The organism is Acinetobacter sp. IRS14 (genome assembly GCF_034650275.1).
Classification (GTDB): domain Bacteria; phylum Pseudomonadota; class Gammaproteobacteria; order Pseudomonadales; family Moraxellaceae; genus Acinetobacter; species Acinetobacter oleivorans.
Window position 1 is genome coordinate 1 of sequence record NZ_JAOVFN010000005.1, and the last position, 57,671, is coordinate 57,671.

General features: G+C 39.4%; 51 protein-coding genes, 3 tRNA genes and 3 rRNA genes (1 of these 57 running past the window's edge). 27 read left to right on the forward strand and 30 right to left on the reverse strand.

All coding sequences use genetic code 11. From position 1 onward, the window contains the following. Nucleotides 1-174 precede the first annotated feature (174 nt). From ODQ17_RS06365 to rrf, 5 genes are all read left to right on the forward strand, one after another. Nucleotides 175-1,712 (forward strand): 16S ribosomal RNA (locus ODQ17_RS06365). Between the two features lie 59 nt (nucleotides 1,713-1,771). Further along, nucleotides 1,772-1,848, forward strand: a tRNA-Ile gene (locus tag ODQ17_RS06370). Nucleotides 1,849-1,903: 55 nt separating this feature from the next. Next, a tRNA-Ala gene (locus ODQ17_RS06375) sits at nucleotides 1,904-1,979 on the forward strand. A gap of 352 nt (nucleotides 1,980-2,331) precedes the next feature. Next, a 23S ribosomal RNA gene (locus tag ODQ17_RS06380) occupies nucleotides 2,332-5,224 on the forward strand. A 179-nt stretch (nucleotides 5,225-5,403) separates the two neighbouring features. Continuing rightward, nucleotides 5,404-5,518, forward strand: a 5S ribosomal RNA gene (gene rrf / locus ODQ17_RS06385). Together the 16S, 23S and 5S rRNA genes with 2 tRNA genes alongside form the textbook arrangement of a ribosomal RNA operon. A gap of 123 nt (nucleotides 5,519-5,641) precedes the next feature. Here the strand turns inward: rrf and ODQ17_RS06390 are convergent. The 4 genes from ODQ17_RS06390 to ODQ17_RS06400 all read right to left on the reverse strand — a co-directional run bounded on the left by ODQ17_RS06390 (nucleotide 5,642) and on the right by ODQ17_RS06400 (nucleotide 8,995). Then, the gene (locus tag ODQ17_RS06390; protein WP_322902495.1) at nucleotides 5,642-7,015 is read right to left on the reverse strand and encodes a dihydrolipoyl dehydrogenase; all 1,374 of its coding nucleotides are present in this window, start codon (nucleotides 7,013-7,015) and stop codon (nucleotides 5,642-5,644) included. Nucleotides 7,016-7,097: 82 nt separating this feature from the next. Next, entirely contained in the window at nucleotides 7,098-8,294 is a 1,197-nt protein-coding gene (locus ODQ17_RS06395; RefSeq protein ID WP_322902497.1) for a hypothetical protein, read from the reverse strand. Between the two features lie 106 nt (nucleotides 8,295-8,400). Beyond that, nucleotides 8,401-8,505, reverse strand: a complete 105-nt coding sequence (locus tag ODQ17_RS19205; RefSeq protein ID WP_371864353.1) for a lipoprotein — start codon at nucleotides 8,503-8,505, stop codon at nucleotides 8,401-8,403. Nucleotides 8,506-8,659: 154 nt separating this feature from the next. Further along, complete coding sequence (locus ODQ17_RS06400) at nucleotides 8,660-8,995, reverse strand: TIGR01244 family sulfur transferase (RefSeq protein ID WP_002116083.1); 336 nt, start codon at nucleotides 8,993-8,995, stop codon at nucleotides 8,660-8,662. A gap of 189 nt (nucleotides 8,996-9,184) precedes the next feature. Between ODQ17_RS06400 and ODQ17_RS06405 the strand changes: the two genes are divergently transcribed. From ODQ17_RS06405 to ODQ17_RS06415, 3 genes are read left to right on the forward strand one after another with little or no spacing between them, the layout of a single operon-like run. After that, nucleotides 9,185-10,081 (forward strand): alpha/beta hydrolase, encoded by an 897-nt coding sequence (locus ODQ17_RS06405; RefSeq protein ID WP_174746548.1) that lies wholly within the window; start codon nucleotides 9,185-9,187, stop codon nucleotides 10,079-10,081. After that, complete coding sequence (gene trxC, locus ODQ17_RS06410) at nucleotides 10,082-10,519, forward strand: thioredoxin TrxC (RefSeq protein WP_003655112.1); 438 nt, start codon at nucleotides 10,082-10,084, stop codon at nucleotides 10,517-10,519. A 1-nt stretch (nucleotide 10,520) separates the two neighbouring features. After that, nucleotides 10,521-10,937 (forward strand): acyl-CoA thioesterase, encoded by a 417-nt coding sequence (locus ODQ17_RS06415; RefSeq protein WP_004789061.1) that lies wholly within the window; start codon nucleotides 10,521-10,523, stop codon nucleotides 10,935-10,937. Nucleotides 10,938-11,007: 70 nt separating this feature from the next. Here the strand turns inward: ODQ17_RS06415 and ODQ17_RS06420 are convergent, their stop codons facing one another. From ODQ17_RS06420 to ODQ17_RS06430, 3 genes are all read right to left on the reverse strand, one after another. Then, nucleotides 11,008-11,514, reverse strand: coding sequence for a nuclear transport factor 2 family protein (locus ODQ17_RS06420; RefSeq protein ID WP_204085503.1), 507 nt, complete (start codon nucleotides 11,512-11,514; stop codon nucleotides 11,008-11,010). 76 nt (nucleotides 11,515-11,590) lie between these two features. Next, nucleotides 11,591-12,085 carry a DUF4442 domain-containing protein gene (locus ODQ17_RS06425; protein WP_013196828.1) on the reverse strand — a complete coding sequence of 165 codons (495 nt, stop codon included), beginning with the start codon at nucleotides 12,083-12,085 and terminating at the stop codon, nucleotides 11,591-11,593. Between the two features lie 35 nt (nucleotides 12,086-12,120). Next, nucleotides 12,121-12,609 carry a YajQ family cyclic di-GMP-binding protein gene (locus ODQ17_RS06430; RefSeq protein ID WP_004789065.1) on the reverse strand — a complete coding sequence of 163 codons (489 nt, stop codon included), beginning with the start codon at nucleotides 12,607-12,609 and terminating at the stop codon, nucleotides 12,121-12,123. A gap of 91 nt (nucleotides 12,610-12,700) precedes the next feature. On the opposite strand from ODQ17_RS06430, the gene ODQ17_RS06435 reads away from it, so the two are divergent. Continuing rightward, nucleotides 12,701-13,015: a rhodanese-like domain-containing protein gene (locus tag ODQ17_RS06435; protein ID WP_002116171.1), complete on the forward strand. Its 315-nt coding sequence runs from the start codon at nucleotides 12,701-12,703 to the stop codon at nucleotides 13,013-13,015. A 37-nt stretch (nucleotides 13,016-13,052) separates the two neighbouring features. On the opposite strand, the gene mnmC is transcribed toward ODQ17_RS06435, so the two are convergent. Genes mnmC through ODQ17_RS06455 form a run of 4 tightly spaced genes read right to left on the reverse strand, consistent with a single transcriptional unit; the run spans nucleotide 13,053 to nucleotide 16,374 of the window. Next, nucleotides 13,053-14,927: an FAD-dependent 5-carboxymethylaminomethyl-2-thiouridine(34) oxidoreductase MnmC gene (gene mnmC, locus ODQ17_RS06440; protein ID WP_322902504.1), complete on the reverse strand. Its 1,875-nt coding sequence runs from the start codon at nucleotides 14,925-14,927 to the stop codon at nucleotides 13,053-13,055. Nucleotides 14,928-14,950: 23 nt separating this feature from the next. Continuing rightward, nucleotides 14,951-15,418 carry a hypothetical protein gene (locus ODQ17_RS06445; RefSeq protein WP_322902506.1) on the reverse strand — a complete coding sequence of 156 codons (468 nt, stop codon included), beginning with the start codon at nucleotides 15,416-15,418 and terminating at the stop codon, nucleotides 14,951-14,953. A gap of 4 nt (nucleotides 15,419-15,422) precedes the next feature. Beyond that, on the reverse strand, nucleotides 15,423-15,725 hold the full coding sequence (locus ODQ17_RS06450; RefSeq protein WP_005309522.1) for a YciI family protein: 303 nt from the start codon (nucleotides 15,723-15,725) through the stop codon (nucleotides 15,423-15,425). 34 nt (nucleotides 15,726-15,759) lie between these two features. After that, nucleotides 15,760-16,374 carry a septation protein IspZ gene (locus ODQ17_RS06455; protein WP_005309525.1) on the reverse strand — a complete coding sequence of 205 codons (615 nt, stop codon included), beginning with the start codon at nucleotides 16,372-16,374 and terminating at the stop codon, nucleotides 15,760-15,762. A 44-nt stretch (nucleotides 16,375-16,418) separates the two neighbouring features. On the opposite strand from ODQ17_RS06455, the gene ODQ17_RS06460 reads away from it, so the two are divergent. After that, complete coding sequence (locus ODQ17_RS06460) at nucleotides 16,419-17,270, forward strand: PHP domain-containing protein (protein WP_322902508.1); 852 nt, start codon at nucleotides 16,419-16,421, stop codon at nucleotides 17,268-17,270. Nucleotides 17,271-17,274: 4 nt separating this feature from the next. On the opposite strand, the gene ODQ17_RS06465 is transcribed toward ODQ17_RS06460, so the two are convergent. After that, nucleotides 17,275-18,186, reverse strand: a complete 912-nt coding sequence (locus ODQ17_RS06465; RefSeq protein WP_322902510.1) for a bestrophin family protein — start codon at nucleotides 18,184-18,186, stop codon at nucleotides 17,275-17,277. A 61-nt stretch (nucleotides 18,187-18,247) separates the two neighbouring features. Then, on the reverse strand, nucleotides 18,248-18,967 hold the full coding sequence (gene radC / locus ODQ17_RS06470) for a RadC family protein (protein WP_199987450.1): 720 nt from the start codon (nucleotides 18,965-18,967) through the stop codon (nucleotides 18,248-18,250). Between the two features lie 99 nt (nucleotides 18,968-19,066). Here radC and coaBC point away from each other — a divergent pair, with 99 nt between their 5' ends. Beyond that, complete coding sequence (gene coaBC, locus ODQ17_RS06475) at nucleotides 19,067-20,320, forward strand: bifunctional phosphopantothenoylcysteine decarboxylase/phosphopantothenate--cysteine ligase CoaBC (protein ID WP_009389455.1); 1,254 nt, start codon at nucleotides 19,067-19,069, stop codon at nucleotides 20,318-20,320. Between the two features lie 65 nt (nucleotides 20,321-20,385). Here coaBC and secF read toward each other — a convergent pair whose 3' ends face one another. The 7 genes from secF to queA all read right to left on the reverse strand — a co-directional run bounded on the left by secF (nucleotide 20,386) and on the right by queA (nucleotide 27,976). After that, on the reverse strand, nucleotides 20,386-21,351 hold the full coding sequence (gene secF, locus ODQ17_RS06480) for a protein translocase subunit SecF (protein ID WP_013196833.1): 966 nt from the start codon (nucleotides 21,349-21,351) through the stop codon (nucleotides 20,386-20,388). An 8-nt stretch (nucleotides 21,352-21,359) separates the two neighbouring features. Next, nucleotides 21,360-23,261, reverse strand: coding sequence for a protein translocase subunit SecD (gene secD, locus ODQ17_RS06485; RefSeq protein WP_013196834.1), 1,902 nt, complete (start codon nucleotides 23,259-23,261; stop codon nucleotides 21,360-21,362). Nucleotides 23,262-23,312: 51 nt separating this feature from the next. After that, nucleotides 23,313-23,642, reverse strand: a complete 330-nt coding sequence (gene yajC, locus ODQ17_RS06490) for a preprotein translocase subunit YajC (protein WP_003655131.1) — start codon at nucleotides 23,640-23,642, stop codon at nucleotides 23,313-23,315. Between the two features lie 97 nt (nucleotides 23,643-23,739). Next, entirely contained in the window at nucleotides 23,740-24,873 is a 1,134-nt protein-coding gene (gene tgt, locus ODQ17_RS06495; RefSeq protein ID WP_049838131.1) for a tRNA guanosine(34) transglycosylase Tgt, read from the reverse strand. Nucleotides 24,874-25,026: 153 nt separating this feature from the next. Continuing rightward, a complete protein-coding gene (locus ODQ17_RS06500; protein ID WP_322902517.1) occupies nucleotides 25,027-25,596 on the reverse strand; it encodes a LemA family protein in 570 nt (189 codons plus the stop codon). 83 nt (nucleotides 25,597-25,679) lie between these two features. Next, nucleotides 25,680-26,708: a hypothetical protein gene (locus ODQ17_RS06505; RefSeq protein WP_322902519.1), complete on the reverse strand. Its 1,029-nt coding sequence runs from the start codon at nucleotides 26,706-26,708 to the stop codon at nucleotides 25,680-25,682. A gap of 230 nt (nucleotides 26,709-26,938) precedes the next feature. Beyond that, entirely contained in the window at nucleotides 26,939-27,976 is a 1,038-nt protein-coding gene (queA, locus tag ODQ17_RS06510) for a tRNA preQ1(34) S-adenosylmethionine ribosyltransferase-isomerase QueA (protein ID WP_322902521.1), read from the reverse strand. 183 nt (nucleotides 27,977-28,159) lie between these two features. On the opposite strand from queA, the gene ODQ17_RS06515 reads away from it, so the two are divergent. The 10 genes from ODQ17_RS06515 to ODQ17_RS06560 all read left to right on the forward strand — a co-directional run bounded on the left by ODQ17_RS06515 (nucleotide 28,160) and on the right by ODQ17_RS06560 (nucleotide 39,525). Next, nucleotides 28,160-28,246, forward strand: a tRNA-Leu gene (locus ODQ17_RS06515). A gap of 364 nt (nucleotides 28,247-28,610) precedes the next feature. Then, nucleotides 28,611-29,318, forward strand: coding sequence for a DUF3761 domain-containing protein (locus ODQ17_RS06520; protein ID WP_322902523.1), 708 nt, complete (start codon nucleotides 28,611-28,613; stop codon nucleotides 29,316-29,318). Between the two features lie 598 nt (nucleotides 29,319-29,916). Next, nucleotides 29,917-31,188 carry a sensor histidine kinase gene (locus ODQ17_RS06525; RefSeq protein ID WP_322902525.1) on the forward strand — a complete coding sequence of 424 codons (1,272 nt, stop codon included), beginning with the start codon at nucleotides 29,917-29,919 and terminating at the stop codon, nucleotides 31,186-31,188. Between the two features lie 67 nt (nucleotides 31,189-31,255). Beyond that, nucleotides 31,256-34,006 carry a bifunctional [glutamate--ammonia ligase]-adenylyl-L-tyrosine phosphorylase/[glutamate--ammonia-ligase] adenylyltransferase gene (glnE, locus tag ODQ17_RS06530; protein WP_005309569.1) on the forward strand — a complete coding sequence of 917 codons (2,751 nt, stop codon included), beginning with the start codon at nucleotides 31,256-31,258 and terminating at the stop codon, nucleotides 34,004-34,006. A 24-nt stretch (nucleotides 34,007-34,030) separates the two neighbouring features. Further along, nucleotides 34,031-34,957 carry a branched-chain amino acid transaminase gene (locus tag ODQ17_RS06535; protein WP_045435575.1) on the forward strand — a complete coding sequence of 309 codons (927 nt, stop codon included), beginning with the start codon at nucleotides 34,031-34,033 and terminating at the stop codon, nucleotides 34,955-34,957. 67 nt (nucleotides 34,958-35,024) lie between these two features. Continuing rightward, entirely contained in the window at nucleotides 35,025-35,915 is an 891-nt protein-coding gene (locus ODQ17_RS06540; protein ID WP_322902527.1) for a mitochondrial fission ELM1 family protein, read from the forward strand. Nucleotides 35,916-35,937: 22 nt separating this feature from the next. Next, complete coding sequence (locus ODQ17_RS06545; protein ID WP_111856156.1) at nucleotides 35,938-36,966, forward strand: glycosyltransferase family protein; 1,029 nt, start codon at nucleotides 35,938-35,940, stop codon at nucleotides 36,964-36,966. Further along, on the forward strand, nucleotides 36,963-37,718 hold the full coding sequence (locus ODQ17_RS06550) for a polysaccharide deacetylase family protein (RefSeq protein ID WP_322902532.1): 756 nt from the start codon (nucleotides 36,963-36,965) through the stop codon (nucleotides 37,716-37,718). Before ODQ17_RS06545 ends, ODQ17_RS06550 begins: the two co-directional genes overlap by 4 nt. Then, complete coding sequence (locus tag ODQ17_RS06555; protein WP_322902534.1) at nucleotides 37,715-38,479, forward strand: glycosyltransferase family 2 protein; 765 nt, start codon at nucleotides 37,715-37,717, stop codon at nucleotides 38,477-38,479. Before ODQ17_RS06550 ends, ODQ17_RS06555 begins: the two co-directional genes overlap by 4 nt. A gap of 11 nt (nucleotides 38,480-38,490) precedes the next feature. After that, nucleotides 38,491-39,525 (forward strand): glycosyltransferase, encoded by a 1,035-nt coding sequence (locus ODQ17_RS06560; RefSeq protein ID WP_322902536.1) that lies wholly within the window; start codon nucleotides 38,491-38,493, stop codon nucleotides 39,523-39,525. Here the strand turns inward: ODQ17_RS06560 and ODQ17_RS06565 are convergent. Then, nucleotides 39,522-40,415 (reverse strand): glucosamine inositolphosphorylceramide transferase family protein, encoded by an 894-nt coding sequence (locus ODQ17_RS06565; protein ID WP_322902539.1) that lies wholly within the window; start codon nucleotides 40,413-40,415, stop codon nucleotides 39,522-39,524. The two genes, ODQ17_RS06560 and ODQ17_RS06565, sit on opposite strands and share 4 nt — an antisense overlap. Nucleotides 40,416-40,426: 11 nt before the next feature. Continuing rightward, nucleotides 40,427-41,251, reverse strand: coding sequence for a glycosyltransferase family 25 protein (locus tag ODQ17_RS06570; protein WP_322902541.1), 825 nt, complete (start codon nucleotides 41,249-41,251; stop codon nucleotides 40,427-40,429). A gap of 215 nt (nucleotides 41,252-41,466) precedes the next feature. Between ODQ17_RS06570 and ODQ17_RS06575 the strand changes: the two genes are divergently transcribed. Next, nucleotides 41,467-42,255 (forward strand): glycosyltransferase, encoded by a 789-nt coding sequence (locus ODQ17_RS06575; RefSeq protein ID WP_151964295.1) that lies wholly within the window; start codon nucleotides 41,467-41,469, stop codon nucleotides 42,253-42,255. 65 nt (nucleotides 42,256-42,320) lie between these two features. Further along, nucleotides 42,321-43,472 (forward strand): glycosyltransferase family 4 protein, encoded by a 1,152-nt coding sequence (locus ODQ17_RS06580; protein ID WP_322902543.1) that lies wholly within the window; start codon nucleotides 42,321-42,323, stop codon nucleotides 43,470-43,472. A gap of 36 nt (nucleotides 43,473-43,508) precedes the next feature. Here ODQ17_RS06580 and ODQ17_RS06585 read toward each other — a convergent pair whose 3' ends face one another. From ODQ17_RS06585 to ODQ17_RS06595, 3 genes are all read right to left on the reverse strand, one after another. Beyond that, nucleotides 43,509-43,727, reverse strand: a complete 219-nt coding sequence (locus ODQ17_RS06585; protein WP_191900624.1) for a hypothetical protein — start codon at nucleotides 43,725-43,727, stop codon at nucleotides 43,509-43,511. Between the two features lie 148 nt (nucleotides 43,728-43,875). Further along, entirely contained in the window at nucleotides 43,876-45,660 is a 1,785-nt protein-coding gene (gene aspS, locus ODQ17_RS06590; RefSeq protein ID WP_004789117.1) for an aspartate--tRNA ligase, read from the reverse strand. 170 nt (nucleotides 45,661-45,830) lie between these two features. Then, entirely contained in the window at nucleotides 45,831-46,595 is a 765-nt protein-coding gene (locus ODQ17_RS06595; protein WP_322902547.1) for a DUF4184 family protein, read from the reverse strand. A gap of 137 nt (nucleotides 46,596-46,732) precedes the next feature. Between ODQ17_RS06595 and znuD the strand changes: the two genes are divergently transcribed. Both znuD and ODQ17_RS06605 read left to right on the forward strand, forming a co-directional pair. After that, complete coding sequence (znuD, locus tag ODQ17_RS06600) at nucleotides 46,733-48,808, forward strand: zinc piracy TonB-dependent receptor ZnuD (RefSeq protein WP_322902549.1); 2,076 nt, start codon at nucleotides 46,733-46,735, stop codon at nucleotides 48,806-48,808. Nucleotides 48,809-48,883: 75 nt separating this feature from the next. After that, a complete protein-coding gene (locus tag ODQ17_RS06605; protein ID WP_322902551.1) occupies nucleotides 48,884-50,347 on the forward strand; it encodes a phospholipase D family protein in 1,464 nt (487 codons plus the stop codon). A gap of 266 nt (nucleotides 50,348-50,613) precedes the next feature. On the opposite strand, the gene ODQ17_RS06610 is transcribed toward ODQ17_RS06605, so the two are convergent. Then, nucleotides 50,614-51,060 (reverse strand): hypothetical protein, encoded by a 447-nt coding sequence (locus tag ODQ17_RS06610; protein ID WP_004789125.1) that lies wholly within the window; start codon nucleotides 51,058-51,060, stop codon nucleotides 50,614-50,616. 164 nt (nucleotides 51,061-51,224) lie between these two features. Between ODQ17_RS06610 and ODQ17_RS06615 the strand changes: the two genes are divergently transcribed. Next, the gene (locus ODQ17_RS06615) at nucleotides 51,225-51,608 is read left to right on the forward strand and encodes an RcnB family protein (protein WP_322902554.1); all 384 of its coding nucleotides are present in this window, start codon (nucleotides 51,225-51,227) and stop codon (nucleotides 51,606-51,608) included. Between the two features lie 47 nt (nucleotides 51,609-51,655). Here the strand turns inward: ODQ17_RS06615 and ODQ17_RS06620 are convergent, their stop codons facing one another. The 4 genes from ODQ17_RS06620 to ODQ17_RS06635 form a co-directional block, all read right to left on the reverse strand. After that, complete coding sequence (locus ODQ17_RS06620; RefSeq protein WP_151826655.1) at nucleotides 51,656-52,138, reverse strand: phosphate-starvation-inducible protein PsiE; 483 nt, start codon at nucleotides 52,136-52,138, stop codon at nucleotides 51,656-51,658. Nucleotides 52,139-52,260: 122 nt separating this feature from the next. Beyond that, a complete protein-coding gene (locus ODQ17_RS06625; protein WP_262771848.1) occupies nucleotides 52,261-54,042 on the reverse strand; it encodes an acyl-CoA dehydrogenase C-terminal domain-containing protein in 1,782 nt (593 codons plus the stop codon). A 167-nt stretch (nucleotides 54,043-54,209) separates the two neighbouring features. Further along, nucleotides 54,210-56,012, reverse strand: a complete 1,803-nt coding sequence (locus ODQ17_RS06630) for an acyl-CoA dehydrogenase C-terminal domain-containing protein (RefSeq protein ID WP_004789135.1) — start codon at nucleotides 56,010-56,012, stop codon at nucleotides 54,210-54,212. A 289-nt stretch (nucleotides 56,013-56,301) separates the two neighbouring features. Next, nucleotides 56,302-56,679 carry a hypothetical protein gene (locus ODQ17_RS06635; protein WP_322902558.1) on the reverse strand — a complete coding sequence of 126 codons (378 nt, stop codon included), beginning with the start codon at nucleotides 56,677-56,679 and terminating at the stop codon, nucleotides 56,302-56,304. A gap of 132 nt (nucleotides 56,680-56,811) precedes the next feature. On the opposite strand from ODQ17_RS06635, the gene baeS reads away from it, so the two are divergent. Continuing rightward, nucleotides 56,812-57,671 carry the 5' portion of a sensor histidine kinase efflux regulator BaeS gene (baeS, locus tag ODQ17_RS06640; protein WP_049838143.1) on the forward strand. It continues 799 nt past the right edge of the window, so only the first 860 of its 1,659 coding nucleotides appear in the window; it begins with the start codon at nucleotides 56,812-56,814; the stop codon falls past the right edge of the window.

The window sequence follows — 57,671 nt, forward strand, 5'->3', positions numbered from 1 at the left end:
ATCATTAAGAGAATTGAAGAACAACTTGTGTGGATTTTTACTGATTGATCGATCGAAATATTATCATTGATTGATTGGTTTAAATTACTCGAAGTTTATTTGAGCGAAATTTAAGTCAGAAAATTGATGAGCCAGAATTGGCACCTTGTCTATAATAAGGTGCAAAATGATTTTTAACTGAAGAGTTTGATCATGGCTCAGATTGAACGCTGGCGGCAGGCTTAACACATGCAAGTCGAGCGGAGTGATGGTGCTTGCACTATCACTTAGCGGCGGACGGGTGAGTAATGCTTAGGAATCTGCCTATTAGTGGGGGACAACATTTCGAAAGGAATGCTAATACCGCATACGTCCTACGGGAGAAAGCAGGGGATCTTCGGACCTTGCGCTAATAGATGAGCCTAAGTCGGATTAGCTAGTTGGTGGGGTAAAGGCCTACCAAGGCGACGATCTGTAGCGGGTCTGAGAGGATGATCCGCCACACTGGGACTGAGACACGGCCCAGACTCCTACGGGAGGCAGCAGTGGGGAATATTGGACAATGGGCGGAAGCCTGATCCAGCCATGCCGCGTGTGTGAAGAAGGCCTTATGGTTGTAAAGCACTTTAAGCGAGGAGGAGGCTACTTTAGTTAATACCTAGAGATAGTGGACGTTACTCGCAGAATAAGCACCGGCTAACTCTGTGCCAGCAGCCGCGGTAATACAGAGGGTGCAAGCGTTAATCGGATTTACTGGGCGTAAAGCGCGCGTAGGCGGCTAATTAAGTCAAATGTGAAATCCCCGAGCTTAACTTGGGAATTGCATTCGATACTGGTTAGCTAGAGTGTGGGAGAGGATGGTAGAATTCCAGGTGTAGCGGTGAAATGCGTAGAGATCTGGAGGAATACCGATGGCGAAGGCAGCCATCTGGCCTAACACTGACGCTGAGGTGCGAAAGCATGGGGAGCAAACAGGATTAGATACCCTGGTAGTCCATGCCGTAAACGATGTCTACTAGCCGTTGGGGCCTTTGAGGCTTTAGTGGCGCAGCTAACGCGATAAGTAGACCGCCTGGGGAGTACGGTCGCAAGACTAAAACTCAAATGAATTGACGGGGGCCCGCACAAGCGGTGGAGCATGTGGTTTAATTCGATGCAACGCGAAGAACCTTACCTGGCCTTGACATAGTAAGAACTTTCCAGAGATGGATTGGTGCCTTCGGGAACTTACATACAGGTGCTGCATGGCTGTCGTCAGCTCGTGTCGTGAGATGTTGGGTTAAGTCCCGCAACGAGCGCAACCCTTTTCCTTATTTGCCAGCGAGTAATGTCGGGAACTTTAAGGATACTGCCAGTGACAAACTGGAGGAAGGCGGGGACGACGTCAAGTCATCATGGCCCTTACGGCCAGGGCTACACACGTGCTACAATGGTCGGTACAAAGGGTTGCTACCTAGCGATAGGATGCTAATCTCAAAAAGCCGATCGTAGTCCGGATTGGAGTCTGCAACTCGACTCCATGAAGTCGGAATCGCTAGTAATCGCGGATCAGAATGCCGCGGTGAATACGTTCCCGGGCCTTGTACACACCGCCCGTCACACCATGGGAGTTTGTTGCACCAGAAGTAGCTAGCCTAACTGCAAAGAGGGCGGTTACCACGGTGTGGCCGATGACTGGGGTGAAGTCGTAACAAGGTAGCCGTAGGGGAACCTGCGGCTGGATCACCTCCTTAACGAAAGATTGACGATTGGTAAGAATCCACAACAAGTTGTTCTTCATAGATGTATCTGAGGGTCTGTAGCTCAGTTGGTTAGAGCACACGCTTGATAAGCGTGGGGTCACAAGTTCAAGTCTTGTCAGACCCACCATGACTTTGACTGGTTGAAGTTATAGATAAAAGATACATGACTGATGATGTAAGCTGGGGACTTAGCTTAGTTGGTAGAGCGCCTGCTTTGCACGCAGGAGGTCAGGAGTTCGACTCTCCTAGTCTCCACCAGAACTTAAGAGAAGTTCGGATTACAGAAATTAGTAAATAAAGATTAAGATCTTGATTTATTAACTTCTGTGATTTAAGTATCACGGTATTAAGCATGACCTGACGAAGGCATGTTTATTCATTAACAGATTGGCAAAATTGAGTCTGAAATAAATTGTTCACTCAAGAGTTTGGATTAAGCAATTAATCTAGATGAATTGAGAACTAGCAAATTAACTGAATCAAGCGTTTTGGTATATGAATTTAGATTGAAGCTGTACAGTGTTTAAGTACACAGACAACAGATAGTAGCGATGAAGAATCGCACGGACAACACTCACTTGTAAGTGTTGACGACTGTTTGGGGTTGTATAGTCAAGTAATTAAGTGCATGTGGTGGATGCCTTGGCAGTCAGAGGCGATGAAAGACGTAATAGCCTGCGATAAGCTCCGGGGAGGCGGCAAATATCCTTTGATCCGGAGATTTCTGAATGGGGGAACCCACCTACTTTAAGGTAGGTATTGCAACATGAATACATAGTGTTGCAAGGCGAACGAGGGGAAGTGAAACATCTCAGTACCCTTAGGAAAAGAAATCAATTGAGATTCCCTTAGTAGCGGCGAGCGAACGGGGATCAGCCCATTAAGTTATGTGTGTTTTAGTGGAACGCTCTGGGAAGTGCGAACGTAGAGGGTGATATTCCCGTACACGAAAGGGCACACATAATGATGACGAGTAGGGCGAGGCACGTGAAACCTTGTCTGAATATGGGGGGACCATCCTCCAAGGCTAAATACTCCTGACTGACCGATAGTGAACCAGTACCGTGAGGGAAAGGCGAAAAGAACCCCTGTGAGGGGAGTGAAATAGATCCTGAAACCGCATGCATACAAGCAGTGGGAGCCGACTTGTTCGGTGACTGCGTACCTTTTGTATAATGGGTCAGCGACTTATATTCAGTAGCGAGGTTAACCGTATAGGGGAGCCGTAGAGAAATCGAGTCTTAATAGGGCGTTTAGTTGCTGGGTATAGACCCGAAACCAGGCGATCTATCCATGAGCAGGTTGAAGGTTGGGTAACACTAACTGGAGGACCGAACCCACTGTCGTTGAAAAGCCAGGGGATGACTTGTGGATAGGGGTGAAAGGCTAATCAAGCCTGGTGATAGCTGGTTCTCCCCGAAAGCTATTTAGGTAGCGCCTCGGACGAATACCATAGGGGGTAGAGCACTGTTTCGGCTAGGGGGTCATCCCGACTTACCAAACCGATGCAAACTCCGAATACCTATGAGTACTATCCGGGAGACAGACTGCGGGTGCTAACGTCCGTAGTCAAGAGGAAAACAATCCAGACCGCCAGCTAAGGCCCCAAAATCATAGTTAAGTGGGAAACGATGTGGGAAGGCATAGACAGCTAGGAGGTTGGCTTAGAAGCAGCCACCCTTTAAAGAAAGCGTAATAGCTCACTAGTCGAGTCGGCCTGCGCGGAAGATGTAACGGGGCTAAAACTATGTGCCGAAGCTGCGGATTTGACTTTTAGTCAAGTGGTAGGGGAGCGTTCTGTAAGCCGATGAAGGTGTATTGAGAAGTATGCTGGAGGTATCAGAAGTGCGAATGCTGACGTGAGTAACGACAAAACGGGTGAAAAACCCGTTCGCCGAAAGACCAAGGGTTCCAGTCCAACGTTAATCGGGGCTGGGTGAGTCGACCCCTAAGGCGAGGCCGAAAGGCGTAGTCGATGGGAAATTGGTTAATATTCCAATACTTCTGTGTAATGCGATGAGAGGACGGAGAAGGTTAAGTCAGCCTGGCGTTGGTTGTCCAGGTGGAAGGAAGTAGGCATGCATCTTAGGCAAATCCGGGGTGCTCTATGCTGAGATCTGATAGCAAGCTGTACTTGTACAGCGAAGTGGCTGATACCATGCTTCCAGGAAAAGTCTCTAAGCTTCAGTTACACAGGAATCGTACCCGAAACCGACACAGGTGGTCAGGTCGAGTAGACCAAGGCGCTTGAGAGAACTCTGCTGAAGGAACTAGGCAAAATGGTACCGTAACTTCGGGAGAAGGTACGCTGCTGACGGTGATGACCCTTGCGGTCTGAGCTATTGGCAGCCACAGAAACCAGGCCGCTGCAACTGTTTATTAAAAACATAGCACTCTGCAAACACGAAAGTGGACGTATAGGGTGTGATGCCTGCCCGGTGCTGGAAGGTTAATTGATGGGGTTAGCGTAAGCGAAGCTCTTGATCGAAGCCCCAGTAAACGGCGGCCGTAACTATAACGGTCCTAAGGTAGCGAAATTCCTTGTCGGGTAAGTTCCGACCTGCACGAATGGCATAATGATGGCGGCGCTGTCTCCAGCAGAGGCTCAGTGAAATCGAAATCGCTGTGAAGATGCAGTGTACCCGCGGCTAGACGGAAAGACCCCGTGAACCTTTACTGCAGCTTGACATTGAACTTTGACCTTACTTGTGTAGGATAGGTGGGAGGCTTTGAAGTTGGAACGCTAGTTCCAATGGAGCCGTCCTTGAAATACCACCCTGGTAATGTTGAGGTTCTAACTCTGCCCCGTAATCCGGGGCGAGGACCATGTCTGGTGGGTAGTTTGACTGGGGCGGTCTCCTCCTAAAGAGTAACGGAGGAGTACGAAGGTGCGCTCAGCGTGGTCGGAAATCACGCGTAGAGTATAAAGGCAAAAGCGCGCTTAACTGCGAGACCCACAAGTCGAGCAGGTACGAAAGTAGGTCTTAGTGATCCGGTGGTTCTGTATGGAAGGGCCATCGCTCAACGGATAAAAGGTACTCTGGGGATAACAGGCTGATACCGCCCAAGAGTTCATATCGACGGCGGTGTTTGGCACCTCGATGTCGGCTCATCTCATCCTGGGGCTGAAGCAGGTCCCAAGGGTATGGCTGTTCGCCATTTAAAGAGGTACGCGAGCTGGGTTTAGAACGTCGTGAGACAGTTCGGTCCCTATCTACCGTGGGCGCTGGAAATTTGAGAGGATCTGCTCCTAGTACGAGAGGACCAGAGTGGACGAACCTCTGGTGTACCGGTTGTGACGCCAGTCGCATCGCCGGGTAGCTATGTTCGGAAGGGATAACCGCTGAAAGCATCTAAGCGGGAAGCCTACCTCAAGATAAGATTTCCCTAGGACTTTATGTCCTCTAAAGAGCCGTTCGAGACTAGGACGTTGATAGGTTGGATGTGGAAGCATAGTGATATGTGAAGCTGACCAATACTAATTGCTCGTGAGGCTTGACTATACAACACCCAAGCAGTTGTATATAAAGCATCAATCGATTCATTAATATGCAAAGCAACTTGATTTAGTTATACGCTTAGCTAAAATGAACAAATAAAGTAAGATTTAATCAGCCCATCTGTAAAGATTTGGAAAACGCATCGGCACATTAAGACCAATGCAAGTATCCATACCAGTTGTGCTGGCGACCATAGCAAGAGTGAACCACCTGATCCCTTCCCGAACTCAGAAGTGAAACCTCTTAGCGCTGATGGTAGTGTGGGGTTTCCCATGTGAGAGTAAGTCATCGCCAGCTCATTATTCTAACACCCCGGTCTCGAAAGAAACCGGGGTGTTTCTTTATGCATGAATTAAATTAATGAAAACAATTTAATGTATAGAAGAGCCAGATTTTATTAAGAGAGCTCTTCTAAATTGATTATTTCAACTGTCTGCGAGCATGTTTTAAAGCAGTACGAAGACCTTCTTCTAGAGTAGGGTGATAGAAAGGCTTCTCTAGAATGTCATTTAAAGTCAGTTCTTCACCTATTATCCAGCTTAATAGATGAGCCATGTGTTCAGTTGCTTCTGTAAATAACTCTGCACCCAAAAGTTTTTGGCTTCCTTTCTCTATATAAACTTCAATTGCACCTCTGTTTTTCCCAAGAACGATAGCTCTTCCTTGCCGTTCATAAGAGGCTTCACCTGTAATAAAGTCTATACCATTGTCTTTTAGTTGTTTATAACTTTGCCCGACGATCGCCATTTCAGGATGACTAAATACAATTCCTAATGGAGTAAGCGTCTTAACTGAATTAACCAGTGGATAATTCAAACAGTTATATACAACCTTTTTCCCTTCATGTGCTGCTTCATGTTGCAGTGGTGTTGAGGTATAAGCATCACCAACAATAAAAATTGGATATGTATCTAACTGCTTAGTTTTTGCATTTATAGGTAATAACTTAATATCTTTAAAAGAATTATCAATATTTTCTAGTTTTAAAGTATCAATTAAACTTGTACGGCCTGTTGCTGCTAAAACATATTCGACTTTGATAGTTTTCTCTGTTTCATTAAGTTGGTAAGTTAATAAAGCATTTTCCTCACTGCATTTAACTTCACTTGGTAGAGTCTCGAATAGAATTTTTAACTCTTTGCCTAGCTCTTTTTGTGCAAGTTGTTGAAGCCTAGAACTAGTAAGTACTCCAATTCGTTTACTACGGGCAAAGATTGTAGTTTCTACACCTAAACGATGCATTGCTTGAGCAATCTCAAGGGCAATCACACCACTTCCAATGACAGCGATAGATTTAGGTAGCGTTTTTAACTCAAATATTTGATCTGTTGTTATAAGCCGATTACCAAGTTCTTTCTTCCAGGTTTGATTATAATTAGGAGTTGAACCGACAGCGAGAATAAAACTTTTTGATTGGTACTGTTGCCCATTAACTTCTACAGTTTGTGAATCAATAAAATGTGCTTTACCAGAAATTTTATGTTCTGCAGGCCATTGTTCTACATCTTTTAATGTTGCTTGTGTAAAACGGTCACGTAAAGTTTGTACGTGCTGCATCACTTGATTTGTATTAATTTTTGCAGATACATCCAAAGCAACCTCTTGAGCATTTTGAATGTCAAACATACGGTTTGCTGTAGAGATGAGGACTTTACTTGGCATGCAACCTACACGAGCACAAGTGGTATCCCATGGTCCATCATTTATAATTAAAATATTATTGGTATGTTTAACGGTTTCTTTATATGCACTAATACCAGCAGTACCTGCACCAATGATAATAATATCGAACATTGTCATTAAGCTATTTTAATAGATATTTAGAATATACAGAAAAACCCTCTTGAACAGAGGGTTTGGTTCTAGTTATTTAACTTTAAAATGTAAATTTTTGCTCAAAAGGTGATTTAAAAGTAGTTGAAACGGTTCCATTTTGATTAATAGATTGACCTTCAATATTTATACTATTAATTACATGTTTAAAATTTAATGCAGTTCCATTCGGAGATTGTTTAAACGTGAAAATATTTTGTCCTTCAAGATAGATGCTACCATTAAATTTCTGTGTATTCGTTGTGGGGGATTGATTCTCAACGCGACTTCCTTCTATACCAGTAATACTAGGTAAACTTAATACTTTATTACCATTGAGTTTTACTTGATATGTCGCGTTATTCGTATTGCCTGGAGTCGAATTTACAACAAATGAAATTGGTTCTGCGTAAGGAACATTAGGGTTATCATTAATAAGTACGTTAAAACCAGATCCCCCTTGAATTACATATAAGTCACCATCAGTTGATGTATTATCTTTATATACACTCATTGCACCGGTAGTAACTTCTTTTTCGGTTGGTTGACCTGTTTGTGGATCTTGAACAGTGGCCGTTGTGGTAATTTTATAATCGCTTGTCGTTGAGTTAATTAATACAAATCTTTTTTGTTTGGTTTGTTGGAGTTCCCATGATTGTTGGAATGGATATGCAAAAGCTCCAGTAATTGTTACATCTTGGAAGTTTTTATCATTATTTTCATTTTGAAAAATATAAATTCTGGTATTCGATTGATATTCCTGTAGATTTGGAGAGATATTGTCAGAGGCGAGTTTAATATTCTTTAAATCATCTGCTGTAATATCAAAATCCCAATCATTATAACCTGTAAGTAATGATTTTATTTCTTCCCCTTTAAAAACGTAGCAGGCGCGATAGTCGGTAGTACTATCTTTAAAACATTGGTCACGATAGTGATCTGAATATTTAGTGAGATCTACTTTGCGAATATCTAAGGTTAACTTGAGTGGACCTTGAGCGAAGGTGTCTAGTGCGTGGTCAATGTAACCTTTTGATAGTTTTTCATCGTTAAGATCATAGGCGCCAAACAAATATTTTCCTTCTTGCTTTACACTATTTAAAACAGAAGTAGCCAACTCTTGATCTGTTGATGGTGTGGTTGGTGTTGTTGTAGAGCCAGAACTTGAATTTTGGTTATAGTAGCCATCACCGCCACCTCCACCACAAGCTGTCAAAAAAGCAGCCAAAGTAATCCCACATACCCCATGAGTAAGTTTCATCATTATCCCCAATTAAAATGATAAGTTATTTAAAATAATTTTTTAGATTTATAAAATAACATATATTTCATGAGGTTGCTCATTATATTTATAAGCAATTAGCTAATTAAATTCTTGTACCCATAGTTACTCCAACCGTAGGTTTTACTTGCATTGAGGAGCATGCTGTAAGAATTAAACAGCTTAAAAGAGCGAATATAAATTTATTCATAAAAATTAATAAATGATTCAAAAAAGATTTAAATACTTTAGATCAATATTATTTTTAGTTCTGTTGAATTCGTGCAGAGATATGCAAAATAAGTTATCAAAAAACCCTACTTTAAAGAAGAAATAGGGTTTTATGGAATATTAATTTCTTAAAATTAGTCGTCTAATAAATCCATCTGTTTTGCTAATTGATATAGATTATTTGAACGGTTTCCTGTACGGCAAAACATAAGTACAGGTTTTGGCAACTCATTGTAATGATTAGCAAAAGTACGTACATCGAGTTCTGTAATTTGTCCAGCTACAACAGGTTGATAAACATAGTCTAAACCTACTTGGCGTGCTGCTTCTTCAATTTGAGCACTTGTAGGCTGTTCTGGGCCGCCTTCCATATCTGGTCGATTATTGATAATCGATTTAAATCCTTTTTCTACAACTTGGCCAACATGCTCTGGGCCAATTTGACCTGCGAAACCAACATTATCTGACATTTCGTCACTCCAAAATTTAACAAAACCTCTTATGCTGTATCATAGCATTAAGCTTAACCTGAGATACAAGACACTCTTGTGTTGTTCTGACTGAGAAAGTTATGTCTTATAGCTAAGTTATAAATTTTAAAAACGATCATCGCGCTATTTTAAAATTGGTTATTCATATTCTATTTCAACGGAGCACATATGCACGCTTATACGGTTGAGCCTTTATATGTTCCATGTGGTCAGGAAACGATCGCAGCTGATTTTTATATTCCTAAAACAAATAAGAAATCTGCCGTAATTATTATGGCCCATGGTTTTGCTGCGTTGCGTCAATTTAAACTCATCCAATATGCTCAGCGGTTCGCTCAAGCAGGTTATGCTGTTATTTTGTTTGATTATCGATATTGGGGTGGGAGCACTGGCAAGCCTAGAGAAATGGTCTCAATCAATTCCCAATTAGAAGATTGGAAGACCGTTATTCAATATGCTTCGACCTGTAAGTTTGTAGATAACCGAAGGATTGTGCTGTGGGGAACTTCTTTAAGTGGCGGATATGCGCTAAGCCTAGCTTCTGAATTAAAGAATATTCAGGCAATTTTAGTGCAAATTCCTTATGTAGATGGTGCTGAAACAGCCAAGCTCTATCCTTTGCAACGTTATCCTCAAGCATTGAAGTTATCGAGTCAGGATTATATGGGATCAAAAATGGGACTTAATCCAAAGAGGTTGCCTGTGGTTGATCAACATAATTTATGCTTTATGCCTACAGCAGATAGTTATTATGGCTATCTATCGATTGTAAATCCTGACTATTATTGGAGTGGGGAAGTCCCAGCTCGTGTATTTTTTAATTTGATGCGATACCGTCCAATTCAGGTTGTACGTCAGATTAATATTCCAGTTTTATTTATTGCAGCCCAAAAAGATTCACTTATTCCTATTGAGTCCAGTCGCGAAGCCGCGACAAATATTGCACCTTTTGTGAGTTATCATGAGTGGGATATGAAACATTTTGATATCTATCACGGTTCATGGTTTGAAAAAGCAGTGATAACCCAATTAGAATTTTTACATCAGCATATAGGAGTGATGTAAATGATTATTGTATGTGCATCGTGTGGTGCTAAAAACCGAGTTCCGGAAGAAAAACTTCCTGAACAACCAAGCTGTGGGCAATGTCATCAGCCATTACTACCGCTTGCACCTATTGAACTAAATGAGCAAAATTTTAGTAACTACATCACGAATAGTGATTTACCTATTCTCATAGACTTATGGGCAGAATGGTGCGGACCCTGTAAAATGATGGCTCCACATTTTGCGCAGGTCGCAAAACAGAATCCAGGCGTTATTTTTGCCAAGATTGATACCGAAGAATCTCCTCGCTTGAGCCAAGCTTTTCATGTGAGAAGTATTCCGACACTTGTCTTAATGAATAAAACGACAGAGGTCGCGCGTATTAGCGGTGCATTACGTGCGCCTGAATTGCAGCAGTGGCTCGATCAACAACTTCAAACGAATTTCGGGAGCTAAGGTGTCAGAAGCTTATACCAAACCAGAAGGAATTTTATCCTTACAAACGATTGCCATGCCAGCAGATACAAACTGGAGTGGTGATGTGTTTGGTGGATGGATTGTGTCACAAATGGACTTGGCTGGAGCAATTCACGCAGAACGTTTCAGTCGTGGCCGTTGTGCTACGATTTCCATTAATCAAATGACCTTTTTGGTTCCGGTAAAGGTTGGCTTTGTCATTAGCTGCTATACCAAAATCTTAAAAGTTGGAAATACTTCTATTCAGATGCAAATTGAAGTTTGGGATAGTCATGATGACTCTCGTGAGCCAATACGTATTACTGAAGGAGTCTTTACCTTTGTAGCAGTAGATGTAAAAGGTAATAAGCGTCAAATACCAGAAGAAGCAAGACAAAAGTTTTTAGATACTCAATAAAACGTAGAAAGCCTGAATATCAGTATTCAGGCTTTGATTTTTAATTTAGATAAAGAACTCATTTTTAGAATTAAAACATCGTATTGGTATTTTTGCTTTGCTCAGGAATATTTTGTATCACATCCCAATGTTCTACGATTTTTCCATTTTCGACACGAAATATATCAATAATCGCTCTTCCTCGATCTTTTTCATTTTCAGTCGAATGGACATGTAAAACGACAAGATTACCTTCAGCAATCGCGCGTTTAATCTCATTTTTAGCTTGAGGATTCTTTTGGAATTTTTCAGTGAAGAAATTAACGAAAGGTGCTTTCCCATCTGGCACATTAGGATTGTGCTGAATGTATTGCTGACCAATATAACGGTCTGCATATTCTTTGACTTTATGTTTTAAAAAGACGCCTTCATAAAAGTCGATGACTATTCTTTTGTTTTGAGCGCTTACTTTATCTATCGCTTCGGATTTGGTCGAAGTTAATTTACTGGTTTTAACGTGAGATTCAGTCGCATGAGTCGTTATTGTTGTAAATATTAAACTGGTAAATAAAGAGGAAAGAATCAGTGTTTTTTTCATTTTTAACCTCAAGATACAAAAAATAATTTTTATATCTTGAGGCAAATAAAAATCTAAAAGTACTTTAGATTAGTTATTATTTCTTACGTTTCGGTAACCATGCCCACAGCATTTGGCACTGGATTGGTTCATTGCCTGCATCATCAATGACTGTAACCGGAATCACAAGTTCACCTTTCTCATTAGCTGCAATAAACTTTTGCTGTTCAGCAGACAATGTTGCTGTAGCAGTCAAACCGCCTTCAACCACTTTTAAATAATCTACATGCAATGATTTGATTAATAAAATGCGGTTATCAGGAATATGTAAACCCGTTAGGAAACCTGTTGCAGTTTCTGCTAAAAGAGCCATCGCCGCAGCATGGACTCCTTTAATATGATTTTGCATATTTTTCTGGTTTTCTAAACGGACAATAACGTGGTTTGAGTCTACTTCCAGATAGCGGATATTTGCTGTACCCACCATTGGCACGATACGACCAAACGCCTTGCTCCAAAGCGTGCTCCGAATACCTTTAGGGAATTTTGAAGTCGCTTTTACCAGTTTTGATAGACGATTGGATTGAGACATGGAATTACCTTAGCTTTGAATGTCACGAAAAGAGATTAATCTTTAAAGTTATTAAACTGTAATGGCACACCAAATTGCTGTTCACGTAAAAAATTCATGACTTGTTGTAAAGTGTCACGCTTTTTATCTGTTACACGAATTTTGTCGCCTTGGATAGAAGATTGCACTTTAACGCCACTTTCTTTAATGGCTTTATTAATTTTTTTTGCAGTATCTGAGTCAAGACCGTCTTTAAGTTTAATGACTTGTACAAAATTTTTGCCTGAAGCAGCGGCTTTTTGCGGATCAAGTGCTTGTACATCAATTTTACGTTTATAAAAGTGATTTTCTAACATGTTGTAAACTTGTTCACACTGAAAATCGCTTTCTGTACTGATTTTAATTTCTTTATTTTTTTCGTTTATTTCGACTGAAACATCATGACCACGGAAGTCAAAGCGTGTTGCAATCTCTTTTTGTGTGTTTTGTACAGCATGATTAACCTCAAATAACTCTAATTCAGAGACAATATCGAAAGAAGGCATAGTTTAGACCTTTACAAAGTGAAAGAATATTTGAGATGCTAAGAGGGTTTTCTTCATTTGCCAAGTGTTGTTTACATCAAAGGAGTGCACAATGATCCGTAAACAAGAAATTACAACATTTGAATTCCCAGAAAATGCTGTTATCTGGGATGTCCGTGATACTAATGCTTATGCAGAAGGGCATGTTAAAGGTGCGGTGAATCGCCCGATTAATGATTTGAATGCTGATATTTTGAACCAGGTCTCTGCGGGTCAGCCGATTTATATTTTATGTGGTGGTGGTAGCAAAGCTCCTCGTGCAGCTGAGAAACTAGAAGGATTGGATGCCTCGCGTGAATATGTCGTGCTGATGGGGGGGACACGTGCAGCTCGTGATGCTGGCTTGCCTCTAGAGCAGGGCGCATAAAAAAAAGCACCTTAGGGTGCTTTTTTATTGAAGAAGACTACTGCGGTTTGAAATATGGCTTTTTAGGTTTTACTTTCTTTTGGAATCGTTGCGGATTCAATTTTTGTAATAAGTTGTCCGGTACTGGGCAAGCCTCTCCTAATATCTGGGCAACTAAGATCTCGCTACATAGCGGAGCAAATAGAAAGCCTTTAGAACCAAGACCAGCAAAAGTAGCAATTCGACTATTCTCAAGCATTTTTCCAACCAGAGGAAAATAATCTAAGCTTTGTGCACGGATAGATGCACGGCCTTGCCACGTCGAAGTTGATGGTAACTTTTCTGCATATGCAGGGAATACGCTGTGAATTAATTCAAAGTTATGCACATGGTCTTCGGTAAGTACATCTTGATCTTCACGATTTGGGTAAAAAGATGCACCTAAAATCATCTGTGAAGCATCAAGTTGCATGCAATATCCACCATAGCTATAAGCTTCATTTAAAGGCAGGGGAGCAAAAGAATTATTAACCCAGCTCACTTGTCCGCGTATTGGTTTTAACTGTGGATAGCTTTCAAATAAAGCAGCACTTCCCCGAGCACAGCACACAACAACATGGTCTGCTTCAGCAATAATCTCATTACTAGCCTGCAATTGAACTTTATTTTCAAAAGGAACCAGTGCTGTGACATGGGCAATTTTTAGAGCAATTAAAGGGTTTTGTAAAATTTCATCACGTAGTTGATGTGGTGAAACAGAACCCGCTTCGTTCAGTGAAACACTTGAGTACGTAGTTTCAAGTGAGTTTGTTGAATGGGTAACAACTTCTGCTGGATATTGGTTTACAAGATCGAGAAGTTCCTCTGCATTTTTCAATGCGATTTGTTGTATTTGAAGTGGGCGGAATGCTTGAAAATTTTTATAAAAATTTAAGGCATGTTGCCAACTTAAAGTCATGAGATGTTCATGGCTTTGTTCAATCGGACATAGTTTAGGATTAAGCAATGCCAAAGGGTTTCCAGAAGCGCCAGATAATGCTTCTGTTTGCTCATATAAGGTGACTTGATGCCCGCGTGCTGCAAATGCCCACGCCGTAGTTAAACCTGCTACACCGGCCCCAATTATCGCAATATGCTGCTGTTCTTTACCCAATGACTGAACTTGGTCTAATTGTGAGGATTCATCATCAGATTGAGGCGGATTCCAGATTGCTTTGAGCATTTCCCGTTTATGCCGAAAACCACGTGGACGAGAAATACTAATACCGTGCGCCTTTAGCCCACGTTTTAAAACACCCGCGACACTAAAAGAGGAAAATGTGCTGCCATAGTCAGAAAGACGAACAATATGGTTTAGAACGTTTTGTTCCCACAGTTCTGGATTGCAAGAGGGTGCAAAGCCATCTAAAAACCAAGCATTTACTGCTTTGGTTTTAGCCATACTTGGGAAAATGTCTTGCGCATCTCCTAACCATAGGTCGATGCTAAAACGCTCGTTTGGAAAAGTTAAGCGATGACATCCAGCAATAGGGAGCGGATATTGTTCAATTAACTGCTCTGCAAGTGGTTTAAGCTCATCCCAGACATTTAAAGCACGAATAAGGTCAGCTTTACTTAAGGGAAATTTTTCAACACTAATTGCATGTAAATGACTTTGATTGTCTGGACGAACTTGTTGCCAAAGTTGCCAGAGTGCAAGAATGTTTAAACCTGTACCAAAACCGGTTTCTCCTACACTGAAATATTCAAAATCTTTTAGATGGGCTAAGCGTTCTGATAAGTCATTACCATTTAGAAAAACATGTCGTGTTTCAAGTAAGCCATTATCTTTAGAGAAATAGACATCACCAAATTGTTTGGAAATGGGAACCTCGATACCATCGATGAGTTCCCAGTCCAGTTCTGCTGTTTGGATACGGTTTGATACGTTCATTTGGTTTAATAGATTGTTTCGATTTACCACTGGCGTCGACGTTTTGTATGGATATAACTAGCGATAAAGAATCCTAGCAATACGCCTCCCGCTAAGGTAACAGCGCCATATAAAAACATTTGTGCACTACGTTCGCTTTGTAAGACTTGAACCTGAACAGAGAGACTGTCGTTTTTTAACTGTAGCTCTTGGTTCTGAGCAAGTGCTTCAAGATTGGCATGTTCTAACTGTTTTAAGCGAGATGCCTGATCTTGAACTAGAGCTTTGATTTTCGCATCTTGCTGTTGCTTATTCTTTACGAGTTGTTCAGCTGTAAGTGGTTGAGCTGTAGTCGCTGTTTTTATACCAGTTGGTGCTGTAGGAGCGGGTTTAGCTGCCTGAGTTGAAGGCGCGCTTGGAGGAGGTGTTGCTGGTGTTGCAGCAGGTTCAACTGCTCCAGCAATTGAACATATCAAACACAAGCCAAGAAAGCTTTTGATTGCAGGCTGCATGCGATTACCCTTTTGGAAATGCTTTATTGAACGGTTTTACATCAATATGGGCATAAATGCCTTCTTTGAGAAATGGTTCTTCTTTTAACCATTCATCTAATGCTTCGCGACTGTCGAATTCAACAATCATGGTGCTACCATAGAAGCCTGCTTGTGGATCATTAGGATCTTTTGGCATAGCACCCGCTGTAACAAGGCGGCCTTCATCATCGAGTTTTTGTAGACGTTCGATATGCTGAGGGCGTACTGCTAAGCGTTTCTCTAAAGTTCCTTCGTTATCGGTACAGCTTAGAACAAAAAAAGGCATGTAATCGTATCTCTATAATCAATCAGGAACCACTTTAAGCGTCTGGTGACTTAAAATGTTTACGTAAAATAATGAACTGAATAATGATAAATGAAAACATCACAATCATGTCACCAAATGCAGTAAATTCGCCCCAATATTTTCCGCCGTGAAATAAAAATGCGAAGAACACATGTAAACAAGACATCACTACAAACATGACTGCCCAGGCGAAGTTTAGATTTTTCCAACCTTTTTCACTTAACTCTAAAATAGGATCAAATAAACGTCGTATGAGTGGCTTACGGTCTTTACCAAACCAAGGTGAAACCAAGAATGCGCCTGCAAAAACCAAATTTAAAATTGCAGCTTTCAGACGAATATAGAAATCATCACTTAGCATGAGCGTGATGCCACCAAAAATCACAGTCATAAACAATACAAACCATTGTTGTTTATCTAGACGGAATTTTTGGAAAACAAATAAGGCACCATATACCACGAGCATTGAAATAATTAGACCAGTAGTTGCTACAAGAATATTATTATTATCTGCACCGCCAGCAGACCCGATCAGTTTAAGTAAAGGATGCTGTGCGTTAGCTGGATCAACTGTTTTATATAAATAGAAGAAAATAATTAATGGAACAAAGTCCAGAAGTGCTTTCATGTTAGAGTATCTGATCAGGTTTGGTGAATGGCATAGTATAAAAGATGCAAGGCATAGATTTACATACACATAGCAATATTTCTGATGGAACTTTGTCTCCGGAATTACTGGTGCAAGCTGCTATTGATGTGAATTTGCATACTTTGGCTTTAACTGATCACGATACAATGGACGGATTGCAGCGAGCTAGAATTGCTGCGCAAGGTCATGATTTAAAAATCATTTCTGGTACTGAGATTTCGAGTCAGTGGTCACGCCCAACAACCAAAAAGAGTTATGGCGTACATATTGTTGCTTTAAACATGCAAGATGAAGCACCAATTTTAGAAGCATTAGAACAACAAAAAAGAGTACGAGCACAAAGAGCTCAAGTCATTTGTGATTTATTAGAAAAATGTATTGGTTTTCAGATTTATGAAGATGTTCTTGCCAAAGTGGAAAATCAGGCCGATCGAGTGACAAGAACCCATATTGCTAAAACACTGGTCGAGAAGAATGTAGTAACCCGTCCTCAACAAGCATTTGATCGTTTCTTAAAAGAGGGAAGACGAGCCTTTGTTAAGTTTGAAGGGTTAGGATTAAAAGAAACAATTGATGTGATTCATGAAAGTAAAGGTCTGGCAGTTTTAGCTCACCCAACTCGTTATGATTTATCTGCAACGAACATTCGATATTTAATTGAATTGTTCGCAACTTCAGGTGGAGATGCAATTGAGTTACCTCCACCTATGGAAACGTTATCTACTCGCCAAATGGTTGATCGGATGATTGAGCAACATCAATTAGCCGTATCAATTGGCAGTGATTTTCATGGTGAAAATATGCCATGGATTAAATTGGGAAATACACCTAAACCAACGGCTAATCAGCAAGGTGTTTGGGAGCGTTTTCTCTAAGACTTTATAGTAAGTTATTATCTTGAGCTTGAATTGGAGGAGGTGTAGGTTTGCCTAGTGTTCCTAAAAGTTCAATTTCGATACTACGCACCATGGCGTCTAAAGGTAAATCATTGCTTTGAGTACCAAAAGGCTCTTCAATTTCCGAGCTTAGTGCATCAAGCCCTAAGAATGTATATGCCAAAATTCCAACCAGTAAAGGTGTTGCTAAACCAAGCAATGAACCAAGACTAAACGGCAACATAAAACAGAAAAAATAGACAGTGCGATTGAGCAAAACTGAATAGGCAAATGGAATAGGTGTATTGGCAATTCGGTCACAGCCAGTTTGTACTACACTTAAATCTGAAACATTTTTATTCATCTGTGCATAGATGATGTCAGAGATTTCACCTTCTTTAAGTGCTTGTAATAATTCCCAGTGAATGAGGCTCAGCGTGTACTGAGGGGCATTATTTTGCTGATAGAGTTGGGTGAGTGCTTGCTGGCTCATACCACTGGTTTGTATTAACTCATTTGGGTTCGCAGTCTGACGACGTAAACGATCACGTAACACATTAGCAAAAACAATCACATGTTGAATGACACGTTCACGGCGGGCCTGAGTCAAAATTCGGCAGTCACGGTCAAAATGGCGCGAAGTTGCAATTAAAACACCCCATAATTTTCGGGCTTCCCACCAACGGTCATAACACGCAGTATTTTTAAATCCTAAGAAAATAGAAAGCACGACGCCAATCAGAGTAAAGCCAACCAAGGGAATCTCTGGAAAGCGATAAAGGTTGATATATTCCACGCCACCAATGATTGCTGAGATCAACATAACAAACCCTAAGGAGGGGAGAATTTTGGGTAAAATCGTCCCTCGCCAAGAGAATAAAACTTTGAAAATACTAGGTTGATCACGAACAATCATTTTATTTTAAGCATCACTATTTTTGTTTTGATCTTCTAGGCTTAGTTAAGCTTTGTCAATATTATTGAACTGATATTGTTGCGGGGTTGAGCAGTTGTTGTTCAGCAAATGAAAAGCTTCCTTCTGGAGAAATAATAAAATGATCCAAGAGGTGTATTTCGACAAGCTTGCATGCATTTTCCAGTTGTTGAGTTAAGGCAATATCTTCAGCAGAAGGCTGTGCTGAACCAAATGGATGATTGTGTGCAATAACGAGCTGGCAAGCATGTTGTTGTAAGGCGTAGCGTAAGGTTTGATTGACCGAGACCGCACAATGCTGCATTGAACCAAAAAATAGCTTTTTAAAATGGAGCTTTCTTAATTCTGGGTCTAGACACAGCACAGCAAAGACTTCTTGTTTTTCACCTTTTAATTCATAGCGTAAATAATCCAAAACTAAATCAGAAGAGTGAAGACTAAGATCATTCTTCTGAAAGTGATGATCGAGATAACGCCGTCCGAGTTCTTTGACTGCCAGTAATTGAGAATATTTCGTTGCTCCAATTCCATTAAATTGAGTTAATTCACTTAACGATGAATCAAATACTGCATTTAGACTACCAAAATGTTGAATGAGTAAACGTGATAATTCGACTGCTGAATGTTGCCTTGAACCTGAGCGAAGAAAAATCGCCAATAGCTCTGCATCAGAGAGACTTTGAGGGCCTTGTTGCAATAACCGTTCTCTTGGCCGCTCTTGTTCGGGCCAATTTTTAATAGAAGTATTCATATTCCCCAGCATAATTCGCTTAAAATTTTATTTTGTTTGCCCAATCAATCTTGGGTCTGCGCGTATTTAATGCTATTGTGAGCGCCACTGCAACAGTAAGGTATCCTGTTCGTGAGCTTCGATCTAAGTGTTATTCCTCATAAAAACATCGTTTTAGCTGTTACTGGCGGAATTGCTGCCTATAAAAGTGCCATCTTAGTCCGCCGCCTCAAAGATTATGGCTTTGATGTGCGTGTGGTCATGACACATGGTGCTCAGGCATTTATTACCCCACTAACTTTTCAGGCTCTTTCTGGTAATCCTGTCCATACTGAACTTTTAGACCCTGCGGCTGAAGCTGGAATGGGACATATTGAATTAGCACGTTGGGCTGATTTATTACTGGTTGCGCCTGCAAGTTGCGATACTTTGGCAAAATTTGCGCATGGTTTAGCAGATGACTTGCTCAGTACAGTATTTTTGGCAACAAAATCTCCTGTATGGGTTGCACCTGCCATGAACCAGCAAATGTGGGCGGCCAAAGCTACACAACGAAATTTACAAACCTTGGTCGAAGATGGTGTGCATGTGATCATGCCAGATGCAGGTGAGCAGGCGTGTGGTGATGTTGGTTTAGGCCGTATGCCAGAGCCAGAAGAAATTGCTAAGCAAGTGGCTGGCTATTTCCATCAGGCTCAACGTGCAATTGCTGAAAAATTTGGGTTATTGGCAGGTAAGCGAGTTGTCATTACGGCTGGGCCAACACGTGAAGCAATTGACCCTGTTCGTTATATCTCGAACCACAGTACTGGTAAAATGGGCTTTGCTTTAGCGGCTGCTTGTTACGCTGCTGGTGCACAAGTGACTCTGATTGCTGGACCTGTAAGTTTAGATACACCGAATGGTGTAAAAAGAGTAAATGTTGCCTCTGCAAGACAGATGTTAGATATCAGTATGGATTCGTTAGAAACAGGCTGTGATATCTTCATTGCAACCGCCGCAGTCGCAGACTATCGCGTAGCAGAAGTTGCCGAGCATAAAATTAAGAAGGCAGGGGATGAGTTGAATGTTTCCCTTGTTAAAAATCCAGATATTGTGGCAACAATCGCTGGTCAGGAAAAACGTCCATTTATGGTGGGCTTTGCAGCTGAAACACAAAATGTTGAAGAATATGCGGCAGGAAAGCTGGTTGCTAAAAAACTTGATATGATTGCATGTAACGATGTATCGCGTGCAGATATTGGTTTTGCTTCTGATGAAAATGCGATGACGGTTTTCTTTGCTGAAAACTATCACATGAAAAAGCGTGAGTTAGAAAAAGCATCTAAACAAGAAATTTCTCAACAGTTGGTTGAAGCAATTTCGGATGCATTACGCCGTAAATAATATGTTCTAAATAAAAAAACCGCGAATTAATCGCGGTTTTTTTTATGTGTCTTACTTTATCCAACTTAAGGAATGTCATCTTCAAATTCAGGTTTAACCTGAACGATGAAGTCCTGACGGTTAAGACCACGCCATAAGGCAAAAGCTGTACCGATATAAATTGAAGAGTAAGTACCTACAAAGACACCAACAAACATTGCAACAGCGAACCAGTGTAAGCCATCGCCACCTAAGAACATCATTGCTAGAACGACTAGCAATAAGGTCATTGATGTATGAATGGTACGACGTAAAGTTTCGGTTAAAGCAATATCAACGATTTCACGAGGAGTCGCACCGCGAATTTTACGGAAATTTTCACGGATACGGTCTGACACTACAATATTATCGTTAAGCGAGAAGCCAATAACAGCAAGTACCGCAGCTAAAACTGTAAGGTCAAACGGCCATTGGAATAATGCAAAAGCACCAATAATAATGATGATGTCGTGGAATAAAGACATCACGGCACCCATCGCGAGTTTAAACTCGAAACGGATCGTCACGTAGATCAACATTAAAATAAGTGCAAGAGCAACCGCACCAGCAGAGCGAACATAAAGCTCGTTACCAACTTGACCACCTACAGAGTCAACTTTATGAACTTCTGCGGCATTGTTTGGCAGCTGTACAGCCTTAGTAATCGCGTTATTAAGATCTTCAACCTTAACTTCTTGTACTGGCATACGCACAAGTAAGTCTTTATTACTACCAAGTGTCTGTACTACAGCATCTTTAAAGCCAGCTTTGTCGAGCGCTTGAATAACGTCAGACTGGTTTGCTGGTTGAGCATAGTTAAGCTCAGCTGAAACACCACCTGTAAAGTCCAAACCTAAGTTAAGACCTTTAGTTACAATAAAGAAAATACTCGCCAATGTAATCAGGATCGAGAAGATTGCCGCAGGTTTGGCAATCTTCATGAACGGGATGATTTTTGCATCATCCGGACGTCCATATTGTTTTGAATCTTGTTGAGTCACTTTAGTCATCATCGATCTCCTTAAATGCTCAACTTTTTCAAGTTACGACGTTTGCCATAAATGATTTGTACAATTGCGCGAGTCACTGTAATTGCAGTAAACATCGAACACACAATACCAATCATTAATGTTACGGCGAAACCTTTGATCGGGCCTGTACCAATTGCAAACAAAATGAAAGCAACGAGGAACGTGGTTAAGTTCGAGTCAAAAATGGTGTTATAAGCTCGATCATAACCGGCCACAATGGCTTGTTTGGGCGAGGCTCCCCAGAGCATTTCTTCTCGGATACGCTCACATATCAATACGTTCGCATCGACGGCCATACCAATGGTAATAACGATACCGGCAATACCTGGTAAGGTGAGGGAAGCCCCAATCCATGACATGACTGTTAAAATCATTGCCAAGTTAACAACAAGTGCAAAGTTAGCGATTAAACCGAATAGACGGAAGAAAACCACCATCCAGATTGCAACAAGCAAGAAGCCGATTTGAGTTGATAATACGCCTTTATCAATGTTTTCTTGACCAAGACTTGGACCAACCACACGTTCTTCAACAAAATACATTGGCGCAGCCAAAGCACCTGCACGTAGCATTAATGCAAGTTCTGATGCTTCTTGAGGAGAACTTAAACCGGTAATACGGAAAGTTGAACCTAAAACAGCCTGAACAGTTGCAGCATTAATGACTACAGATTCAGTGTATGGAGTACGAACTTCTGTTTGTGCACCAGTTTTTGGATCTGTAACATAAGTAATTTTTTGCTTATTTTCGATGAACAATACCGCCATGCGTTTACCAACAGCATTACGAGTTGCATCGGACATAAGCTTACCGCCAGCACTGTCGAGGGTAATATTTACCTCGGCACCACCAGAGTCTTGGCTAAAGCCAGAGCTTGCATTTTGAACACGCTCACCAGTCAAGATACGGTTACGTTGCAACAAAAGTTGACGACCGCTATCTAAAGACTCATAAGCAAAAACTTCTGTGCCCGGAGGTAAAGGTTGACCATTATATTTACCTGTATATGGGTCAATATATTGATCATTTGAGTCAGAAACTAAACGGAATTCGAGGTTTGCAGTACGGCCTAAAACACGTTTAGCTTCAGCAGTATCTTGTACACCCGGTAATTCAACAACAATACGGTTGCTACCCTGACTTTGTACCAATGCTTCTGCAACACCAAGTTCGTTAATACGATTACGTAATGTTGTTAAGTTTTGGTTTACCGCATATGACTGGATTTCTTGGCGACGTACATCGGTATAAGTAAGCTTTAAAGTAGAACCTGTAGAGCTTGCTAATGCCTGCTGGGTATATTCATTCCCATTACGACGTAGAAAATCCATTGCTGCATCACGGTCAGCATTGTCAGCAAATTGAACAGTGATTACATTGTTTGTTAATGCAAGATTATTAAATTTGATCTTGTTTTCACGGAACTGACGACGCAAATCAGTGGCAGAGGTTTCCATACGTTGGGCAACGGCTTTGTCCATATCTACTTCAAGCAAGAAGTGGACACCACCACGTAAGTCCAAACCAAGTTTCATTGGTTTTGCCCCAATTTTTTGCAACCATTCCGGTGTGGTTGGTGCAAGGTTTAGGGCAACAACATATTGATCACCTAAGTCACGGCGTAATACTTCTTTTGCTTTCAACTGCGCTTCAGAAGAGCTGACACGCAAGAGGGCAGCATTATTTGTAAAAGTATTATCGTGACTTGCAATATTTGCTGTTTTTAAAATTTGCTCTGCTTTTTGCACCACACTTTGATCAATTTGGGTACCAGCTTTGGCACCGGAAATTTGAACGGCGGGCTCATCCGGATATAGACTAGGCAGTGCGTATAATGTACTGACTACCAGAACAACCAGAATCAGTAAATATTTCCATGCAGGGTAACGCATTCGCTTTCTTCTTAAATGAAAAAGTCGTGCTAAAGCACGACTGTTTTATGATTAAAGGTTATTTAGAGTGCCTTCAGGTAATACTGAAATTACGCTGGCACGCTGAATTTTTACTTCTACACCACGGCTAAGTTCAACAACTGCATAGTCACCTTCAATTTTGGTCACTTTGCCCATTAAACCACCAGCGAACACAACTTCACTACCTACACCTAAGCTTTCGATTAAAGAACGGTGCTCTTTAGCACGCTTTGCTTGAGGACGCCAAATTAAGAAATAAAAGATTGCAACGAATACAACAATCATCAAGATGTTTGGCAAAATACCTGTAGTTGGGCCAGCTGCCGGTGCTGCATGTGCAGCAGAAATTAAAAAGCTCATTTTGATTTCCTAAAGTTAAAAATATGAGTCAGATACCTGACATAATCCTAATTCGTTTTGCAATTTACCTTGTCTTGAGGTTGAGCGCAAATCGGGCTTATTCATCAACCGGACATGGTGGAACTTCTAAACCACGACGGGCATAAAAGTCCTGAACAAATTCATCAAATGTGCCATTCTCTAATGCATCACGCATACCTTCAGTTAAACGTTGGTAATAACGTAAGTTATGAATGGTACCGAGCATAGACGCTAACATCTCTCCACATTTTTCAAGATGGAATAGATAAGCACGGGTAAAGTTCTTACAAGTGTAGCAATCGCAATGTGGATCGAGCGGACTTTGGTCATGGCGATATTTACTATTACGAATACGTACCAGACCATCAGTGACAAAATAATGACCGTTTCGCGCATTACGGGTTGGCATTACACAGTCGAACATATCGACACCACGGCGCACCGCTTCAACGATATCTTCCGGCTTACCAACGCCCATCAAGTAACGCGGTTTATCTTGTGGCATTTTGCTTGGGAGATAATCTAAAACTTTGATCATCTCTTCTTTAGGTTCACCTACAGATAAGCCGCCAATCGCATAACCGTCAAAGCCAATTTCAAGAAGGCCATTTAAAGACTCATCACGTAAGTCTTCATACATACCGCCTTGAATAATGCCAAATAACGCATTCTTATTTTTGAGTTCATCATGATGATGGGTTTTACAACGTTTTGCCCAGCGTAAAGAAAGCTGCAATGATTTTTGTGCTTCTTCATGTGTTGCAGGATAAGGTGTACATTCATCAAAAATCATGACGATGTCAGAGTTCAATACCTGCTGAATTTCCATAGAAATTTCAGGCGATAGAAACACTTTTGAACCATCAATCGGCGAGCGGAAAGTAACACCTTCCTCTTTGATTTTGCGCATTGCGCCAAGACTAAAAACCTGGAAACCGCCAGAGTCAGTCAAAATTGGCTTATCCCATTTAATAAAGTTATGCAAACCGCCGTGTTCTTTAATCACTTCAAGACCCGGACGCAAATATAAATGGAAGGTATTTCCTAAAATAATTTGTGCCTGAATGTCTTCGATATCACGCGGTAGCATACCTTTGACTGTGCCGTAAGTCCCCACTGGCATAAAAACAGGTGTTTCAACAACACCATGCTCTAAAGTTAAACGACCACGACGGGCGCGCCCCGACTGACCTAATTTTTCAAACTTCATCTAAAAATCCTGAACACGAGCAGAGGCGAAGAAACAGTTCGCTGCTAAAAAGAGAGCTATTTTCCTTGATTCTGCGATGTAGTTCTACTACTAAATGTAGCTGGTTATAAAATAGATAAAATTTCCGACAGGTTAGGGGCCGTTTTTTTCCTATTAAAAATTAGGTTTATAGTCAAAATTTTCATTAACAAGATTATCCTTAAAAGGGCGAATCGCTTTCTTGGATAAAGTTAGTGTATTGATAAGATTGTTAGGGAATACTTCAATCTGGTTGTTGAACAGCTCGACATTACGGTTAAAGATACTAATCGCAGCACCTACATTTTCGTTTTGTTCCTGAATGTCGTCCATCATCTTGCTATAGAGTGAATCGGCTTTAAGCTCAGGGTAGTTTTCAACAACAATATTTAAGCTGCGAATTAGTTCTTTGCTCATTTTCTCAATTTGTTGGAGCTGAGAAATATCAGTGTTATTTACATTTAAATTAAGAATTTGCTGACGTAATTCAGTGACTTTTTCTAATGTCGATTTTTCAAAATGAGTATATTGATTAAGTGTTGTCTCAAGAGTCTCTAAAGTCTTTACCTTTTGACGTTCGAAATTGGCAACCTCAGACCAAGCGCGTTTGGTCGCATTAAAATAACGTACGATAGTGTTACGGATGTGAACGCCCCAGACGATCAGTACAATAAAAATCCCCAGGAAAATAAATAAACCAGTCATGGTCAGTTCCTTCTTGTTATTCCCTCAGTGTACTTTTAACGTCTCATTTTTTGATGAGACGACAATCAAGTCATACGAGAGATTTATTTAATTAAGTTCAACATTAATTGCTGAAATTTTTCATATTGCGGCATGGTCATGGTACGCAAGTGCCCACGCAATGCTGAAACATCATGAATTTCACTTTGCTTACTGGTGGTCTGAAAAAGATTCTGCTCCCCCAGATAACACAAAATTTGTTCTTCGTGATGATAAATTAAATCACCTTTAAAGTGCTGAAAAAAATCATTTAATTTTAAAGTTAAACTCGGACTGACTTCTTTGGCTAACTGATGTTGATCAACCCCAAAAATATTAAGTTCTTGGTTAATTAAAATATCGCTACTTTGCCATTTACTGCTGTAGGGAGTAAAAAAACGAGAACGTTGATTGCTAACAGCAATACCCAAAGCTGGTATTTGAAATATAAAAGCGCCCCATAAATCTTTATGAATTTCTTTTATAATTTTTTTATCGCTATTTTGATCTTGAATAATAGGGATTTCATTAACGTAATGATATTGAAACAGCAAGACTTGATGATCGGTTACTCCATCGTTCCATGTAGCCGAAGCAAACTGAGTAATTTCGTTAGATTTAGTCCCTCGGTTAAACAGTGGGAAATACTGTTTTAGTTTACTCAGAACTAAAACAGGCTGAGCATGAATGGGAAGATAAGCTGGTAACTGCTGAAATTGTAAACCGTAACGCAAAATTACCATGCGTTGTTCTAGATAATGAATAACTTGCGTTAAAGGTTCTTGAGATTGATAGAGTAAATAAGCCAGAAACCCTGTTAAAAAGGCACCTAAAAAGCTCCAAATATATTGAATATGTGGATGAAGAAAATAACCAAAACCTAATATTGTGATGCTGCAAATAGCGAGTAAATAGGGGAGCACATTAAAAAAACGAAGGTTGTGATCTTCTCGCCATGGATGTAAAGCATCTAAAAGATCTTGGGCTGAATGAGATTTTTGTCCAGCGTCCCAAAGTCGAGCGATATTGCGAAAAACCTGTGTATTTTTTTTACGCCTTATATGAAGAGCTTCTTGTACAGTATCGATTGGCATGGAAGTAATAAGTTCATTATCATAAAGAGCTATTTCTAGATTATCTTTTAAATTGAAACAGATAAATACTAAATTTTTCTAAATTGAGAATTTTTCTTTAAAAAATTAATGCCTGATTTCATCGCTAAATTTCTGCAACTCACACAGCTAAATTCATTATTTTTTATTGTAAGTACTTGGGTTGGGTTAAACCTCGAATCAACTTGTAAGGTTTAACCCCGCCTTAGTATTTAAACGTCTAATTTATCAACCAACATTGCATCGCCATAACTAAAGAAACGATAGTGGCTTTTAACTGCATGTTCATAGGCAGCCAAAATGTTGTCTCGATTTGATAGCGCTGATACCAACATGAGCAGAGTAGACTCTGGCAAATGGAAGTTAGTAATTAAACGATCTACGATGCAGAACTCATAGCCCGGATAGATAAAGATTTGCGTGTCACCAGTCCAAGCCGCGATTTTACCACCATGAGCTTGAGCTGCACTTTCTAAAGCACGTGTTGCTGTTGTACCAACGGCAATCACTTTATTGCCGCGTGCTTTAGTCGCTAAAATTAAATCAATGGTTTCTTGAGGCACATCACACCATTCACTGTGCATAATATGGTTGGTAATGTCATCAGTACGAACAGGCATAAACGTGCCAGCACCGACGTGTAAAGTCACAAAAGTTTTTTGAACATTTTTTTGTTCTAATTTTTCTAAAAGTGTTTCATCAAAATGCAAGCTTGCAGTAGGTGCTGCAACACTGGCAATTTTTTCTGGGTTATGGAAAACCGTTTGATAGCGTTCAGTGTCAATTTCTTCTGCTTCACGGTTAAAGTAAGGCGGAATAGGTAACTGACCATATTGTTCAAGTACAGGCAAAATTGGCTGTGAAAACTCAACCACAAATAAATTTTCGTGACGGCCACGTACAATCACAGGAATATTATCTGCACCGACATAAAGCTCAGCACCTGCTTTAGGCGAGTTGCTCGATTTAATATGACAATACGCTGTGGTGTGGTTCAGCATGCGCTCAACCAAAATCTCAATAGCACCGCCTGTAGAACGTTTTCCTTTAAGTCGTGCTTTCATGACTTTAGTGTCATTGAGCACTAACAGATCACCTTCTTCGAACAGATCGATAATGTCTGTGAACATGTGATCGTGATATTGACCCTTTGAGTCTAGGTGCAACAACCGTGAAGCACTACGTGATTCAAGAGGGTAACGGGCAATAAGTTCATCAGGTAATTCAAAGGAAAAGTCGGACAGTTGCATATTTAGAAAAAAAACACCGCAAAAATTGGGCCTAGTATAAACTTTTTCGCTTTTTTATGGCTGTGCTTATGGCCTAAATCATGAAAAATGTTTAAATGATCTAAAAGTGAACGATAATATTCACTTAGGGTTTGACAAGTTTTACAAACGCGCTAATATACGCAACACAAACATACTTCCTCTCCCGAGGTGGTGAAATTGGTAGACGCGGCGGACTCAAAATCCGCTGTCAGAGATGACGTGTCGGTTCGAGTCCGACCCTCGGGACCATATTCAGAATCGTAAGATTCTACGAAGACCCCTAAGTTAACGGCTTAGGGGTCTTTTGTTTTAGAAAACAAATACTTATGCTCTATTAACTAATTGATTTATAAAGTTGCTCAAAGTTTTTCCTGAGAAATTAGCCCTCTTGATAGAAATAATAAACATCCAGAACTTCTTTTAAATGTTAATGAAATTAGAATTGTTTTGGTTTTTTAAGTATCTTTATGTAGGTATTTCAGATAATTACACTATTTAAATAAGACCTAAATAAAATAGAGAGATAAATTTGATCTATTGTATGGGGAAGAGTATTTGACAAAAGAATTTATTGATCAATAATTTAACAAGTTTTATCTTTTGATCAAATTGTATGATGGATTTAAATAGAAGAATCTTTGGTATTTGTCTTTTTATCCTTTTTTTATCTTTAAGTGGCTGTGTTTTAGTAAAGACGAAGCCAGTTAATCTTCATACTGAAAAAGCTCAAGAGAAAAATGAAAAATCTTCAAAAATAGAAAATGATTCTGATTCTATTGGGGAACTCATTCATGAAATCCCAGATTCACCTGCTCCATTAGAGGTGAAAATAGTGGGTTATGTAAATGTGGACCTTTTAGAAGTATTTCCTTCTACAAAAAATCTAACTGCAATAAATCATGTGACACGAGGTACAAAGTTATTAATTTTTGATACTAAAGGTGACTGGGCTAATATTTCAGCAGATATCGAGTATCCGTATTGGGTTAATTTAGCAAGCATTTGTTTTACAGAAAGATGTTGGGTTAAAACAAAAAGTTATTCACCTCAACATAGCTTAATGAAAAATGCTAAAAATAGTCTTCAAACAATTGAAGAAAAAACACAAACTCATACATCATCGAATAACTACAGTAAGACAAAAAATATAGTTAATGGTAGAGGCTATAGAAATGTAGATGGAAACTATATATCAAGTCCAAAGAAATCTAAGACGCAACCGACAGGTGCAACTGCAAAATGTAGAGATGGTACTTGGTCTTTTAGCCAAAATAGGAGGGGAACTTGTTCTGGTCATGGTGGTGTAGCTGCTTGGCTTTAGCATATTTAATTATTCTTGTTATGATCATATAGTTTGATATCTAACTAGATAAATAGTTCACAAAATAAGAGCTTGTGTTCAATCATAAAACATGTTGGGTTAATAGTAATATAAACATATGTGTTTAGAGGTTTTTTGTTGGGTATAAAAAAGTGAATAGAGCTTAAGAAATTATGAATTAATTATTTGATTCCGAGGGTCGGGCTCGAATCTTTATCTATAAACTTAATTTTCTAACAAATTTTCAATTTTACGCTTTATAAGCCCTTATTCAAATTCAACAAAACTTCGTTAAAGTCAAATCAAGATAGATTCTCAGCCTTCTACAAATAATACTTTTTGACCATCTTTTTACTATTTATAAACTCGCATTTCTAACATCTTACAACTCTTTACCTTCAAACATTTGTTGTATTTTCCTCAAGCATACCCACTTTATGTATCTGAAAACCTTTAATTGAAACTTCACATTTCTATTTTGAAAAGAACGTTGCTCTTTTAATGTACTGTGTTAAAGTTTGTAGTAGATCATAATGATTATAAGTACATTTTTTAAGAGCGGTTCCGACCAAAAACGACAAAATCTGTGAGGCGGGCAATGACATTCCAGCGTTTAGAACTAAATCAGGTTGAGCAGTTAAGTGCTTGTAGGATATCTCTGTTACTTGGATTAAATGCCGAGCAGAACTACATTGAGCAATTTTTCCGGTTTAGTCTTCGTCTTTTGAATTGTAAAAAAGCCTTACTGACTTTTAATCAGGAACCTTACTTTTGGCATCGTTGCCCAGAGGGCATGACGGCTATCTCGTTTAAACCTTCGAAACATTTAAAAAAGTGCTTTGCTAAACAACAGATCATTAATCACTCACATCCCTCTTATCAAAACTTAACCAATTATTTAAAAGAATTAAACATCGAGTGCAGCAGGGCATTGGCCGTGCATCTTTTACACCCCGATAAAACTTCGATGGGCTTTGCTGTCTTTTTTGATGATGATGCTGCAACATTTGAAGATGACGATATTCAATTGCTGCTCGATTACTGTTCTACTTTTATGCAGCAAGTCGAATTGAAGTTTAACTATGAAGAGTTAAACGAACTCTATGAACAGCAAGTTGCGATTAACTCAAGTAAAACTAAATTTTTCTCGATTATTTCGCATGACTTACGAGCGCCGTTTCATGGGTTGCTCGGGTTTTCTGAAGTACTCGCCAAAGAGCGTGAGACTTTAGATGAATCTAGTATTCAAAACATTGCAGATTATTTATATGACACCTCGCAATCGACTTATAACTTACTTGAAAGCTTACTGACATGGGCGATGGCAGAGGGTGGGCGTTTTGTTTATCACCCAATTAACTTTAAGCTTAGACAAGTCAGCAATATTGTTTGCGATGTACTGCACACTTTAGCTTTGAAGAAAAACATTGAACTGGTTAATGATGTTCCAGATGATTTAAATATCTATGCCGATATCAATATGATGACCTCTGTAATTCAAAACTTGGTATCAAACGCGCTGAAATTTACAGATATTGATGGCTCTGGCAAAGTCTTTATTGAAGCTAAACAAGCTGACAAAAATATAGAAATCACCGTTCGAGACACTGGTTTAGGCATGACCGAAAAACAAATGACAAATTTATTCCATCCACGTATTACAGCCAGCTTTAAAGGAACCGCAGGTGAAAAAGGTGCGGGTTTAGGTTTAAGTCTTTGTAAGCGTTTTGTCGAAATTAATCAGGGTAAAATTGATGTCAGTTCAAAAGAAGGCGTAGGAACGACATTTAAAGTTTTATTACCTTCGGCTCAAGAAAGTCATGAGGCTCATGCAGAGCATTACTCTTCAGCGGAAGCAAAATTAGTCTAATCCCTTTTCCTACCACTACTCGAACTGCTATAACTAAAAACAGAGTACGAGGAAAAGAGCTTTTTATATGAATGCGGAGCAGTTACAAAAAACATTGCGTGCGAGTCAGTACGCAGAACAAGTTTTAGGCTTGCATCAAGCTGTTTTAGAACAAGATTACCAACTAGATCAATTTACTGCACCGCTCTCGACTGAACAGATTTATCAATTTGTACAAACTACATTAGATGGAATTGGTGACGAAATATCTTGGATGCGTGGATTACGCATTTTACGAAGTCGTTTAATGTTCCGTTGGATTTGGCAAGATGCCAATCAGCTTACCGATGTTGTCACACTCACACGCGAACTTTCTGATTTTGCCGATGCAAGTATTTGTGCAGCAAAGGACTTTGCACGTGTAGCACTTGTGGCGAAACATGGGGAACCGATGAGTTACTCTGGCAAAGTTCAAGACTTGATTGTTGTTGCCATGGGTAAACTTGGTGCTCAAGAGCTTAATCTGTCGAGTGATATCGACTTGATTTTTGCTTTTGATGAACAGGGCGAAACCAATGGTCGCAAATGCATTGATGTACAGCAGTTCTGTATTTTGTGGGGGCAAAAACTCATTTATTTGCTTGAGCACATTACCGCAGATGGTTTTGTATTTCGAGTTGATATGCGCTTACGCCCTTGGGGCGATGGCTCGGCACTAGCGATTAGTCACGCAGCTTTAGAAAAATATTTAAGTCAGCATGGTCGTGAGTGGGAACGCTATGCGTGGATTAAAGCGCGTGTTGTGACGGGCGGTAAAGAAGGGCAAGACTTGTTAGAAATGACACGTCCTTTCGTATTCCGCCGCTATGTTGATTACACCGCTTTTGCCGCGATGCGCGATATGAAAGCGATGATTGAGCGCGAAGTTCTGCGTCGTCATATTGAGGATGATATTAAACTCGGGGCCGGCGGTATTCGCGAAATTGAGTTTATTGTTCAGGTCTTTCAGCTTATTTACGGCGGCTCTAAACGTGAGCTGCAAGACCGCCAGTGTTTAGTTAGCCTTGAGCATATTGGTGAAGCAGGTTTGTTAGAAAGACAAGCTGTTTTAGAACTTGAGGATGCTTACCTGTTTTTACGCCGTGTTGAACACGCAATTCAAGCCCTCAATGACCAGCAAACTCAGCTATTGCCAGAAGAAGTAGACTTAAGACAACGCATTATAGATACCTTAGGTTTTACGAGTTGGGATGAATTTATTGATGTTCTTAACGAGAAACGTCAAAAAGTTAAAGTTCAATTTAAGCAGCTTATTGAAGATACTAGTTCAAATGCCGCAACTGAGAACTTTGGACAGTTAGAGCAGCAGTTAGATGAAGTGTTGGATGACAATGCGAAAAATTTGATTCATGAATTCTGGCATGGTCACGCACTCAAAAAATTACCTTCAAATGCTGTTCAGCGATTAAAGACATTCTGGCCTCATTTAATTGAAGTGATTTTACAGTCAGAACAACCTCAAACTGCACTTTTGCGCTTAATGCCGCTGATTGAATCAGTTATGCGCCGAACCGTGTACTTAGTGATGTTGATTGAAAGTAAAGGTGCATTGCAACGCCTAGTTAAAATGGCGACCGTAAGTCCTTGGATTTGTGAAGAACTGACACAGTATCCGGTACTCCTGGATGAGTTTTTATCGATGGGCTTTGAGTTGCCAAAGCGTAAGGACTTAGAAGACTCATTACGCCAGCAGTTACTTCGCATTGAAATTGATCAAGTTGAAGATCAAATGCGGGCACTTCGACTGTTTAAAAAGAGCAATGTACTTACTGTTGCGGCAAGTGATGTATTAGCGGAAAGCCCGCTAATGAAAGTATCTGATGCATTAACCGATATTGCTGAGGTGAGTGTTAATGCAACACTTCATTTAGCTTATCAGACTGTAGCAAAGCGTCATGGTTATCCATGTGATGTCGATGGAAAACGCTGCTCACTCGACTACAAAGCCTTTGCTGTTATTGGTTATGGCAAAGTGGGTGGAATTGAGCTTGGGTATGGTTCTGACTTGGATCTTGTCTTTATTCATTATCTAGATGAGCAAGCAGATACTGATGGAACGAAGTCAATTAGTGGCTTTGAGTTTGCTATGCGTGTCGCTCAAAAGTTTATGTCACTGATGACCACTCAAACCCTTGATGGCCGTGTCTATGAAATTGATACGCGGTTAAGACCTTCAGGTGAGGCTGGTTTATTGGTGACAAGTCTTAAAGCCTACGAACACTATCAGTTGAAAAGTGCATGGCTTTGGGAGCATCAGGCACTCGTTCGAGCACGCTCTATTGCAGGTGATGAGGTGCTTTGCCAGAAATTTGAAATATTTCGCCGCGAGATATTGACTCAATCTAGAGATGAGGCTTATGTTCGTGAAGAAGTGTTGAAAATGCGTCAGAAAATGAAAGACCACCTTGGTTCGTCTTCTGAACAAAAAAAACATGGTATTTTTCATTTAAAACAGGACGCAGGTGGTATCGTCGATATCGAATTTATGGCACAGTATGCTGTACTTGCATGGAGCGGGACGAAACCCGATCTCGCCCATTATTCTGATAATGTAAGAATATTAGAAGATGCTGCTAAAGCAGACTGCTTATCCAGTGAAGATGCCACAGCATTAATTCGAGCCTATCTTAGTGAACGTGCCGAAAGCCACCGCTTAGCCCTTGCAAATCAATCCATGCAAGTCAGCGCAGCGGACTGGCGTAGTACCCGTGCGGTCGTTTGCAATTTATGGCAAAGATTAATAGACCCAACCGCCTCGGTTGAGTTGGATAGTGAATGATTTTATAACAATTTGGAGTGTTCCATGAATTTGGCTGATCGTGATGGTTTTATTTGGCAAGATGGAAAATTAATTGATTGGCGTGATGCAAAAATTCACGTTTTAACCCATACATTACACTACAGTATGGGCGTATTTGAGGGTGTTCGTGCTTATGAAACGCCTAAAGGTACTGCCATTTTCCGTCTTCAAGACCACACAAAACGTTTGTTAAATTCAGCAAAAATTTATCAAATGAAAGTGCCGTATGATCAAGCCACGCTTGAACAAGCACAAATCGATGTTGTTCGTGAAAATAAATTAGCTTCTTGCTATTTACGTCCATTAATCTGGATCGGTTCAGAAAAACTTGGTATTGCAGCAACAAATAACACGATTCATGCCGCAGTTGCAGCATGGGCGTGGGGCGCATATCTTGGTGATGAAGCAATGGCGAATGGTATTCGTGTTAAAACTTCATCATTTACTCACCATCATCCAAACGTGACGATGTGTAAAGCAAAAGCATCTGGTAACTACACGTTGTCAATTCTTGCTCACCAAGAAGTTGCACATTCTGGTTACGACGAAGCAATGTTAATGGACCCACAAGGTTATGTATGCCAAGGTTCTGGTGAAAACGTATTCTTAATTAAAGATGGCGTTTTACACACTCCAGATATCGCTGGTGGTGCGCTTGATGGTATTACACGTCAAACAGTAATGACGATTGCTAGAGATCTTGGTTATCAAGTTGTTGAGCGTCGTATTACACGTGATGAATTCTACATTGCAGACGAAGCATTCTTCACAGGTACTGCTGCGGAAGTAACGCCAATTCGTGAATACGATGACCGTCCAATCGGTACAGGTGGCCGTGGCCCAATTACTACTGAAATTCAAAAGACTTACTTTGATGCAGTTCAAGGTAGAAATCCGAAATATGAACACTGGTTAACTTACGTAAAATAAGTTAATCCGTTAACATAAAAAGGCGAACATAAGTTTCGCCTTTTTATTTTTGGCTTCGGGAGCTTTTATGCATATTGTCTATGTCTCTGATGGTAAGGCAGGGCACCGTTCGCAAGCATTAGGCTTGTTTCAGGCAATGCAAAGACAACAGCCAGAAACAACTTTTGAAGAGATCCTTATTTCTGATTTGCCAATTATTTCTTTAATTCAGGCGCTTTTCTCTTCAAAAAAATCGTTATTAAAAAAAGTACCCGATTTTATATTTGGAGTAGGAAGCCACACACATTTTCGTGTCTGGTTACTCGGCAAAATTTTTAGAAAAGCCAAAACTATTATATTGATGAAGCCTAACTTACCTGTGGTTTGCTTTGATTATGCTGTTATTCCAGAACATGACGGTATTCATGCTGATAGCCATGTGATTGTCACACGTGGGGCATTAAATCCCATTCGTAATGAAAACCGCCATCAAAAAGACCGAATTTTAATTGCTTTAGGTGGTTCATCTAAACGACATCAATGGAACCAAAACAAAGTATTAAGCAGTGTTCAAAAAATTGTTGAGAATAATCCAAACGCTGAAATTATTTTAACAACTTCACGTCGCACGCCAGCAGAATTTATCGATACTTTAAGACAGCAAAGCTTTGCTGGGCATTTACAAATATTTCCAGTTAATCAAACACCTCAAGGCTGGATTTTTGAAGAAATGCAAAAAGCAGAAGCTGTTTGGGTAACAGAAGACAGCGTATCTATGATTTTTGAGGCGCTTACCGCGGGTTGTCGAGTCGGTGTAATGGCAATGGACCGGTTGAAAGACGACCGGATTACCCACTCAGTTGATCAAATGTTAGAATCAAAATTAATTTCACAGCAGACTTGTGTTGTACAGTTACCACAACCTTATGCTTTTAAAGAAGCAGACCGTGTGGCAACATATCTTTTAGCGAAAAATTAAATTTTTTATTTTGAGTAAATAAATGAAAATATTGCATATTGCGAATTTTGGCTTTAATAAACAAGGCGCCCATTTTTACTGCACAGACCGTAAAATTTCTGCCGGATTAATTGAAAATGGCCATTTCGTTTATGACTTTAGTTTTCGTGACATGGCTCGAATGGGAACCATTTTTAAAACAAAAAAACTGGGTGCCAGTTGGGCCAATAAAGAAGTACTAAAGGTCGTTAATAATATTGAACCTGATCTGGTACTTATTGGACATAGTGACTTAATGAGTCCAGATGTTCTCAGACAGATTAAAGAAGCTTATCCAAATACTAAAATTGCATTTTGGTATGTTGACCCGCTTTATCTTGAAAGCAAACTCGATTTTGTTAAAGCATTCTCGCCGTATTTAGATGCTATTTTCTGTACAACCGGTGGCGAATATCTACAAAAATTAAAACAGCCGCATTTAAGCGTAGCCTATCTGCCAAATGTGGGTCACCGTAATGTAGAAACACTACAGCAATTTTCAAATGTGAATACGGATAAGACCTTTATTTTTTGTGGCGTGGTTTATAAAGAACCTGAGCGTGAGAAGTTCTTAAAGGACTTAGCAGATGCGTTGCAACAAGGCCATGTGAACTATCAATATTATGGTTGTTTTGAGCAACCTGGTGTTTACGGTAAAGCTTATTATAAAGTTCTATCTGAAACAAAAATGGGACTTAATTACTCACGACGTAATGATGTAACTCTGTATAGTTCTGACCGTATTGTACAACTGACTGGTAATGGGTTATTGACTTTTAGTCCAAGAATTCCGGGCTTTGAGAAGCTCTATACCGAACAGGAAGTGGTTTACTTTGATGATCAGTTTGATTTGGCCAAGAAGATCCAATTCTTTGATCAAAACCCAGATCAGGCTGAAAAAATAGCGAAAGAGGGTTGGGAGAAAACACGTAGATCTTTCAATGCTAAACGCATCACCCAATTTATGGTTGAAGTGACATTTAAGCAGCCCCTTTCAGAAGATTATGAATGGTCACATGAGGTTTATGCATGATGTGGTTTTTGTACGTTGCGGTAGGCCTACTAGTACTTGCTGCACTGTTATATGTGCTGGGTAATTATACTTTCTGGCTTCCGTTTCGTTCGAATAAACTACCACGCATTGTGATGTTGCATCAGGTTACACCTAAAGATGTAGCCTCTGGTATGAACATGCCTCCTGAAAAGTTTGAACAACTCTTACAGTTGTTGACGCGTAAACGAGCTACTTTTTGTTTTGTCTCTGAGCTTGAACAATACCGGAATCAAAAAAATGTCGTTGCTTTAAGTTTCGATGATGGCTTTATGGATAATTATCTTTATGCCTATCCATTACTTAAAAAATATAATGCAAAGGCAACCATTTATTTGGCAACGCAAATTGAAGGAATCGAAAAGCTAACTCATGAGCAAATTCATGAAATGGCAAATTCTGGTTTGATTGAATTTGGTGCGCATACCCAACATCATGTGAACTTACTTAAGCTTGATAATCAAACTGCTTATGATGAGATGCTTCAGTCTAAACGTGACGTTGAAGCATTAGTTGGGAAGTGCCCAAGCTTTGCCTATCCATTTGGTCGATTTAACGAAAAACACCAGAAAATGGCCGAAGAGATTGGCTTTAAAAACGCTGTATCGACTCGTAAGAAAATCGAAGCCTATGAAGCTGTTAATCAATTTAATATTCCACGTGTCAGCACGCATGGTGCCATGAATGCTTTACAGATGCGTATCGCCCTTGCTAAAGGACGTTATAAGTTATGAATAAAATTCCATGTAGTGTCTATATTGTCACTTTAAATTGTGGTGCTTGGTTAGAGCGAACTTTGCAAAGTGTCAGTGAGTTTGATGAAGTTATTATTTTAGACTCTGGCAGTACTGATAATACTTATGAAATTGCAGAGCGCTTTGAAAATGCGCAAATCTCTCATCAAGATTGGCAAGGTTACGCTGGGCAAAAAAGTTTAGCTTTAGCAAAATGCCGAAATGATTGGGTACTTAATTTAGATGGTGATGAAGTCTTATCTAATGAGTTAAAACGAGAAATTGTTGAGACCATTCAGCAAAATAAACTTGATGCTTTAATCACACCGATTAATGATGTGTTTTTAGGTGTTCCCAACAGCAAACATACTAAAAAACATGCAAAAGTGCGTTTTTTCCGTAAGTCTAAAGGGCATTATGACCTTGCCAATAAGGTCCATGAAAATGTGATTGTAGATGGTGAATCTCAGCGTGCTCAACATGATATTTATCATTATGGCGAGTCGAGCATTTTTGTTAAAGTCGAAAAAAATAACCAATATTCCAACCTCAAAGCACTAGAGAAATACCAAAAAGGAAAGTCTCCAAGCGTTGCAAAATTGGTGTTGGTAATGCCAGTGACTTTCATGAAATCTTATTTTATTCGTCGTAGTTTCTTAAATGGTTGGCGTGGTTTCGTAAATAGTATGATTAACGCGTTTTATGCTTTTCTAAAAGAAGCCAAACTGTTTGAACAGACCATGAATAAAGATAAGAAATAAGTAGGCAAACTATGAAAATTGTTCAGCTATTGGCAACGAGTGGTGGAATTGGTGGTTTAGAGCAGCACACTTTTAATCTTGTTAATGAGCTCGCTTTAAATCATGAAGTACATGTGATTGCACATCCTTGCTATCTAGACAAGTTTAGCCAACAAGTACATTTTCATGCGGTTGATTTTGCACGTAGCCGTTGGAATATTTTTTTACTCTGGCAACTTAAAAACCTTATCCAGCAAATTCAACCTGCTATTGTTCATGCACAAGCAGGAAAGGCGGCTGAACTAATTGCCCGAATTAAGCCATTTTCATCTGGCCCAAAATTTGTGACAACAGTACATGGTACTAAAAAGAATAAGTCTGCTTATTTAGCGGGTGATGCGGTTATTGCGGTGAGTCAAGCACTCATGCAAGGCATTCCTGAGTCTAAAGCACATGTGGTTTACAACGGGGTCTATCCTCAACCTGTACTTACAGTTGAAAATAAAGAAAAGTTATTTCAATCGATTCAAAAAAATTTTGCTGAGCTAGATACAAGCAAAAAAGTTGTTATGTGTATTGGACGTCTAGAGCCAGTAAAAAATATCAGTTTACTGATTGAGTCGATGCAACAGATTGATGCTAATTTATGGATTATTGGTGATGGTTCACTTCGAGCAAGTTTAGAAAAACAAGTCAGTGAATTAAACATGCAAGATCGGGTCGCTTTTCTTGGGTTTAGAACCGATGCTCGAGATCTGGTGCAATTAGCAGATATCGTGGTTTTGTCATCAGATCGTGAAGGTTTTCCACTCGTTATGGTCGAAGCTTTACAGGCTGATAAAGCAATGGCTTCAACCAAAGTAAACGGTGTGATTGAGTGGCTGCCGGAGCAATATCTGGCAGAAATTGGAGATGCACAAGGTTTAGCAAAAGCGATTAAATGTGCGCTTCAACCTGAAGCTCAACACGACTTTAGCCCTTTATATGCAAAAGCCAAGGCTGAACTGACTGTACCAGCCATGGCTGAGCAGACGCTTAATATTTATAAAGGCCTGCTGAAAACTTAATTATTCTTCGGTGTAAGGCGGATGGCATCAAGTACCACGAAGTTATCTTCGACATTAATGGTATGACAACCGTCATCTGCTTGATTCCAGTCAGGTAAAACTACTTCTAGTAATTTTTCTTCGTAAGCTGTTGGGCTAAGCTGAGTAATCGCTTTTAATTCGATATTACCGCCATAACGTTTTAAAGAATCTTGGCTTGGTCGAACCAGTTGTCCTTTATAAATAAAAGGTTTACCCGCCATACGGAACTGCTGACTACCTCGGCACACTGGGTTCATTGGGTGCTCTTTCCAGTTCGGATTTAAAATATCTTCGGTAAAGAATAGGTCTAAACGGTCACCAAATTTCTTACAATCACGACGCGTTGAAGTAAAAAGATACCATAAGCCTTCATGATAGAAAGGTGTGCTGTCGACTGCTTCGATATTCTCAATCACATTAGAATGCTTTTCCCATTTCAGTGGAAATTCAGTACATTTCCAAAGTTCTATCGTCTTATTGGCAGAAGTCTCTGGGATCATGTACCAAGTGTTTTCTAACTTAAATACACAAGGATAAGAAAGGTGATAGTCAAGCTTTAAGATTGTTTCTGGTGGTGTGTAGGTGCCATCTTTAAAGACTTCTAAAACAGAAAGAAAACCTACTGGATGTTCGTCATCAACTTCTTCAAAAAAAATGAAATGACGGCCATTTTCATCAGCATAAAAGCTATCTGCAAATGTAAACTTTTTAGGGGAGTGGATCTCAAAGAGAGAATCTAGTTGCTCAAGTGTAGTAAATGGTTGTTCTAACCAGCCAAAACGCATATACCAATGAGAGTCAAAAGATTTTGCTTTTTTTGCTTGTTGGTATTTATACCATTTTTTTTGAAGACTGCGAGTGATTAACATCTAAGTACCTGTTAGCTGCCCGTTTTATGTGATTGTGTAGAGTTTAGGAAAAAGGCTAATCGAATAATTTTTTTGAAAATAAATAAAGATATAATTCGAGAAATTAAATCATTTTTCATTTTGTTAAAGTTCTTTTTAAAACGATTTGGTTTTTTCATATATGCTTTTCTATCAGATGCAATATGGCTTTGCATCTCATCATCATGTTCAAAGCAATAATAAAAGGGTGTTGAAACATCGCCAGCTAATAAGTACTTCCAGTCATCAATATAAGTCAATTTATGAATTTGTTTAGAAACAAAATTTTTGGCTGTCTCTGTAGTTAAAGAATAAGCATATGTTGCCGTATAGAGATCTTTAGGCCCAGTCATATTGAAGTAAAGTTCATCATTACTTGTATAACCTCTTATTCGACGTCTCGAAGGTTCAGAGTGCCCTCCTAGGAATGCGAATGAAGGATTGGTTTCTAATAGAGAGTGCAGCTTCTGCTGTATATGTTTAGTTTGAAAAATTACATCATCTTCAATTATGATGACACGATCATAAGTTTGATAATCACCTTGAGCTAGGCGTTGCCAAATTATCATATGGCTTAACCAACAGCCTAGTTCACTTGGTCCTAGTTCGTGATCACATAATCCAGCAAATTGACGACTTAAATTTAGAAAAGTTAAATATTCTTGAGGAAGTTTTTTCCCATAAATAGCGTCGAAAAACTCAAAGTCAATTTGTATATCAGAAATAACCGATTGTAAATCTTGATGTTGCTGTTTGATTTTTTCTTGACGTTTATTACTTCCTTGCAAAGAAACGCATAGAATAAGAATCTTTTTCATGTTTCAACTAACTTGATACAATACAGTTTAGATATTCTATACTTCTGTATTTGTTGTTGATAGTCCTTCTACATATTCATCTAGCTTAGCTCTAAAAATTTAGAAGTTAAAAAGTATATTGGTGGTTACTTGGACCTCTGGTGAGGGTAATCATATTATGTGAAGAGGCAACAATAATATTATGGGCAAAAAAGATTTATAAAGGCTATACCTAAATGATGTCAAATAATTTACCTATCATTCATGCTTTGTGGATTGGAGAAAAACTCGGAGCAATTTCAAGATGTTGTTTACATTCTTTTGTAATGAGGGGACATGAGGTCCATTTACATACATACGCTGATATTGTAGATGTACCAGAAGGCGTAAAATTGGTTGATGCAAATAAAATTATTTCTAAAGATCAAATTATAAAGCATAAGGAAACAGGGAGTTATGCATTATTTTCAGATATTTTTCGTTATGAGTTAATGCGTAAAGTTGATGGAGTCTATGTTGACTGTGATGTGTATTGTTTAAAACCTATTTCAATACCAGAGCATGGATACTTATTAGGCTTTGAAGATGATGAATGGATTAACGGAGCTATTTTGCGCATTCCTAAAGAAAGCGACTTACTTAAAGAATTATTAAAAGCCGCATATGACCCATTTTTTGTACCGCCATGGTTTTCTACGAGTAAAAAAATTAAATTAAAAACAAAAAAAATAATGGGAATAGGAAAAAGTTTAGCGGATATGCCATGGGGAGTTATTGGCCCTAAAGCTATTACTTATTATGTTAAACAGTTGGAGTTAAAAAATAATATTCAACCAATTGATATTTTTTATCCTGTTCACTATCAGTGTATAAGTCAGCTTTGTGATCCTGAGCTTACTATAGATGATATTACTACTTCTCGTACTACTTGTATTCATCTATATAATGAGATGTTAAAGGGTATAAAATTAGATGAACTAGATGACTGTACTATTATGTCACGTCTTTTAAAATGTGATATTTAATTATTTATTAAGATAAGTAAAGAAATTTTTAATTATACTTTTTATTGATATATTGAGAGTGTTTAATGAGTGGATATAATAGACCAATTAGAGTTGGTTTAATTATTGATGAGTTTTTTGGTGGTGCTAATACTGCTTTTGGCGGTTACGGATTTTTAGCGCGAAATCATATAGCTAAATATATTCCAAATGCGGATATCCAAATTGATGTATTATTGGGTAAAGGAAGTAAAAAGCTTTTTGCGGAAGAGTATTCGGTAGATAATGTGAAATTATATCGACTGCCACGTAGAAAATGGTTTGCTCGTCGCTGGCTTAAGAAAAAAAATTATGACATTTATTTAAGTGTCGAATTAACATTTAATTATGTATTAGAAAATGAATTAGATAAAACAAAAAAATTAGTTTTATGGATACAAGATCCAAGACCAACCTATGAATGGGAAGAAATTAATACAGTTAAATTATTTCCTGAAACTAATTATTATAATCAAAAAATATATGATCTAGTACATAATTGGTATGTTAATGACCGTGTGAAATTTATTTCGCAAGGACATTTTCTTAATCAGAAAGCTATAGATTTATATCAATTAGAAAATAGTGTACCCATAGAATATGTGCCTAATCCTATTGATATTGATTTCAATTTTGATGTTAGTACTTATGTTAAAAAGAATATAATCATTTTTTTAGGTCGTTTAGAATCTGTAAAACGGGGGTGGTTATTTTGTGAAATCGCAAAAAGAATGCCGCAATATGAATTCTATGTATTAGGACAGACATTTAGAGAGGAAAGTAAAAACAATGAAATTATGAAAGGTTATCAAAATATTGCTAACTTACATTTTGCGGGCCATGTTGAAGGCAGTGAAAAAGAACAATTTTTAAAAGATGCTAAGTTACTTGTTAATACTTCTATTCATGAAGCATTACCTATTTCATTTTTAGAAGCCCTCTCTTTTGGAACTTTGTTAGTAAGTAACAGGAATCCTGAAGAACTAACAAGTAAATTTGGAATTCACGTAGGGGATGTATTAGGAGATGGCTTTGAAAAAGTTCATTTATATGTTGAGGCTATCGAATCTTTAATGGAAAATGAAGAAGATAGACATCTTTTAGCAATACAAGCTAGAAAATACATTGAGGAATATCATAATGTAATGGATTTTACTAAAAAATTAAGAAATATATTATTTCAAGAAGTAAAGTCTTAAGAATAAGATCCCGTATTTAGGAATACGGGTAATTTCTTACTCTCTATCCGCATTTCCTTTTAAAACCATATAAATCAGTGCAACAAAAATAAGCAATGCACCAGCCAAGCTACTTACACAAAAATAAAGAATACGTTGATTGGTAGTGATATTAAATAATTCATTTGCAAGGATATAGCGCATGAAAAACCATTGTGCGAGAGAGAATACAATCACAACCAAAGCATGTCGACGTACATTAGGGCGCATAGCCATAAAGTTGACCTCTAAATTAAAAGCAACCTATTATGCCACTGACCCGCTTATTCGCAAAGCATAGCTTAGTTGAGTAAGCTATGTGATTGATCTTACTTAATTAAAAAACCCTGCATAAGCAGGGTTTTTTAATTTGAGAATCTAAAAATTATTTAGATTCTTCAGCTTTTGGCTTCTCACGTAAGCGGATGCCCAAGTCACGAAGCTGATTTGCTTCAACAGGAGCAGGTGCTTGAGTAAGTGGACATTCAGCAGTCTTCGTTTTAGGGAATGCAATAACGTCACGAATAGAAGTCGCGCCAGTCATTAACATTACTAAACGGTCAAGACCAAATGCCAAACCACCGTGAGGAGGAGCACCGTAACGAAGTGCATTTAATAAGAAGCTAAATTTCTCTTCTGCCTCTTCATCAGAAATACCAAGCGCTTCAAAAATCGCTTTTTGCATTTCTAATGTATAAATACGTAGAGAACCACCACCAACTTCAGTACCGTTCAATACCATGTCGTAAGCAACAGAAAGTGCTTCACCTGGATTGCTCTTCACTTCTTCTACACTTGATTTTGGTAGAGTGAATGGATGGTGAACAGAAGTCCATTTGCCATCGTCAGTTTCTTCAAACATTGGGAAGTCAACAACCCAAAGTGGAGCCCACTCACAAGTTGCAAGATTCAAATCATGGCCGATCTTCACACGAAGAGCACCCATTGCATCATTTACAACTTTAGCTTTATCAGCACCAAAGAATACGATATCGCCATCTTGCGCACCAACACGTGCCAACAATTCAAGTACGATCGGTTCAATGAATTTCACGATTGGAGATTGAAGACCTTCAATTCCTTTAGCGAGTTCATTAACCTTGATGTAAGCCAAACCTTTTGCACCATAAATGCCAACGAATTTAGTGTATTCATCGATTGCACTACGTGGCAATGAAGCTGCACCTGGAACGCGTAAAGCAACAATACGGCCTTTAGGGTCTTTTGCAGGACCCGCAAATACTTTGAACTCTACTTCTTGCATTAAGTCTGCAACGTCAACGAGTTTCAACGGAATACGCATATCAGGTTTGTCTGATGCATAGTCACGCATTGCATCTGCGTAAGTCATACGTTGGAATTTATCGAATTTAACGCCAAGAAGTTCATCGAACATCTTCACAGTAAGGACTTCCATTAAGTCCATAATGTCATCGTCACTCATGAACGATGTTTCAACATCGATTTGAGTAAATTCTGGTTGACGGTCAGCACGTAAGTCTTCGTCGCGGAAACATTTTGCGATTTGGTAGTAACGATCAATACCACCCACCATCAACAATTGTTTGAATAATTGTGGTGATTGTGGAAGTGCATAGAAACTGCCATTTTGTACACGACTTGGTACTAAGTAGTCACGCGCACCTTCAGGAGTTGCACGTGTCAAAATAGGTGTTTCAACGTCTAAGAAACCATTATCTTCGAAATAGTTACGAATAAGATTGGTCAATTTAGAACGGAAGCGTAAACGATCCAACATTTCAGGACGACGAATATCTAAGAAACGATATTTCAAACGAATTTCTTCAGAAATATTGGTATTTTCATCATTTAAAGGGAATGGAGGTGTTTCTGAAGCGGCAAGAACTTCGATGTCTTTACCTAAAACTTCAATTTGACCACTCACCATGTTGGCATTTTCGGTACCTTCATAACGGCGACGAACACGACCTGTAATTTTTAATACATATTCAGAACGTGCTTTATCTGCAGTTGCGAATGCTTCTGGAGTATCTGGGTCAATAACCACTTGAACGAGGCCATCACGGTCACGCATATCAAGGAAAATAACACCGCCATGGTCACGGCGACGATGTACCCAACCGCATAGTGTAACGGTTTGGTCGATTTGGGCTTCAGTTAAAGAGCCACAGTAATGAGTTCGCATCATGATGAAAAATATCCAAACTATATTGGCTGAAAAGACGGATGCGTAAACCGCGCACCGTCAAAAAAATAAGTTTTCGATTATGCCCTGTTGCATGGTTTGCCACAAGAACTAGATCAAAAAACCGCGGAAATTAACCTGAAAATGAGCAATTTGGCAGCAAATTTTCTGATTTATCCCATTCTTTGTTGACGATCTAAAAACAAGAATAATAAGCATCCTAAGCTAAAAGTACTTAACCAACCTTGCATAAACTCGTTGATAGAACGGCCTGTAAAATAATAGGTATCGGCATGCCAAACCTCATGGGGTATGTAACGTGTATAATCCCAAAATGAAAATAAGCCTAAGACTGTAGATAGAATAAACAGAGACCACGCGTAAATTTTTATTTTTTTACTTACTTTCCAGTGTTGTTTGTAGCGCTGGTAATAGTGAATACCCATCCAACCAAGAAAAGGTAAGGCAAGAGCAGAGGAGCCAAGTTGTAAAAGGCGATGCAAGGGATAAGAATGACCAAAAAAATGAATAGTTGTCGCTAATACATCTTTAAATATAAAAGTTCTAAAGTCAGAATGGGTAAGGCCATCCCAAATGAGATGAGTTGCAATACCAACAATGAGTGCAAATATAACGCCAATAAAAAATATAAAAATACGTTTTAAAGAGCTGAGGCCAAGATTATGTTGCACACCAAAAAAACGGTACACCACTGGACGATAAAGAAAATACCAAACTGCACAAAAGACGAGGCCTAATGCAAGATTGGGATAAATCAGACCTTTCCATTGGTGCGTTAGCATGCTGGACTGAACTGTAAATAAGCGGTAAAGATCGGGTGTCATACTCCCAATGGCTAACGCAGCAACCGGTAAAGTGTTTTGGCTAAGTTTGGATAGAGGAGGAGCTATAACGGCATGAGAGATGGTAAAAGGCATTAGAAATCAAAAATTACTCACATCATTTAGTTGACCAGTCTAACGAATCGTCGAATCAGAAATGTTTTTTATTGCAAAACAAACGAAATGTTATAATATAACAAAAATAAAACATATCGTGATCCGGGACACATCCAATGCAGTTTTATAAAAATATTTTGACCATATCCATTTTAGCTGTCATATCCGTTCCTTCGTTTGCAGCAGAAAGTGAAAATGTTGAAAAGTTAGAAACTATTCGAATTAAGGCTCATCCACTTGAGCAAACTTCACAAGATTTTGCTGTTGCAGATACTGTTGTTGATCAAAAGCATTTATCGCAAGGGGCCGCCACTATTGGGGATGCGCTGAGTAGTGAAGTCGGAATTTACGCTAATCAGTTTGGGGCTGGTTCGAGTCGTCCAGTGATTCGTGGACAAGATGGACCACGCGTTAAAGTACTCCAAAATTCATCAGAAAATATTGATGTTTCGACCTTGTCTCCTGACCATGCGGTAACTGTAGATCCTGTGCTTGCGAAGCAAGTGGAAGTGATTCGAGGTCCTTCAACTTTACTGTTTGGTGCTGGAACTGTGGGTGGTTTAGTCAACGTAATTGATAACAAGATCCCTACGCAAATGCCTGAAAATGGTTATGAAGGACAAGTTGGCTTACGTTATAACACTGGAAGTGATGAAAAACTGGCGAGTGCTGGAGTAACTGTTGGCTTGGGTAGCCAGGTTGCTTTACGTGTCGAGGGATTAACACGTGATGCGAATAACTACATTGCGCCAAATTATATTCATGAAGGTGAAAAAGAGCGCCGCGTAGACAATACCTTTGCTCAGGGCGATTCAGTTAACGTCGGGTTGTCTTGGATTTATGACCGTGGTTATACGGGTATTTCTTATAGCAACCGTCGAGATCAATATGGCTTACCAGGGCATAGTCATGAATACGAAAATTGTAGCGCTCATTTAACAGGTACACCACATTTGCATTGTGGAGACCATGAGCATGAAGATGGTGAAGAAGCTCATGATCATGGACAAGAAGCTCATGATCACGAACATGGCGGTCCATGGATTGACTTAAAATCTGAGCGTTATGATTTTAAAACTGAGTTAAATGATCCATTTGCAGGCTTCCAAAAGTTACGTGCACAAGCGAGCTATACCGACTATCAGCATGACGAAATCGAAGAGGGAGCAATTGCAACCCGATTCCAAAACAAAGGCTATGATGGGCGTGTTGAGTTAGTACATAACCCAATTGCAAGTTGGGAAGGGGTCATTGGTGCACAGTTAGGCCAGCAAAAACTGAATTTAACTGGCGAAGAAGCATTTATGGCACCGACCACTACCAAAAAGTGGAGCGTATTTGCTTTAGAACATAAACAATGGAAAGACGTACACTTTGAGCTTTCTGCACGTGCAGATCAGCAAGAAGTTGATGTAGACGATAACTCTAAACAAGATTTTGATGGCTCTGCATTTTCTTACGCAGGTGCTGCGAATTGGGAGTTTGCACCGAACTACAAACTTTCTTTTGTCGCTTCACATCAGGAACGTTTACCTTTAGCTCAAGAGTTATATGCAAATGGTGGGCACTTTGCGACAAATACTTATGAGTTAGGAAATGATCAACTCAGTAAGGAAAAATCGAATAATGTTGAGTTAGGTTTGCATTTTGATAATAACAAACTTGATTACCATCTTCATGTTTACCATAACTGGTTTGATGACTACATCTATGCGCAAACCCTTGACCGTTATAAAGACTTCCGTTTAGTTCAATATACTCAAGATAAAGCACGCTTCTATGGTGCAGAGGGTGAAATTGGTTATCAAATTACACCAATGTACAAGATCAGTGCTTTTGGTGACTATGTGCGCGGTAAAATTGATGCAGAAGGTAATGCTCCGCGTATTCCAGCAGGACGTTTAGGTACTAAAGTCGACGCAGATTTTGGTGATGGTTTTAGTGGTTCTGCTGAGTATTATCATGTCTTTAACCAAGACAAGATCGCAGCTTACGAAACCGAAACTGAAGGCTATAACATGCTCAATCTTGGGGTGGCATATTCTGGGCAATATGGTGCAAAAACAGATTATCGTGTTTATATGAAAGCGAATAACTTGTTAGATGACACGGTTTATCAACATGCATCTTTCTTATCAAATATTCCACAAGTTGGACGCAATTTTACGGTAGGTGTTGATTTTAGTTTTTAAGGCTTTAACACGAAACTAAACTTGAAAAATCAATCCAAAAGACCTAATTTGAAAGCATCAAGTTAGGTCTTTTTTATGCGTATTTTTCAACGAATTCATCAAAAAATAAATTGGTCAGGGCGTCGTTATATGGCGATATTACTTTGCGTTGTTGCTATTGCATATCTTGCATCGGCAATTTACCACACAGTAAAACCATTGCCACAAGGGATTAACTTTAGTGGCAAGCTTAGACATGCCGATGTCAAATTTTTAGCAGATAAAACCTACCTTGATGCAACAGGGCAACAACAGGTTGATCAGCACATCTTTGATGAAATCTTGAAAATGATTGATGAGTCAAAAACCACAGTTGTGGTTGACATGTTCTTGTTTAATTCAGAAGTGGGTGACTCAAAACTGAAGCAAAGGCCATTAATGCAAGAGTTAACCGATGCATTAGTCAGTAAAAAAAGACAGAATCGCCAAATCCAGATTGTATTAATTACTGACCCGATTAACTCAGTATATGGTGGTTTAAGCCCTGAACATTACCGCCAGTTACGTCAAGCGGGTGTTGATGTGATTGAAACCAATTTAGCTCCTTTACGTGCCTCTAATCCATTCTGGTCAGGCTTATGGTATATCTGCTGCCAGAATGTTGGAAATAACCCTGAGAAAGGCTGGTTGCCAAATCCATTCGGTGATGAAAAAATTACACTGCGCAGTTATTTGAACTTATTTAACTTTAAGGCGAATCACCGTAAAACTGTAGTCGTCGATACCGATACTGGTTGGAAGTCACTGGTGACTTCAGCAAATCCGCATGATGGTAGTTCTAGACACTCAAATGTTGCATTAGTTGTAACAGGAGCGACAGCGGCAGATGTTTTACAATCTGAAGCCGCGGTTGCGCGAATGTCAGGTAGTAGTTCTCCATCGCTCATTTTAGGTGACTTTGAAAAAGACGTAACCAAACCTCAAGTTCAGGTGTTAACTGAAGGGGCGATTTATCAATCTGTATTGAAATTGATTAACTCGGCTAAGCCTAAAGAGCATCTTGATTTAAGTATGTTCTATTTATCTGAACGCAAGATTATTCAGGCTCTAAAAAGTGCTCAAGATAGAGGGGTTATTGTCCGAGTTTTACTTGATCCAAATAAAGATGCATTTGGCCGACAAAAGAATGGTATTCCTAACCGACAAGTTGCTTCAGAGCTACATGCTGAGGGAATTCCAATCCGTTGGTGTGACACACATGGTGAGCAGAACCATAGCAAAATGATTTTGAAATATAACGCCCAACACGCTGAGTTGATTGTAGGGTCTGCTAATTTTACGGCCCGTAATTTAAAAAATTACAACCTTGAAACGGATATGTTGGTTATAGGTAATGTTCAAGATCAAGTCTTTAAAGATGCGCAAGATTACTTCAATACCTCTTGGTCAAACTTACAAGGTAGACAAATGAGCGTAGATTACGCGAAGTACGCAGATGAGTCTAAAGTGAAGTATTGGATTTATCGTTTTATGGAATGGTCAGGTTTGTCGACTTTCTAAGCCTAGCTTTATATAAAGCTTGAGGCTCTATCTTCACGACGGAGTCCTAATTGATTCTAAACTTGGAACTTATTCGTTGCCATGATTTTGTACAAAATTGGCAACGTGATTGGCGACATGGATGTCGCCGTTTCACTGTGTTGCAGGGAAGCAACATCAGTGAAACAAAGGTTTTAGTCACTTTTGACCTCTCAAAAGTGAGGCATTAGCCTATACAAAAGACATTAAAACATCACTGTAAGTAAAGGCTGTGCCATAAGTCCGATTTAAGGCGCTGGCGGAATCAACTGATCCAACGTCTTATCATCTAACTTTTCTAATTCACTCAAATCAGTCTTAATTTTCCACTGCGACTCATCATCTACAGGATTTGGTAAACGAGCCTCAAGCCAGTCACAAACTACATCTGGGTTAAATTCAGGATGATTACACTGAATAATCCACGATAAAAAGTCTTTCGCTTCACCGTTCATGTATGGCGGTGGAGAAACAGGGAAGAATAAAGTCGGTAGACGTTCATTCGTCGATAAATAGTTTAAAACATGTCCTAATTCTTGAACTGTTTGCCATGCTAGCGGATGTTCTACATCAATACTGAACTTAAACCACCAAGCATGTTCGCCGTCTGCTCCATGAGCCATGATACGGGCTTCTTGTACGGTTGGGACTTTGCAAAAAAATTGATGAAGACGTTCAAAACTGATTTCAGACACAGCAATTGACCTAGTTTGAAAAATGGTAATGGTAGCACAGATACAGATTCTTCATATTTTCTTTATAGTCATTACAAACAATATCAATCAAAGCAGTTTTATTCATGGTTTCTCCTTGACTCTCTTTTAATCTAGCTTCAGATCAAGATAAAAGGAAATAGGTCATGAAAAAGCCAATCGTTCTTGTACTTTCAACATTAATGTTGGGTATGTCAACTACTGCGATGGCCGATACAAGTCATCGTTGGGACAATAATCATGGTAAAAACTATGATCGATATGAGCATCGTGATGACCGCCGTCATGACTACCGAAATGATCACCGCGCTCCACAGTGGTCAAATGCCGATCGCGGTAAGCACTATGGTCGATATGTAGCATTTAAACGTGGCGATCGTGTTCCAGCAGAATACCGCAATAGTCGCTATTATGTTTCAGACTGGAGATCGCATCGTTTGTATGAGCCACCACGTGGATACCGTTGGGTTAAAACACCGAACCAATATTTACTCGTAGACTCAAAACACCAAATTTATCGTGTCCGTTAATTTTGAAATCTAGAATATATAAATGGCCTCAATATTGAGGCCATTTTTTATGCTAATTCATCATCTTGAGGCTGAGGGGGCTTTAAAGCCGTTGGTGTTTTTGCATGTTTCTCTTTCATCACCGACGGATAATTCCAAGATGCAAAACGAACAACCAAGATAGAAAGAGCTAAAATAAGAATTGAGCCGGTAATAATGACTTGGTCCATATCCGCTTTATGGTCATGTTGAATATCTGAAATGAGTAGGCGGGTTAAGGCCGTAATCGCAACATAAATAAGAAAGCGTACAGGCATATGATTGGTTTTAAAGTAAATTCCAACCATTGCGCCAAGTTCTAAGTATATAAATAATAATAAAATATCATCAATTGAAGCATACTTTTTGACAGTCAAAATTTCAAAAACAGTATTGGCTGCGGACCAAGCCACCATACATCCAATAATAAACAGGGCTAAATAGTGGAAGGCTTCTACGGCGTAATGACCAAAACGGTCAAGTATTCGCTCGTATTTTTTAGGATCAGGCATAGTAAGATCTTTTGTTTGTTTCTTAATGTTTAGAAATTAAACAAATTTCATGCCAATGGAAATAGTAAATACAAAATAAAAAAGCGCCTGAATATTCAGACGCTTTTTCATAAAGAATTTAATTAAGCTTGATTCGTAAAGTAGTCTTCACTGAAGCCCATAATTAAGTCAGAACCCGCTTTAATTTTAGCAATACGTGCATCAATATCCGGCAAGATACGATCAGCAAAGTATTGAGCTAAAGCAAGTTTGTTTTGGTAGAAATCACCAGACTTATCTTTTGCTGCCGCCGCAATTTTCGCAAACATATAAGCGAAGCTGAGTAAACCAACTGCATGTAGATAATCAACAGCAGCAGCATTTGGGAAGTCTACGTTTTCAGCAGCTTGTTCAATAATAAACTGAGTGATTGCTTCGATTTCAGTTGCAGCATCTAAAGTTGCATCTTTAATGAAGTTCAAATCGGTGTCTAAGTCATTTGCAAAGTCACGAATTTCAGTAATGTATTCAGCAATGAACGCACCACCGCATTTAATTGTTTTACGGCCAATTAAATCCTGAGACTGAACGCCGTTCGTTCCTTCGTAGATTTGAGCAATACGAAGATCACGGATACATTGTTCCATACCCCATTCACGGATATAACCGTGACCACCAAACACCATTTGAGCATCTAAAGTTGCTTGGAATGCTGTATCTGTGAGGTAAGCTTTAGCAATTGGTGTTAAAAGCGCAACGCGATTATTGGCTTTTTTCACAGCTTCAGCATCAGTTGAGAATTTAGTGATATCGAGCTGTTGACCAACATAGACTGCAAAAGCACGTGATGCTTCATTGTTTGCACGTACGTTTAACAACATACGACGAACATCGCCATGAACTAAAATGCTGTCAGCAGGTTTATTTGGTGATTGAACACCAGCTGCACTACGACCTTGTAAGCGGTCAGTCGCATATTGCGCTGCATTTTGATAAGCAAATTCAGATGCGCCTAAACCTTGGATACCCATAGATAAACGTTCGTAGTTCATCATGACAAACATGGCAGCAAGACCTTCGTTTTCTTTACCAACAAGGTAACCTTTTGCTGCATCAAAGTTCATCACACAAGTTGCAGACGCTTTAATCCCCATTTTGTGTTCGATAGACCCTGGGCCAACGAGGTTACGTTCACCTAATGAACCATCTTCGTTCACCAAATACTTTGGCACGATGAACAAAGAAATACCGCGTGAACCAGCAGGGGCATCTGGAGTTTTAGCAAGTACCAAATGAATGATATTTTCTGCTAAATCGTTGTCGCCGCCAGTGATAAAGATTTTAGTACCTGTGATGTTATAAGTACCATCTCCATTAGGTTCTGCTTTAGTTTTAATAATACCTAAGTCAGTACCTGCATGTGGCTCGGTTAAGCACATCGTGCCCGACCATTCACCTGAATAAATCTTTGGTAAGTAAGTTTCTTTTTGTTCTTGAGATGCATAGCTGTTTAAAGCCATACCTGCACCCACAGAAAGAAGCGGGTAGAGCATGAATGATGGGTTAGTTGCAAATAACATTTCATCAGAAAGAACGGTGAGCATTTTTGGCATGCCTTGACCGCCCCATTCTTCATCGGCACCTAAGCCAATCCAACCACCTTCTGCATATTGACGGAATGCATCTTTAAAACCAGCTGGTGTGAACACCTCGCCGTTTTCATAGCGAGCGCCTTCTTCATCACCGGTACGGTTTAATGGATGAGTCACGTTCTGAGCAAATTTAGCCATTTCTTCTAAAATTGCTTCAGCTGTTGCAGCATCTACATGAGCGAGTTTCTCATTAGACTGCCAAAATTGTTCTGCTTTAAATACATCATTTAAGATGAATTTCATATCAGCTAAAGGAGCATTGTAAATTGGCATAATCGTTCACCTTTTTTGTGCACATTGGCCTGTGCTAGATATCCTGTAAAACGAAATGGATATGGAATTTAAAGTGTAAATTTATCATTGATTTTATAAAAAAAGGACCGTCAAAACTGAGCAGTCCTTTTTTGTTTTTTAACATTGCATATCGCAACTAACTATGGTTAGAAAGCGAAATGTTCAGCGTCTAATGACATCAATGGATCTAGACCACCTGCAATCACATCAACATGTGAGCGAACACGTGGCAAGATTTTCTTGAAGTAGAAGCGAGCAGTTGTAACTTTCGCGTTATAGAAATCAACATCGGTCGTACCTTCTGCTAATTTCTCTTGTGCAACAAGTGCCATACGAGCCCATAGATACGCTAAAGTGATATAACCTGAGAAGTAGAGGTAATCTACAGCAGCAGCGCCTACTTCATCTGGGTTTTGCATTGCGCGCATACCAATTTGCATAGTGAGATCGCCCCATTCTTTGTTAAGAGCTGCAAGCGGCTCAACAAATTCTTTCATGGCAGCGTTGTCTTTATTTGCTTCAACAAATTTGTGAACAATTTTGGTAAAGTCTTTTAGCATTGCACCTTGAGTTTGCAATACTTTACGGCCTAACAAATCAAGTGCTTGAATTTCAGTTGTACCTTCATACAAACATGAAATACGTGTATCACGTACGATTTGTTCCATGCCATGCTCAGAAATAAAGCCATGACCACCGAAGACTTGAACACCGTGCTTAGCAGACTCAGAACCTGTTTCAGTTAAGAATGCTTTTGCAATTGGAGTCAATAAAGACAAGATGTTGTCAGCAAACTTACGCTCTTCTTCTGTTTCGCCTTTTTCAACGATGTCAGCATATTGAGCAAGTAAGTAAACAAGTGCACGACCGCCTTCAGCAAATGCTTTTTGAGTTAAAAGCATGTTACGAACAGCAGGGTGAACGATAATTGGGTCAGCATCTTTTTCTGGAGCTTTAGGACCAGAAAGCGAACGCATTGCTAAACGTTCTTTTGCGTAAGTTAATGCACCTTGGAAAGATGATTCAGATGCTGCTAAACCTTGAACCGCAGTACCAATACGTGCTGTGTTCATGAAGGTGAACATGCAGTTCAAACCACGGTTTTCAGGTCCGATCAAGTAACCTTTAGCTTGGTCAAAGTTAATGACACAAGTCGCGTTACCATGAATACCCATTTTGTGCTCGATAGAACCACAACGAACCGCATTACGCTCGCCCACAGTACCATCTGCATTTACATGGAATTTAGGAACGATGAATAATGAGATACCTTTGGTACCTTTTGGCGCACCTGGTAGGCGAGCAAGAACGATATGGATGATGTTCTCAGCCATGTCATGTTCACCAGCAGAGATAAAGATTTTCTCGCCAGAAATTGCATAGCTACCGTCAGCATTTGGTTCTGCTTTAGAACGGATAATACCTAAGTCAGAACCTGCATGAGATTCAGTTAAGCACATCGTACCTGTCCAAACACCTGAAACAAGGTTTGGTAAATAAGTATTTTTTTGTTCATCAGAACCATGATGTTCTAATGTACGTACAGCTCCGTGAGACAAGCCAGGGTACATACCCCAAGACCAGTTTGCTGTACCAACCATTTCTGAAATTGCAATACCTAAAGAGTTAGGTAAAGCCTGACCACCGTATTGTTCTTCTGCTGATAAAGACGGAAAGCCAAGTTCAATATATTTTTGATAAGCTTCTTTAAAGCCTGTTGGAGTGGTAACTACGCCATCATTCCAAGTACAACCTTCACGGTCGCCAACTTGGTTTAAAGGAGAAAGTTCATTTTCACAAAAATCTGCCGCAGCTTCTAAATATTGATCAACCAATTCACGGCTTACGTTACCTTGGAAATCAGGTAATTTTGCATAGTGTTCTTCAGCATTTAATAATTCATGCAAAACGAATTGCATATCACGTAAGGGCGCTTTGTATTGTGGCATATCGGGTTCCTCAATACTGGTGAAACCAGAGTTATAATCTTAATCTATGAGAATGTGCCATGAGGCACCTTGGACTATTACATCGTGCAACAACTTGCATAACTGCACAAGCACCTCAGGACCTTTACTTTGTGACTGCAAAGTCAAGAAAAAAATGCTTAAACTAGCTAAGTGCTTTGAGTGTAAACACTTTTGGTTATGTTTATATGATACAAATAGTCAAAATCGTAAACAGTTATGTATAAACAAAAGGCGCCTATAGGCGCCTTTTGTTTTATGATTTTTAGAATTATTTTGCTTGAGCTGATGCAGGAGCAGGGGCGTTAACTGGTGGTTGAGGGCGCTTTGGTTCAAAACGAAGGTTACAAGTACCTTCAAGTGTCTTATCTCCAACTTGAACATTTACTGCTTGTCCGTTGGCCTTACCATCACATGCTTTTTGGATTTGTTCAAAGCGAGCTTGACGTTCTGCACGGTGTTGTTCCCATGCTGCTTTTTGCTCTGGTGTGAACTCACGATGTTTCATACGGTGGTGGCCTTCACGTGGGCCATCTTGCATCATGCCACGCTCTGGCTTTGGTGGTTGAGTCGTCGATTGACACGCCGCTAAACTTCCCATTGTTACAATTGCCGCACTGAATAACGCAATTTTTGCCTTCATTTTCATATTTAAAGCCTTTTAATGTTGTGTTTAATGATGGCTTAAAGATTAGATAATAAAGATGTAGAAACAATGGAGAGTTTTTCTTTTCGTTGTTGGTTACAATGCGAAATATAGGGTAAAAATGAGAGAGTGCTTTTGAACGTTCTACGTGTTCCCATTGCATTACGGTTATTTTTGACAGTCTTGCTCACTACATTACTTATTGCGACTGCAAGCTTGAGTGTTTTGCACTGGACAATGCAAAAGAACTTTGCCAAATACGTGGCTGACGTTGAAATGCAAAAGCTCGACCGCCTTATAACCAATCTGGGCGATGTCTATACGGTGTACCATGATTGGGGGAATGCGATTCAGGCACAGATTTTACAAATCGAAGGAACCGCGGCTCCTGATGACTACGATCGTCTCTCGCAGTGGTGGCTTCGTCGTCAATATGACATTGCCATACAACAGCATTCTTTCGATGAACATGCCCTTATTAATATTTCACCGCAAGTTGCACCGACAAATAAAAATACTATTTTTAGTGATGAAGAATTAAGAACACTTGAGCAAAATTTACCTTCTCAATATCAACCCTTTGAAGGGTTAAGATTCCCCTTAAGTGCAAACCAATTTCGTCCAAGTGATGATAAAAATAAATCAAAGAAGGGAAGCTTAAAAGATATTGAAACTCAAAATGGTAAAAAGCGTTTTATTGCTTTGCCCGACCGTTTAGGTTTGAGCTCACGTTTATCTTTATATGATGCACGACACCAGTTTGTTGTAGGTGAGCCGCCTTCTTCAGATCAGATGTCATTTCGCCCAATTATCTTAAACAATCAAGTGGTTGGATATTTAGGTTTAAAACCTGTTTTAGATAAAGAAGATGCTTTGAGTATTAATTTCTTTAGTAATCAAAAGCGCTATTTACTCTTAATTTATGCTTTAACCTTACTTTCAAGTTTAGTTGCAGCGCTATTGATGGCGACTTATTTTAAAAAGCCGATTCAGCG

What these genes read in the sequence shown, in the direction of transcription:
- ODQ17_RS06465 (WP_322902510.1), bottom strand. Translation starts at nt 18,186, where the DNA reads ATGATTGTTCGTGATCAACCTAGTATTTTCAAAGTTTTATTCTCTTGG.
- ODQ17_RS06615 (WP_322902554.1), top strand. Translation starts at nt 51,225, where the DNA reads ATGAAAAAGCCAATCGTTCTTGTACTTTCAACATTAATGTTGGGTATG.
- yajC (WP_003655131.1), bottom strand. Translation starts at nt 23,642, where the DNA reads ATGAGCTTTTTAATTTCTGCTGCACATGCAGCACCGGCAGCTGGCCCA.
- ODQ17_RS06450 (WP_005309522.1), bottom strand. Translation starts at nt 15,725, where the DNA reads ATGCCTTTTTTTGTTCTAAGCTGTACCGATAACGAAGGAACTTTAGAG.
- trxC (WP_003655112.1), top strand. Translation starts at nt 10,082, where the DNA reads ATGATTATTGTATGTGCATCGTGTGGTGCTAAAAACCGAGTTCCGGAA.
- ODQ17_RS06620 (WP_151826655.1), bottom strand. Translation starts at nt 52,138, where the DNA reads ATGCCTGATCCTAAAAAATACGAGCGAATACTTGACCGTTTTGGTCAT.
- tgt (WP_049838131.1), bottom strand. Translation starts at nt 24,873, where the DNA reads ATGAAGTTTGAAAAATTAGGTCAGTCGGGGCGCGCCCGTCGTGGTCGT.
- secD (WP_013196834.1), bottom strand. Translation starts at nt 23,261, where the DNA reads ATGCGTTACCCTGCATGGAAATATTTACTGATTCTGGTTGTTCTGGTA.
- aspS (WP_004789117.1), bottom strand. Translation starts at nt 45,660, where the DNA reads ATGATGCGAACTCATTACTGTGGCTCTTTAACTGAAGCCCAAATCGAC.
- ODQ17_RS06520 (WP_322902523.1), top strand. Translation starts at nt 28,611, where the DNA reads ATGATGGATTTAAATAGAAGAATCTTTGGTATTTGTCTTTTTATCCTT.
- ODQ17_RS06585 (WP_191900624.1), bottom strand. Translation starts at nt 43,727, where the DNA reads ATGGCTATGCGCCCTAATGTACGTCGACATGCTTTGGTTGTGATTGTA.
- ODQ17_RS06555 (WP_322902534.1), top strand. Translation starts at nt 37,715, where the DNA reads ATGAATAAAATTCCATGTAGTGTCTATATTGTCACTTTAAATTGTGGT.
- ODQ17_RS06420 (WP_204085503.1), bottom strand. Translation starts at nt 11,514, where the DNA reads ATGAAAAAAACACTGATTCTTTCCTCTTTATTTACCAGTTTAATATTT.
- ODQ17_RS06605 (WP_322902551.1), top strand. Translation starts at nt 48,884, where the DNA reads ATGCGTATTTTTCAACGAATTCATCAAAAAATAAATTGGTCAGGGCGT.
- ODQ17_RS19205 (WP_371864353.1), bottom strand. Translation starts at nt 8,505, where the DNA reads ATGAATAAATTTATATTCGCTCTTTTAAGCTGTTTAATTCTTACAGCA.
- ODQ17_RS06445 (WP_322902506.1), bottom strand. Translation starts at nt 15,418, where the DNA reads ATGCAGCCTGCAATCAAAAGCTTTCTTGGCTTGTGTTTGATATGTTCA.
- secF (WP_013196833.1), bottom strand. Translation starts at nt 21,351, where the DNA reads ATGATGACTAAAGTGACTCAACAAGATTCAAAACAATATGGACGTCCG.
- ODQ17_RS06540 (WP_322902527.1), top strand. Translation starts at nt 35,025, where the DNA reads ATGCATATTGTCTATGTCTCTGATGGTAAGGCAGGGCACCGTTCGCAA.
- ODQ17_RS06560 (WP_322902536.1), top strand. Translation starts at nt 38,491, where the DNA reads ATGAAAATTGTTCAGCTATTGGCAACGAGTGGTGGAATTGGTGGTTTA.
- ODQ17_RS06565 (WP_322902539.1), bottom strand. Translation starts at nt 40,415, where the DNA reads ATGTTAATCACTCGCAGTCTTCAAAAAAAATGGTATAAATACCAACAA.
- ODQ17_RS06460 (WP_322902508.1), top strand. Translation starts at nt 16,419, where the DNA reads ATGCAAGGCATAGATTTACATACACATAGCAATATTTCTGATGGAACT.
- ODQ17_RS06390 (WP_322902495.1), bottom strand. Translation starts at nt 7,015, where the DNA reads ATGTTCGATATTATTATCATTGGTGCAGGTACTGCTGGTATTAGTGCA.
- ODQ17_RS06500 (WP_322902517.1), bottom strand. Translation starts at nt 25,596, where the DNA reads ATGACTGGTTTATTTATTTTCCTGGGGATTTTTATTGTACTGATCGTC.
- ODQ17_RS06545 (WP_111856156.1), top strand. Translation starts at nt 35,938, where the DNA reads ATGAAAATATTGCATATTGCGAATTTTGGCTTTAATAAACAAGGCGCC.
- ODQ17_RS06395 (WP_322902497.1), bottom strand. Translation starts at nt 8,294, where the DNA reads ATGAAACTTACTCATGGGGTATGTGGGATTACTTTGGCTGCTTTTTTG.
- ODQ17_RS06535 (WP_045435575.1), top strand. Translation starts at nt 34,031, where the DNA reads ATGAATTTGGCTGATCGTGATGGTTTTATTTGGCAAGATGGAAAATTA.
- ODQ17_RS06525 (WP_322902525.1), top strand. Translation starts at nt 29,917, where the DNA reads ATGACATTCCAGCGTTTAGAACTAAATCAGGTTGAGCAGTTAAGTGCT.
- ODQ17_RS06430 (WP_004789065.1), bottom strand. Translation starts at nt 12,609, where the DNA reads ATGCCTTCTTTCGATATTGTCTCTGAATTAGAGTTATTTGAGGTTAAT.
- ODQ17_RS06425 (WP_013196828.1), bottom strand. Translation starts at nt 12,085, where the DNA reads ATGTCTCAATCCAATCGTCTATCAAAACTGGTAAAAGCGACTTCAAAA.
- ODQ17_RS06550 (WP_322902532.1), top strand. Translation starts at nt 36,963, where the DNA reads ATGATGTGGTTTTTGTACGTTGCGGTAGGCCTACTAGTACTTGCTGCA.
- queA (WP_322902521.1), bottom strand. Translation starts at nt 27,976, where the DNA reads ATGCAACTGTCCGACTTTTCCTTTGAATTACCTGATGAACTTATTGCC.
- ODQ17_RS06625 (WP_262771848.1), bottom strand. Translation starts at nt 54,042, where the DNA reads ATGCCAATTTACAATGCTCCTTTAGCTGATATGAAATTCATCTTAAAT.
- mnmC (WP_322902504.1), bottom strand. Translation starts at nt 14,927, where the DNA reads ATGAACGTATCAAACCGTATCCAAACAGCAGAACTGGACTGGGAACTC.
- radC (WP_199987450.1), bottom strand. Translation starts at nt 18,967, where the DNA reads ATGCTGGGGAATATGAATACTTCTATTAAAAATTGGCCCGAACAAGAG.
- znuD (WP_322902549.1), top strand. Translation starts at nt 46,733, where the DNA reads ATGCAGTTTTATAAAAATATTTTGACCATATCCATTTTAGCTGTCATA.
- ODQ17_RS06405 (WP_174746548.1), top strand. Translation starts at nt 9,185, where the DNA reads ATGCACGCTTATACGGTTGAGCCTTTATATGTTCCATGTGGTCAGGAA.
- ODQ17_RS06595 (WP_322902547.1), bottom strand. Translation starts at nt 46,595, where the DNA reads ATGCCTTTTACCATCTCTCATGCCGTTATAGCTCCTCCTCTATCCAAA.
- ODQ17_RS06505 (WP_322902519.1), bottom strand. Translation starts at nt 26,708, where the DNA reads ATGCCAATCGATACTGTACAAGAAGCTCTTCATATAAGGCGTAAAAAA.
- ODQ17_RS06455 (WP_005309525.1), bottom strand. Translation starts at nt 16,374, where the DNA reads ATGAAAGCACTTCTGGACTTTGTTCCATTAATTATTTTCTTCTATTTA.
- ODQ17_RS06435 (WP_002116171.1), top strand. Translation starts at nt 12,701, where the DNA reads ATGATCCGTAAACAAGAAATTACAACATTTGAATTCCCAGAAAATGCT.
- ODQ17_RS06570 (WP_322902541.1), bottom strand. Translation starts at nt 41,251, where the DNA reads ATGAAAAAGATTCTTATTCTATGCGTTTCTTTGCAAGGAAGTAATAAA.
- ODQ17_RS06580 (WP_322902543.1), top strand. Translation starts at nt 42,321, where the DNA reads ATGAGTGGATATAATAGACCAATTAGAGTTGGTTTAATTATTGATGAG.
- ODQ17_RS06635 (WP_322902558.1), bottom strand. Translation starts at nt 56,679, where the DNA reads ATGAAAATGAAGGCAAAAATTGCGTTATTCAGTGCGGCAATTGTAACA.
- ODQ17_RS06575 (WP_151964295.1), top strand. Translation starts at nt 41,467, where the DNA reads ATGATGTCAAATAATTTACCTATCATTCATGCTTTGTGGATTGGAGAA.
- ODQ17_RS06630 (WP_004789135.1), bottom strand. Translation starts at nt 56,012, where the DNA reads ATGCCACAATACAAAGCGCCCTTACGTGATATGCAATTCGTTTTGCAT.
- glnE (WP_005309569.1), top strand. Translation starts at nt 31,256, where the DNA reads ATGAATGCGGAGCAGTTACAAAAAACATTGCGTGCGAGTCAGTACGCA.
- ODQ17_RS06400 (WP_002116083.1), bottom strand. Translation starts at nt 8,995, where the DNA reads ATGTCAGATAATGTTGGTTTCGCAGGTCAAATTGGCCCAGAGCATGTT.